This is a genomic window from Epilithonimonas mollis (assembly GCF_900142325.1).
In the GTDB taxonomy this organism is placed as follows: Bacteria; Bacteroidota; Bacteroidia; order Flavobacteriales; family Weeksellaceae; genus Epilithonimonas; species Epilithonimonas mollis.
This window is the reverse complement of the sequence record NZ_FRAM01000005.1, coordinates 1-57,671: the sequence shown is the minus strand read 5'-3', so window position 1 is coordinate 57,671 and position 57,671 is coordinate 1. Positions and strand designations below refer to the sequence as shown.

The following is a 57,671-nucleotide window of genomic DNA, read 5'->3' as shown; positions in this document are numbered from 1 at the left end:
AAAACCTGCACACACTCTGTCCAGTCTGCAATTCCGTCGGCATCCCAATCGGCTTTTGTGTCCCAACTTGCTGTTTTTCCGTCGATAATCAAAACGATATCCACGGCAAAACCATAGTTATGAATACTTTGTCCGGCTTTTGCATTTGTCACTTTTCTTCCTGCAGTAGTTCTACCAATGCTGTAAAGTGCAGTTTGCTCAGCATCGGTTCTCAAGCCTTGCGAGATTCTTACTTGTGAACGTCCTGTAAGACGTTTGTTGCACTCGTTAATAATTTTTGCCATTTCCGCTCTAACACTAGGGTGTAGTAGTGAGATTCTCAGCGCTGTTACTTTGTCCATATTTTAAAAATTAAAGGTTAATTGATTATTTTCATTCTCAATTTTCTGTAACTTTTTAAGCTCTCTAACAGCCGGAACACCTAGATAAGTCGTGTAAGTACGTTTCGATATATTGAATTGCTCTTCAATAAATAAGTGAAAGATCTCCTTATATGTTAGACCAAACTGATGTCTTTGCATCTGTGTGATCTCCTGAATTTTAATAATTCTTTTGTAGTAATTAGTTTTTGTAAAAGCCATACAGAAAATTGAGTATATTTGTAATTGTGAAAAACAAAGCGCTCGTGGTCTATATGGCTATGAGCCTTTTAATTTTTTGACGGCATCGGTAATTTGTGTTTGTGGTGCCATTCTTTAGTTCCTGGCACTTGCGCACGCTGATCATATTTGCTTCTTAGTGACTTGAATTGTCTTTTCAGTGCATCAAATTCATCAAATTGATAATTATTTAGTGGCTTTTTCAGTGGCGACAGTTCCAACATAAATTTGTTGAAAGGTGTCCAGTTCTGAGGATCATACAACCCAATATATTGAGCATCTTTTAAGATAATTGATCTCTGACTTTTCAGAAATTGCAAAATTTGTTGTTCTTGATATAGCTGAGTAGCAGATTTTGGAGCAGGAAAAAACATAAGGTAAACCGCTGCCATTTCTTCCGGATACAGTTCATCCAGTTTGCCGGTTCTTGCTTTGCTTTTACTCCAGCAGATTTCTTCTAGTGCCAAAGGACTAAATTTCGTCAAGAGTTGCTGTTTCTGTTGATCTGATGTCATCGTTAATTTGTTTTTTTAATTTGTAATCCTCAATTACTTCCTGGCGAAAAATTTCTACTAATTCCAATAGTTGCTGCAGTGATGGCGAACAACTTTTATCAGCGTTTAAATGACGTTTAAACGCTTTTTTAAGGATTAGTAAGAATTCTTCATCAGTCATTATTTTTTCTCAAAATATTTCATAGAAATATGATGCATTGCAAGACTTCCAATCACAGAACCTACGAGATAGACTCCCATCATCAGAGGTTTATCAAAATTTTGAACCACGTTTTTAATGACCAGAAGCCAAATCCCGTTAGACATAACACTTGCGATGGCGTGAAAAGGCAATGAATTACTATTTCTTGCACGGCTTACCAGTGTGAAGCTTGCATTTTGTAGCACTACAAGTGCGAACATTTTTAATATTTCTAACATTTTAAATTTTAATTGCTCCCAAGAGCGGAATCGAACCGCTCAAGAACCGTTTGGGATTTTGTTGTATTTTATCTTCTGGTTTTATCCAAATTAAAATGATACATCCAACTAGCACCACTTTCAAAATCTTTCATAATGGATTCCCGAGCAGATTTGTTTTTTTTAAATTGCTCTTCTCCGAGAATATCTTCTGCGTGAGCTTTTGCAGCACTTGAAATAATTGCTTTCACTTCTGATTTTTTCATTTTATCCAATTTTTAACGTTTCTTTCTCCACTTGTGAATGATACTGACCGCCTTGAACTTCTTGCAATCTATGGTAGTTCTCGAGTTCTGTTTTGGTCATTTCAGACACTGTTTTTTTCTTCATTTGTTCGGGATGATAGATTCTGCTGGCTTCTATATATTTTGAATAAAATATGCCTTGCAAATCGGCTCTTAAAGCGTTTTTTGTTTTGGCTTTTCGCTTCTTTTTCAAACTGTCTGCAGAAAATTTTTTCCATTCCTGTGACATGTGCCTTTTGAAGTATTCGTAAGAACAAGAGATTGTGATGTAATCCAAATATTCCAATCTTGCAGATATCTCTTTTTTGCCACCGGTGTGCAGATAGAACTGAATCTGATGATCTTTAAAGAAATAATGCATCAGCTGGAGAAACAATTGCTTGTCTAATTCCGTTGCATACTTAAAAAAGTATTGTTTCTTAGTGATTTCGTTCACTTCTGCAGGATTGATATTGTACTTTTTTAGCAGTCTATCAAGCTGAGTTTTGGCGGCGATTTGTTCGCCATCTACACCACGAGTAACCAACGCTTGAACTTTGGCAATTCGGTCCCTGATTTTGTCGTCAATTGTCATTTTCTATTATTATTTGAAGTTGATTTTCCTCACTTTTAAAACTTTGAAGATTTTCAACTTCAAAGTTTTCATTTAATTGTTTGCTGATCGAATCCAATTCTGCTTGAAAAATAAAAGGATCAGTAACTTTTATGAATCTGTGCCATTTACCATCTACAAAAGCGTATCGATGCAGTGCCAAATACATAAATTTTGTCTGCCTGCTGTGAAACTGCTCCATAGATTTGTAAGTTTTAAATTCCTTTTCTTTCAAATCTGCTTTTCCTTCGAAATACTCCAACTTAAAAGCAGTAGCATTTTGAATTCTCACTCTTTTTCTAAATTTTTTCATTAGAATTTTTATTTGTTCCCAGGAGCGGAATCGAACCGCTCAAGAACCGTTTGGGATTAATTTTCTATAGAATCCTTGTAAGGGATTTTACTTTTATATAAAAGTTTAGCAGAATTAGGTATTGATCGTCCGTTTTGCATCCATTCTTTAAACTCCATATTTTCAATATAGTCTTGTGGTGTTGGTATGAATTTTTGTCTGAAATCTTCCAAAATATGTTGTTCGCAAACATCTTTCACACTTATTAATTTTCCATCTGAGTTTTCTAAAGTTTCTCCAAAAATTGGAATCATTACTTCTTTAACCCAGAACATATTGTGTGTTAAAACCCTATGTCTATTGTCTGGAAAATAAGCCTTACTACAATCCATTTTAGCGTGTATCGCTAAATAGTCATCCATCTTTCCACCATATTTTTTCGCTGATGAAATGGCGTGAATGTGAGGTGCTGCCATCTAGTAGTGTGAATAGTCTTCTGTTGTTATATTTCCATCACTTTCAACTATAACAGTGACGTGATCTCCAAATAATTCTTTGAAAAATTCTTCTGGAATAGAATTTAAAAGTTGCTTGAACTCTATAATTAAGTCACCCTCTGATTTGATATAATTGGGATTAGCAGTGTAGCCGGAAGTCCAAATTTCTTCGTCATAGAAATTCTCTTCAGGATCAATATCTTCTTCAGATGTTTTGTTTATAATTAGATAATCAAAATTTGCACTGAAAATACACTCGTCACCATCATTAAAATATGGTGTATACTGATTCCATCCGATGCTTGTTATTTTTTCGGATTTGTTAAACAATTCTTTCAACATCGCTGGGAATTCAGATTGAATTTCCGCAAGAACTGCTTTTCTTTGTTCTTCTAAAGCGTTCAGCTTTTCTTGAATTACTTCTAATACTGACATAATTATTACTATTATTTATTGCGCCTACTCTAAAAGCTTTTCGGCTACCGCTATTGCTCCCAGGAGCGGAATCGAACCGCTCAAGAACCGTTTGGGAATGGTTGAAAAATTTGATTAATCGTAATCGTCTCGTGGTCCTGATAAATCAGTGTTTCCAACTGTATCCGTTAATAATGCTCCTACAATGACTCCGATGAAAAATCCTGCAATTCCTACCGCTGCTACAAATAGGTAAATCATTACGCTTCAGATTTTTCAGATTCAACAACTTCTACAGGCTCAATCGGGAAAAGTTCTGAAATATCAGTCCCTGCAGGGAAATCAACAGAAGTTATGGAGAGCGGAATGCTTTGTTTTTTGCCCTGTGGATCCGTTGTGTAACCTTCGATAAAGAAAGCGGAACGGACTGGCTTGTAAGCGGCCGAAATGATCTCTACAGCATCTGTAAATTTGGTATCATTAAAATCTTTTGCAAGCTGTCTCAGTTCCAGAACTCGTGAAGCTTTCAGATTACCTTTGGCATCTTTTTTCAAAAGTTTATCAATGGCAGAAACCAATTTCGCTGAGTTCTCGTCGTGCGAAAGGCTGGAGATAACTTCTTTGATTTTGTCAACACCAGCATTTACAGTATCATCCCATCCGTCATTAACTCTGAAACCGAAAACAACGGAATTGCCATTTTCATCAGAGAATGTATGAGATTGTTGCCCCTGTTTTACATCATAAGCATCTGCTTTCAAATCAAGTAATATTTTCAGGGTTTGGAAAACATCTACTTTACCATTCTGCAAAGCCAAAGAGATAGTTTTTAAAGTGTTAATTACAACCGGAACGGCTTCATTAACTGATTGCTTGTAAGCTTTTCTGTTTTCTGCAGTTTCATTTTCTTTTTCAGAAAGACTTGCTTTAAGAACTTCCGGAGATGCCTGTTTCAAAAGATTTTGAATTTGTTCCGGACTAAGTGCATTAATGTCAATTGTCGTCATACTATAATTATTTATTGGTTTTTTCTTAAAAATATCACTGGTCTGTTTTGCTTTTTAGCGATTGCAAGAACATCGAAAGCGTCTTGACGAGCTTTGTTTTTTGCATCGGTTCCAATTGGATTGATACCTACATTTTTAGGTTGTTTTTTCATTGAGTTGTATTAATTTTCGTTCTAATTCTTTTAATCTGTCCTGTCTCAACTTGATAATTGTTGGATTTTTGCAAAACTCAATTGCCAATTGATGACTTCGATTTCTGTGTAGATATCTTGTTTGGTCATTAAGCTTCTATAAATATTGATTCAAGATAATTTGATGATGTAATCCAAGTAATTCGACCAGCTTCCGGAAAACAATCCCTCAGTCTATCTAAAGCCTCCATTTCTGTGATTGCACGGAGAAATCCGATATTTCCGATTTCATCTTTCCAAAACCAGAATAAAGCTTTATCGGAAGGAGTACCGTGCTTACCTTTTTTCTCTAATTCTGCTGTAATAACTAGGTTTTTCATATTATGATAATTTGATTTTTTCACGTATAACAACTCTTTTAAGCCTTCTGAGATCATCAACCACTTTTACATTAGTCACTTCATTTTTTGAAATCTCGATTTCTTTAAAGGTTGGTTTTAAGTCCTTAAAAATTGTTTTGATAAGTTGGTTATCCGTGATTCCGTTTGCAATGCAGATTTTCTTTGTGCAATCCAATGTTGCACCTATTAAAGTGATAAAAGCACGTCCGAAACGACTGTCTAATTCGTCAAAACCTAATTTTTTAAGTTTCACACCTCGTTTGATTCTTTGTTCCAGGTGTGGAGTTCCGGCAAGTATCAAACTCATTTGATCTTCACACTCATTAAACAAATGGATAAACCAACGCAAAGCGGAATCTTTCAATTTATCAGCTTCATCAACTATCAATTGAGGTTTTGCAGAACTTCTTTTGTTGAAAAATTCAACTACTTTCATCCCTAATTTGTCAATATGCAGGTAAGATTTGCCTATGTCAATCCCTAGAGTGGTGCATAATTCTGTTAAAAATTCTCTTTTAGCCCATTCACGACAACGGATATAGAAAACACCATTTTCACCATTGATTTGAGAGTAGGATTTTAGTGGTGCAGTTTTGCCAATCCCAGCTTTGTCGCTGATGATCATAAACAAGTTGTACTTTTTTGCATCGTTACAAATCTTTGTAACACTTTTATAGTTGATAGTCTCAGCAATTTGCCATTCACTATCATCGTAGCCTGTAGCACGTGCAACTTTCAGCCACATTTCATCTTTTATCAAATCCCATTTACCTTGTTGCATGTGGGAAATTGTAGCTGTAGAAACTTCGGCCTTTGTAGCTACTTGTCCGTAGCTACCAAGCCTATTTTTTTCCGTATGTATCAGCTGTACAATGGTTGTTTTTTGTAAGTTTGTCATATCAGTTCATTAGTATTGGTTAGAAATATTATTGAAAAAAGCATCTGAAACATCGTCGGACGAAATCCCGTCGCCGGATGCTTTTTTGAGTGGCATTTTATACTCATCGTTGTATTGATCTTCGAAAGCGGTTGCTTTTGATTTTTCGGTGTAAATTCCCATCATTCCGGCTTCCTCACCAATCATTTCTGCCAATTCAGTTTCTTTCATTTCTGCAATGGCTTTCGCTCGCTCTTTTGCTATGGCTAGCTTTCCGAATTCCTTATTTGGACCTTTCAATTGCGGACGCTCAAACAGATCAGCATCACATAGCGATTTCAACAGTTTACCTTGCTTCTCCCAAAGGAATACGTGAGACAAATCATTCAGATCATAAGTCATTACGACTTGTTTTCCGAAATAGTTGGAAATGATGTCGTAGTTCGCCGGGCTGATCATATAGTCAAACTGAACTTTTACAATTTCTGTAGATATCTGTCCATCGTGTTTGATGGTGATTGCTTTTCTTTGTCCGAAAAGCATAGAAATAGTCGAAAGCGATACATAATTGACGTGCGGTTTTTCGCTGATTTCGTGAATCTGACTTGGAGACAAATGCACGTTGGAGTGTTTTCTGGAATAATGTGAGAATCTTGTATTTCTATATTTTTCAATATGTACAGAAGCTTCATCAATATTCTGTTGCATATCCCAGCCAGTTTTTTTAGCTTCTTTTTTGATTCTTTTCAGATATTCCGGTGCGCGGTGCGCATAGTCAGCACGTGATTTAATTCCCTCACCATAGAAATACTTAGAATCCATAAAGAAAACCGACTGAAGCGTTCTAAACCATCTTTCAATTCCTGCCTTTTCATTAGCATTAGATGAAAAAGTAACTTGAACACCTTGATTTTCCATTCTTTCAAAGAAATCCAGCATATTAGGTGTGTTATGACCAGGGAACCTATCTGTTATCCATTCATAAGGCAGATAACCTGCATTTTGAACCGCCATTTTCATCGCTTCCAAATACACCACGTGATTTTCAGAATAGTCAAAAGAATAACCTAAAACATCACCGGAATGAACATCACGGACGGCAACCACAAAAAGAAATCTTTCTTTGTTGTCATCAGCTTCGTGTGCAATGAAATTGACACGCGTTGCATCCATTTCCCAACAATCTCCTGCGAAAAGTGCATTTTGCGTTGGTATGTAGGATTTATGGATGTGCGATTTGCTACTGCTGGACCCGAAACGCTTTTCACCGGTTAAAAATTTGGTTTTTGGAAGTTCAAAAATATTCTGACCATACCATCTGCGAGACGGTTGTCTTTTCGTGGTCATTTCGCACATTTCAGAAACTTTTCTAATGATATGCTCGTTAGAATAATTCTGAGGCATTGAACGCAACTGCATAACCCAACTGAACACCTCTGCATCATTGTAAATTTCTGCATAATTATTCCCAACTCTAGGAAGGTGAATAATATCAACAATGCTTTTATCTGTAGTTTCGAGAATTGTAATTTTCTCTTTTAACTTTAAGTAATTGTGTGGAATATACTGTAAATCCAAATCTGACAGAATAGGGCTCAGATCTTTGTAAATTTTATTCGCTGTTCCTGGATAATTTTCTTTTTCGTCCAGAATGAAATCAAGAACTGCACAGGCTTTAGAAAGTGAAAGCCTTTGAATCTCATTAACATCAGTGTAAAATTCCCAGTATTGTTTTGAAACTCGCTTTAAATGAGCTTTAAATCTTAATTCAAGACTCCCAGCTTCTTTCGATTTGCAAACTTTTTTATATTGGTCCAAAAGAACCTCCTGATCTCCGAAATAATTACGGTAGTTTTTAGGCGCTTTGTTAGGAACATTGGAAATACAATAGTAAAACTGCCCATATTGTTTTGCAAACCTCCAAGACTTTCCGGAATCCGGCATGAAATCTTTAGCTTTAGCAAGGTCACATTTCCTTACGGTGTCTTTGTAGCGAATTCTCGCAACTTTCAGATAATTCTCATCAATATCACAAGTAGATGTAACTAAACGCTGAGAAACCCAAAGGCTCTCTGATCCGTTCGCTTGTCTAATGATAATGTCTGTAGGTTGTAAGTTCATTTTTGTTTTAAAAAATTGCATTTCTTGACTCCCGAAATGCTAACCGGTTTCATTGACAAGTGAAACATCTTCGTAGAGTAGGCAGGATTCGAACCTGCAATGTGTAGTCTATCCAGTCGATTAAGAGTTTCGAACTCTCTACATCCGCCAGTCCATGCCTGGCGCGTCTACCATTCCGCCACTACTCTGATTGTTACATTCTCGCAGTAACCGCGCCCGTGCTTAGTTTAGATCTAAAACTCTCCATTCCGGAACAATTGATCGGTAACTATGCTGTGTTTTACCCAGCCTTCAGGTTGAGGCTCAAGGGATATGCTAATTGTTCCGTTTTTATTTTATGATTCCGAGATACAATGCTTGTTCATCATCGCATTGCTCTGGAATTACGAATTGTGATACTTTGACGACCTTTCCAAAAAATTTATAAAAGCGTAATTCTGTCCGAAGTCCACAGTCATCAAATGGAATAGTTTCTTTAGGTAATGCTTTGAGAAGCAGTTTTTTGATTTTAATTTTAAGTTTTCTCATTGTGATATTATTTTGATGTTAATTCCTTAAGTTTTTTTAATACTTCCAATCCTTTTCCACGAATGGGATTTCTTTCTCCTCTAGCTATCTGTCCGACATATAGCACAGTAGTATCGCACTCATCCGCAATTACTTGATATGGCGTTTTTGCCACATCTGTTTTTTTTATTTGTTTGGCTAGTGTCTCCATTTTTATATCTTTGCGTTATTAAAGTGAAGCAAATATAAAACAATATTGCGAAATCTCGCAAGTAATAATGCAAAAATTCGCAATAAAAATTACGGTTTTCCGTATTTAATTAGTAAAATGCTGTATATCAAAGACATAAGAGAAGACAAAAACTTGACTCAAGATGATATGGTTGAGAAAACTGGCATTCCAAAGCGTTCGTATGTATCTTATGAGAATGGTGAAGCAGATATTCAGCTTAGTAAATTGCGGAAAATCGCAAGTGTGTTAGATGTCACAATTTCCGAGCTGGTTGAGAATTCCAAAAGTGATAAAAAGGTTATCAAATCAAATGATAACAAAAATGATAACTTTAATGATACTAAACCAAATGTAAAAGAAAAGTTATCATCTATTGCGGAAACTCGCTCGGAGTATGATGCGATAATTCGCAAGTTAAAATTTGCGGATAATGTGAATCTATCTGAACAAGGCGCACCTTTTTATCCGTTACCAGTTAGTGCTGGAACGGTTTCTGAGTTACATAAAGAAAAATATGAGGCTACTGGCTTTATATCAATGCCTGGGGTAAGTTGCAAGGCTTACTTTCCAGTTATAGGTTGCTCTTTTTCAGATATTATTAAACCTGGAGATATAATTGGAATCGACTTTATTGATAAATGGGAGCGGTTAGATCCGGATTGTATTTATTTTATAATCACTCATGATCAAAGAATGATAAAAAGGCTCCAGGACCATCCGGAAGACCCCGAAAAATTACTTTGCATATCTCCTAATTACAGAGATTTCCCAATTTGGAAAAGTGAGATAAAAGTTATCCATAAAGTTGTTTTTTATGGACGCTTGGTGTAGAAAAAGTGTTTATTTAAAGCATTTTTATTAACATCGATGAACATCTCAACAATCAATAATTAACATATAATGAAGGTCAAATTTGCGTAGATTAATGCGTTTTACTGAATTTCGCCTTTACTTTTGGTTTTGCCGTTAAAGTTTTTTAGTTCGCTTTTAATAGGAGTATCCATTGATATTTTAAGGCTATTTTTATCCGGATTAAAACCATCAGATGCCTTTATAATGTATATTTTTCAAATTTCTAGCCATTTATTCAATTCTATATAAATATTTTTTTGCCAAGTTTTAATATCACTTTCAATACCTAATAACACAATACTACACTCGTTATCACTATCTTTGCCAGTAATCGGGTCAATATACTTACCTTTAGTTATAAAATTATTTGTTCCAGGGTATATCAAAGCAACTTTATCTGCATTGTAATAGCTATGATATATATACATCTGCCTTAAGTCATCTGGCGAAGGATTGTAACCATTCAAATTCTTCCATTTTGTGTCCAATACTACGCAATTTCCACTATAGTGGTTTACAATAATATCAGGCCTTATTTTTGAGTGATAGCCGTCTTTAGGTTTCCAAAATGATTTAGTAGTTTGAGCAGTTATTGCAGAAGGGTGCTTAATAAACTTACGCAAGCTGGTATATACAAATTGCTCCCACAATTTATTCATGTCGAACATAATTGCAAGCACATTATTTCTTCCTAGCTTTATATCTGGGTGGAACTTTAAAAGTATCAGCCTTGCAATTTCTATAGATTTTTGGTATTGATGGTTTTTTCGCGAATATGCTATTTTCTGAAAAACAGATTCTGTTATCTTAATGTCGGGCATTTCAGGGAAATTCAATGATAATGAGCCTAAACGGCTATGTAAGCCGACATTAGTATTAATTTGTTTTATGAAGCAGATTGTTTTATATAGGATACAATGTAGTTTATGCTGCATATCATATGTCGAATGGTGTGTATAAAAGCGCTCTTGATGCACAAGGTTCCGTTGAAGATGTCTATTGAACAATAAATTCCCTTTTAAGGACAAAACATTACCTTCCTTCTTCCTATAACGTTTAATCAAACCCGTATGGAGCAAGTATTCAACTTCCTGGATAAACATTTCAAAATATAAATCTAGTATAGAATTGGGCTTTAATTTTAATGAACTGCTGCTTGGGGAATGAATGTTAAAGGCATCAATAGTAAAAAGCATATCTATCAAGATATCTCGCCATTTTGCTTTCTGATCAGGGCTATCAGAAAGATTGTCAGCTTTGGGCAGGACTTCAATAACTGTTTCTCCAATCTGGATAACTCCTACATGTTCATTGAAACGGACGCCATTATGAATAAGGGCATAATATGGGACGCCTTTTTCCCCAAAGAAGCCTTGCAGTGCTTTTAGATGATTTGAACCAAACTTCACTCCCTCAATTTCCTGGTTGAGCTTCAAGGTTTGGTGTTCAAATACCGTAAAATGTTTTCGATTTAAATTCAATTTATTTTTTTAAAAGTTGATTAATGGCGACCAGAAAATCTTCGTCGCTTAAATTATTTGCGTTTATCAGTTTGTATATACTTCTTTCAGAAAAATCTGAAGCTTCGTAATCGTCGAAGTCGGCAAATACATTTTCTGAGTTAGCATCTTTTGTATCTTCAAAAAATCCTTTCCCTATTACCAATCCTATTTTTCCGTAATCTCCAAAGAAATATTCCTGTAGAAGTGGGATTATCTTACTTTGAAAAGCAGACTTTAAATCATCCAAGGAAGCAACGGTCATAAAATAGCTGTGCCCGATTAAATGGTCTTTATCCAAGAGCTTTTCAATACGTTTATTAATAGTTTCCAATAATTCGGGGAGGGAAACTCCTTCCAGTAGTCCATTTTGATGCCTTAAACGGCCTTCTTTTGCGATTAAGCTTGCATTGGGAGCCATTTCCGTAAAATAAAACCGTCTTCTTAATGCAGTGTCTAAGGCTTCAACACTTCTATCGGCCGTATTCATCGTCCCAATAATGTAAAGGTTCGGGGGCACGCCAAATTTCTGTTTGCTATAAGGCAATATTACTTCTAGTGCTTCGTCTTTCCCCAATCGTTTGTCTTCCTCTACCAGAGTAATCAATTCGCCGAATATCTGCGAAACATTGCCCCGGTTGATTTCGTCAATGATCAATACAATGTTATTGCCATCCAATTCGGATTTATTATGGGAAATAATCTTTAATAAGCCTGGAATAATATTGGAGTACCCGTTTACGATATATGATTCTAGCTCGGGGAATGCTTTTTTATCTATGTCTTCAGAATCTATTTTCCCACTAAAATTATCTAAGTGTATATTTTTTGATTTTAAATATTCCAATAGTTTTAGAAGCATTGAAAATTGGAAAGAAATCAAGCTTCCGTTTGGTTTCCTCATTGTAATTAATTCTGGTGAAATATTTACAACTTCGTAACTGCCAACTTTTTGCCCTAGATAAAAAATATTGGAATTTGGATTGCAGGCTTTCTTAAATATACCATCAATTACTTTGTAAGTAACGGCATGCTCCTCCTTCTTCGGCTCTACGGGTTTAATTCCCTCTATAAAATCCTCGTAACTCATGCTTTGATGAAAAGTGGTGAATATTATCTGCCCATTTTTCATTAACCTATCAAACTCCTGCTTGATATTTTCTCGTGGCTGATTTAAATTGAACTCTGGGTTTGTTATAGCAATTGCTTTGTTGACCGTATTATACGTTTTACCTGTTCCCGGAGGGCCAAAAAGAATTTGATTTAAGGGGGGGGCCATAATTTGGGAATTTTCTACAGTTATTTTTAATCCAGCATTATCTATTAAGGTATTAACTTTATTGATTAGATTGATATCTGACAACTTATATACAGTTGTCCTAAGCCCTTCCGAATTATTTAATGGGGAGCCTAGAAGCTTCCACTCAACACCTTTTTGATGGGCAAAGCCGTCGGATGCGTTAAATTGATATTCATCATTAATGATTCCAATGCCTAAAACGGCTGCACCATCTTGAGCGAGAATTACATCCCCAATTTTTATCTCATTATAAAAGTTAAATATTTCACCTGCCTTTCGGCTTCTTAGCCTATTGTCATCAAGATAAAAACCTTCAGCCTTTAAGTAATTGTCAATATCCTTCTTGCTCTTAATTTCATAGTCGTTGAGGTCTCCTAATTCGTTCCAGCCAATACAAATCCTATTGTTCTGCTCCATAAGCTCCCAATAGCTATTCGTGCCATCCGACGTTCCGATTCGCCAATAGCTCCTTCCCATACCGATCTGTTTATCTAATGTTTGGTATAAAATATCTTGTGCCAAGATTTTGAAATTTTCATCCTCAAAGCAGTTTTCGTTAAGGTTAGCTTTTATTAACCCAATCAGCTCTCCGTCATCTTTTATGTACTCCAAAACAAATTCATTGACCAGCTCCAAATAATGGACATATTTTTGCCCCTTGCTTTTTGGCTTTACATTGATAAGCTTGCAATACTTTTGGTAGAAGGAATGTTTATATAAAGTATACTCACTAGGATTGTGGTAAGTAAGGAAAGTAGCAATAGTACGTTCGTCTTGATGATGGGAAAAACGTTCGTCAGGTACTAGCTTTCGGTATATCGCTAATGTTTCCTCATTAAAGTACTTTACCCTCTCAGCCAAAGGAGCCTTCTCATTAAAAAGCCTTTTAAAGCACTCCCTATATGGCTCAGTCATATCTCTAGCAATATGGTAGACTACTAAAAGGCCAACAGGATAAATAAGGTTCGAAAAATTAACTTGTTTTACTTCTGTGTAAAAATCAGCTGCTTTGGTGTCTGGCCGGTTCTTGTACTTTTTTAAAAGCTCCCACTTATAAATTTCCTCTTGCAAGCTGTTTGCCTTTATATAATCCTTGTATCTACTTATGATATTAGCAATAGGATCGTTGTCCTTTGTCTTTATAATGAATTCTGCACTGGTCTCTCGCAGCCGTTTTTGAGCTTCATTGGTATTGAACTTCGAATAATGAAGGACTTCTCCATTTGCGTATTTATTTGCTAATGAAATAACTAGCTTAGGCGGGTACACTTTGTCCTCGTAAATCAAATCATATATTTTTGACATTGTATGAAGGGATTTGATCCCTTCGCTGTCAATATCTTTGATGCCTTGTAAAATATGTGCTTTAGTTATGTTCTCAGGTATCATTTAGTTGAATTGGTTTATTAGTTACTGACAGGATTTTCTTGTATTAAGATTTGTTTCAAATTAGTCAGGAACCAAATATACGAAATCATCCATTTGTGGACTACTGTTTCCCATATAGTTGGAAGAAGGGTCGCGTTAGAATGGTATGATCGATGATTTGGAGCCTAAGGGTTTTTCTTAGAATATCAACGGATACGCAAGAAATTGAGGTTATGGCAAATCCTTTGTTTTAAACATAAGAAAAACTATAAAAAATGGGAGCCTACATTTTCAATACAACTGAAGAGCGTTCGAAGCTCATGTCAAAGATAAAGGGTAAAGATACACAGCCAGAGATCCTTTTAAGGAAGGCTCTGTGGTTGAGCGGTATGCGCTACCGTATCAACGTTTCAAAGCTTCCTGGTAAGCCCGATATTGTCATGAGGAAACATAAGCTGGCTATATTTGTTGATGGCGGCTTTTGGCATGGCTACAATTGGGAAGAAAAAAAATTACGAATCAAGTCCAATGCTGATTACTGGATTAAAAAAATCGAGCGTAATATGCAACGCGATATAGAAAATACTATCGCCCTACAAGAAATGGGGTATACAGTCCTAAGGTTTTGGGACAATCAGATAAGGAACGACCTGCAAGGGTGTATTTCACAAATCAGGTCGTTCATGGATAATTGTCGTTAAGTGTTATATTAGTTTTTCAAAGGCTTCGTTCCTAATATCGCATACAAAACTGCCTTTAGCGTTGCCTTTTGTGTCATCGGTTCTCTGTTGGTAGTAATGCAGCAGGCGGGTTGAAAGGTATTTGTTGAAATCCCGGAATTCGCTTTTCCAAACACCTTGCAAGGGTCGGACGGTAATTTCGCTCCATTCTGTCCTGTATTTTACTGCTAACCAATTTACCCAATAGTAGATGGTAATTTCAGGGTATTTTTCTTCGTACCTCAGTTTATCTTTCTCGTTAAATACAACAGCGTAGGTTGGGTCTATGCCGAATAATTTCCGAGCCTTGAAAAAAGGTGTGGCTTGATGCTTAAGGTCGCCCAACCTGCCAGTTAAAGTATTGATTAGATCCGGTGCAAAAGGGTCATACCCCTTGGCTGGGTTTATCGCCAAATTAAGTTGTTCGCCATATAGCCTTACAAAAGCTTCCTCGATTTTTTCCCCATCCTTACACCAATGCGATTTGTCTTGAAGGTCATGGTGCTCTATTTTTTTTCCCTCATTATCAAATAGTTCATACATAATTAGAAGTTTTTTCAAATATAAGGGTTTATTTCCTTTGTTGTTATCATTAAAATCGCATATATTTGTAACCAATGTGTAAGGTTGCATATTATGGTTACAAAAGAATATTTGTCGTTGGCAGAAACTGCCGAGATGTTGGGGAAGAACAAAGAAACTCTTAGGCGATGGGATCGTGAAGGGAAGCTGGTTGCTGTAAGGGAGCCTATGAGTAATTACAGGGTGTATAGGCGGGCGGACGTTGAAAAAATATTCAAAGGCTTCATGCAGGAGGGATCCACTAGTGAAAGTAATTATGTTGAAGCTGACAATGACTACAAGGTGTTGGAGCTCTTTGCTGGGGCTGGGGGGCTGGCTGTTGGATTGGAAAAGGCGGGTCTCAAGTGCGTAGCACTAAATGAGATCGATAAGTTTGCCTGCCAGACACTGCGGAACAACCGCCCTAACTGGAGGGTCATGGAAGGCGATATCAAGGATTTCGACTTCATTGAATATAACGGTAAAGTTGATGTTGTTACTGGGGGGTTCCCGTGCCAGGCATTCAGCTATGCTGGCAAAAAGCTAGGCCTTGCTGATGCACGGGGTACGCTGTTCTATGAATTTGCGAGGGTAGTTAAAGAGGTCAACCCGCCTATCTGCATAGGGGAAAATGTTCGTGGCCTGCTGAGCCATGATAACGGCAAGACATTAGAAGGGATGATTTCAATATTGGACGAAATCGGATATAGGGTTGTGCCTGTAGAGGTACTGAAAGCGATAAATTTTAAGGTTCCGCAAAAAAGGGAGAGGTTGATACTTGTTGGCATACGGAAAGACATTAATTTGGATTATCATTACCCAGCCCCCTATAATAAAATATACAACCTTAAGGACGCATTGAAAAAGGGGGAACTTTATGATTCCGATGTCCCGGTGTCAGGTGGCGCTAAATACCCGAAAAGAAAGGCAGAAATCCTTGACCTGGTTCCTCCAAAAGGTTATTGGCGTGACTTGCCATTGGATCTGCAAAAGGAATATATGGGTGGGAGCTTTTTTTTAGGCGGAGGCAAGACAGGCATTGCCCGCAGGATCGGGTGGGACGAGCCCAGCCTGACTTTGACTTGTAGCCCCGCACAGAAGCAGACCGAGCGTTGCCATCCTGATGAAACCAGGCCTTTTACAGTAAGGGAATATGCAAGGATCCAGACATTCCCTGATGATTGGGAATTTGCGGGCTCGCTTGCACAGCAGTACAAGCAGATAGGTAATGCAGTACCAGTTAACCTCGGTACCGAAGTTGGTTATTCAATTATCAAGTTCCTGAACAAGTATTATAGTTTATCAAACCCCAAATAGTAGCTATAGTTATCAAATGTTATTTGGTCAAGAATCGACCTTTTTGATTTATCCGTTTGACTGGTGATTTCTTCCAAGGCAGAATTTTCTTGGACACCCTTATCTGGTCGGGACGAAGACATATAGTCGATTATAGCCTTAGGTAGTGCCTTGAACAATTTGAAAAGGGCATCTTCTTGGCCAGATAATAATGCGTAGAACTTATCCCCTGAGATTCTAAATACTCTGGAGTGACTATACTCCTTTCCATTGATCTCGCCTTTCCAATGCTCATTGAAGCTGTTCTTGGCTAATATTTGAACCCAATAGCAATTTGCCTTTTTATATGTGTCGGCATAGCGAGCTAATTTTTGGAACAATGCTTCAGCGGAACTGCTATTCATTGTGTTGTGCTTGTTCTTGATGTCGGCAAACAAAGTGTCATCATTAGCTTTTATATCGAAGCCGCTTAATTTGCCTACTTCGTAACCTTCGATACCTCCCAATACTTGCTCGTGGAAAGTGCCTATGGAATTGTTAATTGACTTGTCTATTTGTCTCAGGATCTCGGATTGTATCAGGTCTTCCTCATCGATGCCGTTGAACTTGGAGTCGAAAGTCAATTTGATAGTGTCGACCTTGTTCTTGTAGAATGTCTCCTTGGAAATATTGTTCTTTGCCTTTAAGTAGGAATTGTGCAAGTTGTCGATGCACGCCAATAAATGTTCATCCGTGATGAAGTCAACGTATTTGTTTGCCATTAATGATTATTGTTATATTTTGTGGTAAGTTACAAAATTTAATGTTTTTTGATTCAAGTTTTTTATTGATCGAATAAACTTTTGTCTTAATCAAAAATAATATTGTTGAAGATGTTTTTATAGTTAAGAAAAATGATAATTTGCGCTTTTTATTTGTTTACTTGATTAACATCTTTATTTATTTGATAATTTGATTATACTCTGATTCAAACTGGATTTTGGAGTCATCAACAATCCAATGTCTTCCGTTTACATTTCTTTTTACTAATAAATTATTAGTTATTTTTTTTAGTTCTTTTATATCCTCCTTTCTATTCAAATCTGTCTCAGGGAAATTATTGTAGGTATATCCTTTTTTGATTATTGTGAAATCTTTTGTTTGGAAATAACTTATGAGTATTTCTAAGAACTTATATTTTCCAATTCTGGAATCAAATGCGCTTGAGTCGACTAAAATCTGACCGTTCGCTTTTTTTCTAATGTCAAATTTTATGGGTTTACCATAATAATAGTCTAATATTCTAAAATTACCTTCTTTGGCATTTCTCAGGTCATAAGTATAGAATTCGAATTCTTTATCGGTTATACTGTCGACAAGTAAATTCCTATCTTTTTTAATTAGATACTCAGCAATTCCAATTCCGTTGGGTTCGGAGTTTAATATTAATGCTCTCAATAGTAACTTTAAATCAAGTTTGCTAATGTCAAATCTCATGGCTGTACGTTCTTGTATAAATTAGGATTATTTATAATTTTAAATTTTTTCTATTGCAAAAGCCCTTTTAAAATTGTCTTATTTCTTGTTTTCTAAGGGTTCCTTTACTATAATATTCAATTTCGAAATTCCTCTTTTGAATATTTAATATCAAATAAATACCTATATCGTAGCCGCAAACATGTTCAGGTAGAGCGATTCCGTCATTTGACCAAATGTCATCATAGCTTTCTTTAGTTAATGCTCTCAATCTTTTTCTATCACTTATTTTTTCAGAATTTGGCCTTGTAGATTTTTTCATTTCGATTGCAATTAAATTATCTTTAGAAATGATTTCTCCTCGACTATGAATAATTAAATCGCACTGAACTGGAACAATTTCCATTTCGTCGTCAAGAATAGTTTTTACTTGCCCCTCTTGCTTTCTGTTATATTCGGTATCAGCATAATATCCTTCAATTCCATATTTTTTTAAATTTAATTCAATATTAAATCCGAGTCTTGAACACAGATTTCTTTCTGCTACATTATTTAGAATGTTATTTAGGTCATACTCTAAGAATTGTTCAAATGATTCAGTAAAAAGGTTTAATAAATTTTTGTTCATATTGTTTCGTAAAATTTAGGAAGGATTGTTACCCATGTAAAAAGTTCGGTTTGGTGCATTTTTCAGAATTGAATTTCTAAGCAGACTATTATTCATTACATTTACAAAGTTTACAAAACATCTTATTAAGATTAAGTTTAATAGTTTGATTCTTGCAGATGTCGAGTTGTTTAATTCAATTTTTTATTTTTCAAGAAGATATGTGGTGAGTTTTTACTGCGCTATAATATTTCTTACTTTTTCAAAAATTTTCTTTTCATAATTATCAAAGCTATTTCTTATGCTTTTTGCTTGCTCAGGATCTTTTGCATCATAATAAGCCACTATTTTGTTGGGAACTCCATAATCACTGGCAATTTTTGCTTCCTCTGAAAATGCGTTGTATTCAAGCTTAATTAAAAGAATGTCAATGCCAGAAGTTTCCTCTAGTGGTTTGCTTTCAGTTTTTGAAATATAGTATTTATACATTAAGTTGAACACACCTAAATATTTAACAAGTTGATATTTAAATGTGTTATAAATTAACTCCGCTGTTTCTCTCATTGCAGAATCTACACAAATTGAAATTTCATCATTATTAAGGTTAATATTGATTCCTTTCATTTTTTTTCCTGTCTTATCAGATTCTTTTTTTAGTTTACTTTCTAACTCGATTTTCTTTTTAGATATAGTTCTCTCTAAAAAATACTCATAATTACCTTTAAATCCATTTGAAATGTATTTATTTAAGGCGATATATAGAATTGAATATGTTTTTTGATTAAACTTATCCGTAAATGAGTTAGTTATATAATGCTTTAACGCTTCACTCTCAACTTGAGGTAAAATAATATTTAAAACAATTTGAAAACCATCTTTATCTAAGCTCATAGTTGTTGAGTTCAAACTACTTATCAGTTTTTTTATAAGTGATATTTGTGTAGAAGTTAATTGGGAAATGTCTTTATAAATATCTATTTTTTGTCTTTTACTTATAACTTTGAATTGATTGATTATGTGATCTGGAATTTCAAATTGTTCTTGAAGTTTTTTTAACTCTTCAATTTGCTGTTTTGTTCTATCGTCTAAATACTCGGCTTTAGTCATTTCAAATTCTACTTCGTTTTTCGAAGTTTCAATATCATAATTTTTATGTTCTATTGGTTTTCCTTCTTGTTCAATTACTTCTAAAAATTCATTGTCAAGAGTAATAACTCTACCAACATAATGCTCCATAAATCTACCGGCTCTTCCTGCAATATTTTTTGCATCAAATTTTAGTAACGGTTTGATATGTTGACCACCACCTTTTCTGCTTTTATAAACAATCATATTTTTTGCAGTTGTATTTACGCCTTCTGTTATTGTAGTTGTAGCGGATAAAATATTCAAATTGTTTTCAGCTTGATTAAATAAATCAATGATTTCTTTTTGTATGTATTTGGGAACAACACCGTGATGAACACCAATTCCTTTTTTTAATGATTTTATTACAATCCATCTTTCATCAAAAGTAGTTGTTAAGTGATGCAAGAAATCAGAAAAGTTTTCAGTTGAAATTTCTGTTCTTTCGTATTCCCTAGCTACTTTTTCTGCATTTGATTTGGTATTACAATAGATTATTGCGTTCTCATTTTGCAATAAAATTCGGTCAAATAATTCTTGGATCTTGGCTTTTTTTGTTCCTTTTCCTTTTAAATTAACATCAAGAGAATCAAAATTGGTTTGTATTTTAATATCTGCAGAATATTTATTTACTTTTACAATCTCATATTCATTTAGAAGCACTTTTTCAATCTTGAAGTCTTCTAAAAATAAATCAAATGATGGATTGTAGTTTTTTTCGGTTTTTTCAAATACATCAATGTATGGACCCGCAATAAATAAATCAACGTTTACATTTGTGGTCAAGCCAAAGAATAACGACATCCTATAAGCAATATCTCTTTCGTTTTCTTTGCTTTCATCGTCAATAATATAGCTGTTATCAATTTTATAAACTTCATCAACAAAAATAAAATCTACCTCAAGTTCTTTGTTTTTGTCTAGATATGATAAATACCTTTCTGGTGTGAAAATTAATATATTACTTTCTTCTGGATTAATTTCCGAATCACTCAAAGTATGTATTTTGAAATCATTTGACAATTTTATTTTTCCCTCCTTTATCCTTGATAAATTTTCCGATAATAATGCAATGCTCGGAAATATTAGAATTACATTTTTGTAATTCATTTTATTAATTATTTCATAAACCAAGTGGGTTTTCCCAAATGAAGTAGAAGCAGATAGAAAGTAACGATTTAATTTTCCAAGTTTAAAAAGGTCTAAAACTTCCTTTTGATAAAGATGAAGTTTAGAAGTTTCGTTTGTATATAAAGTAGATTCAAAAATTAGAGCTGAGATTACATCTAATTTTACATTTTCTTCATTCTTTAATTGTAGTTTGTCTTCATTAAACTTGTGTAATATGTCATAATAATGAGGTACTCCAACCTTTGACGAGAGATGAATTAAAAAGCGATAATCTGCATCGTCTAATTCTTCACTTTTAATGAAATCAAAATATTCACAAACATTTTCTAAGAATTTATATCTGGGTAATTCTTGATTTTGAAATTGATTTAATGCAATTACGACATCAAGGGTTCTTTGCTGTCTATCCATTCTATAATTTGTTTTTTACATTGTTTAACATCAGATATTGGTAGTAAAATGAAAAATATGGAATAATCAATTCCTATATTTGGAAAACTTGTAGTGTTATATTTTGTATTAATGTGCGTAATTATTTCGTTGATTGAATCATTGTAGCCGTCTTTATGTTGGTCATAGGTTATTAAAATTGGATAGACTAATTTAATGTTATTACTGTTTAATTCATTGACTAAATTTGGAATTAGAGACTTTTCCCATTTGTCTAAAATCTTATAAATTGTACTGTCTTTATCTTGAATATTTCCTTTGCTTTGTAAGATTGTTGTAAAGTTTGTTTCGATTAGATAATCGTTTGATATGGCCTTAGTAATGTTGCTAAAAACGCTATCTACAGCGGAAGTCCCATTTTGATAAAATTTTGTTTCCCCAAACCAAAGTTGTAAATCATCTTCATTTTGAATTAAGTGAAAACAATCATAACCCGTAACTTCAGATTTTTTCTGAATATCATAAAAATATCCTCGGCAAACTAATGTTTCATTATTGTAGAAAATCTTCAATAATGAGTATAATAATGCTTCACCATAGAAGCCTAATTTTAATTTAGCAGTTTCATCGGCTGCTTCATTGAATTTGAATTTTCGCTTAAAAGCATTTTCAAACATTCCTTGATGATGACCTCCTTCAAGTTGATATTGGTCATATGAGTAATACAAAACACTTTCATAAACAATTCTTGATAATTTTACTAAATCATCAATTTTATAACAATTGTCATTTAAGTCATTGTGCGTTATGCAAGATTTTTGATAGTTTAAAGTGTGATTAGGTAAATTGTACTCTAGAAGAATGCTATCAGTAATCAGATTTTGTAAACTTTGTTTCATTTAAGTATTGGAAAATTGTATTAGTTTTACTTTCAAATATACAAAACCTTATAATCAGTTGATTACGGTTTTCCGTAAAAACAAAAAAACTTAATTTTCGTCAGGATTTTTTATTATTTATTTATTTTAAAGGCAAACCATTTCAAAGAATTTTGGATAAGCTAATATTTTAAACTCACAAATTCTCACTATGGTAATTAAACTAATTTGGTAACTTTCGTCTTCTTTAATTCTTCTTACAGTCTTCTTGTCGATATTATTTTCAGTTGTAAGTTGACTATTTATTGTACAGAGAAATAACTCTTTATACCTTACAAATTCAACAATATTTCTATTTTCTATTTTTATCCAATAAAATAAATAACTAAATTTTGTAAAATAATTTGTTTTTTAATTTAAGTTTTACTTAAATTTGCAATAATAAATAAGAAGAAATGAAAAAGAAAAAAACAAAAAGTTATACTCTCAATGAGCATAGACTTGCTCTAACGAAGTATTTTGAGTTAACCCATGAATGGAATTATACCAAAAGTATAATTATTGAGGGTTTCGATATTGACCGAGCAGAATCAACACTGTGTTTAGAAGATTTTAAGAATGTTTATCATAATATTGATTTACTTCGTAATATCTGTGAACTTAGGTTGGTTGTTGAAAAACCAACCATTGACACAGATTATCTTTACGAAGTTCTACAAAAATTGTATGCTTATATAGCAGAACTTACCGAAAAACTTAAAAATCTTGAAAAGATAATCATTTCGATATCAAAAGAAAACATACCATTTTTGAACTTTGATAGAAGAAAATTAATAAGAAATTCAAAGCATAATTTCCGCCACTTTGATGATGAAGATAATTTAGAATTAAATATCAATAAGAACAATCGACAATTTAATTCTAAAAATTTAATCCAATGGACAGAGAACTTAAAGAAAAACTTGAAACAGCTCTTGCAGACCCCAGTATTAGCGATACAGTAAAATCTGCGCTTTCAGAAGCAAGAGATAAATTAGACAGTAGTTTGAGCAAGAAAGAAAAATATGAGATTGCATTAAGCATAATCTCAATTTTGACAAATGTTGCTCAGATTATTTTAAAGTAATAAAAAAATTGAGTCACAATGACAATCGGTGAAGTAATTAAAGATTTATTAAGAAGAAAGAATATTTCACAAAAAGAATTAGCAGGAAGAATCGGTAAAAGTACCACTGCAGTTTCGCAAATCGTAAAAGGTGTATATCAACCTACTCCGGACACCTTGGAGAAAATAGCAAAAGAACTTGATATTCCTGTTGCGATTATTCACTTTCTTACCATATCAGAAGATCAGATTCCAGAAGATAAAAAGGAAATGTATAACTTTTTCGCGCCTACAATGGAAGATTATATTTACAAGATCTTTGCGATGGAAAAATAAATACCTTAATTCAACAAAAAAGCTTCCAATTTTGGAAGCTTTTTTATTTCCAATTTTGCTAAAAGTCAAATTAAAAATTAACATATTTATGGAAAGTTAAAAATATTTAAATCAGAGTGTTATATATATATCGAATACTTTATTTTGATTCCAATATCAAAAACTTCCACAAGGAATTTAATAGGAATCAGAATTTAGAAGTTGCAAGATCATTTTCTTTTTGTCGTAATATTTATTTTTAATTAGCATAGAAAATTGTAAGAAATAAGTCAAAAAAAAAAGACGGAAACCTTAAAATGGAGGTGTTTTTTATGTTTGCCTATTTTTTATCTCGTTGATAAACAAGGGTCAAATTATTCCAAAACTTTTATTGTCTTTATAAAAACACAAATATGAAAGCATTAAAAATCTACAGTATCGTAGCAACCTTCACCATCATCGGATTTTCAATTTAGATTTACTCGTTAAAAAAAGAATTTCGAGAAACAGAAGAAGTTCTAGAGCAATGTTCAGATTGTTACTATAAAGTAATTGGTAGATAAAAATCTCAAGTTTAGTCGCGCTTTTAATCAGGGATATTTATTCCCTTAGCATTTTCAAATTCATTAAAGAATTTTTCTAAGGAGTATTGTTCGTGCCTTAGTATATTATAAATTGTTGACATAGGAACATTATAACCTTCAAGTAATTTCAATTTTGAAATTGTGGAGGAAGTTATTCCACAAAGTTTAGCATATTCATTTTGAGAAATAAGTTCACCTTTTTGATTACGATACTCGCGTAGAAATTTAGCTTCAATAAAATTGCACAAGTGTTTATTTACGAGAGCATTTTTTTTATTTAAAACTTCTTTATCTGGCATATATTGTAATCTTTATCAAAAGAAAAAATTAAAATGAAAAATACTGTTCGTTAAAGCGAATGATTTGAATATTTTTATTATATTTGTAAAATAAGTTATTGAAACGTAACTTTGCGATACTTCAAAGAACAATAGAAGCTATTGCTTAGAATCTCGCCCGAAAACTGGTAATTTTTAACATACGAGAGGATAAGTATTAAGCTCACGACCTAGGCGTGGGCTCTCTTATCTGTATGTAGGGTATACCAGTACCTCAGGGCGGATAATGTAGAGTCCCATGCCGTTTTCTTTTTAATGCAGTTCTGCATTCTACATTGTTTTGTTAAATTCTAAGACGCTTACAACATAGAGTATCTGTTGGATACAATAGGGTGTACAACCTATTGCGGCTTTATAGCTTTCACGGGACACAATTTCATTCATATTAAATGGCTTTCAGGTGCCTTGCGGTTATCTTAGGCGAAATCCTTTACCAAAGGGCACTGCGAAAGTTTTGTTTTCAAATACCTGAATCCAGTAGTAATAAATAAGAAGAAATGAGATAGAATCATCCTCAGCATGAAAAAAGCTCCTCCCATAAGTTTGCAGACCCGGGAAAGAGCTAGAGTTTATTCGAGGATTTTAATAAAATTAAAACCCATACAAAACTATGAAAAAATCCTATTCTAACATAGGAAGCATCGGTCTTGTGTTTATGTTTACGGCAATATGCGGCAACATTAAAGCGCAGACCAAAACAGTGACGGGAACTGTTACTGTCGGAGGGAATCAATCACCGCTTTCGGGAGTTGTGGTCTCTCAGGAAGGCAGTGACCAGGTTACCTTGACCAATTCTAAAGGCATATATCAATTAGAAATAACAGGAGAAAATCCTTCAATCATCTTTCGGCACCCTGAATATGAGGAAAAGAAAATCGCCTTTGACGGAAGGACAATTGTCAATCTCAAGCTGGATCGAAAGGAACAGAGCATTGAGGAAGTGGTTGTCAATGCGGGATATTATAAAGTGCGGGATAAAGAACGTACGGGGAGTATTGCCCGGGTTTCCGCAAAAGAGATCGAGAACCAGCCTGTGACGAATGTACTGGCTTCTGCGCAGGGTAGGATGTCAGGCGTTGCGATCACTCAGAATTCCGGTACTGCCGGTGGTGGGTTTGATATTCAGATCAGAGGTAAAAACAGCCTGAGGTTCGATGGTAATTATCCTTTGATCATTGTTGACGGCGTACCCCTCAATGCGCAATCCAACTCTTTAAGTACTTTATCGAACAATATTCTTTCCAAGGGAGAATCCAGTCCTCTTAATTCTATTAATCCCAATGATATTGAAAGTATGGAAGTTCTTAAGGATGCGGATGCAACGGCAATTTACGGTTCCAGAGGGGCAAATGGCGTTGTGATCGTAACCACTAAAAAGGGGAAAAAGGGAAAATCTCTAGTGGAGTTCAGTGCCATTACTTCTGTATCAAGAACTAATAAGTTGGTAGGAATGGCCAATACTGAGCAGTATCTTCAATTGAGAAGAGATGCCTATGCCAATGATGGAATAACAACCTATCCTGTAACAGCATACGATATCAACGGGAAATGGGACCATAGCAGAAATACGGACTGGTACAGGGAATTCATTGGCAAGACTTTTATGAGCCAGCAGCAACAGCTCGCTTATTCGGGAGGGTCGGAAAATGTCCAGTACTATCTGGGGTTGTCCAATTTGGAGCAGGGTAGTGCTTTTGGTCACGGTTTAAAATACAAACGTTCGGGATTTAATTTTAGCACGGTAATTACCAGTCCCGACAAGAAGTTTAAAATAAGTCCGACCATCTTTTATACGAAGGAAAACAACGATCAGACAGATGCAGACCTTACCCGGCAGATCTTGCTGGCTCCTGATGCCCCCATGCTATATCAGCCTGATGGCAGTCTGAACTGGGAAGGAAATACGTTTACCAATCCTCTGGCAAAACTTGAAAATAAGTATCTGAACGCTATCAGATCATTGGTAACCAACGTTAATGCATCGTATGAGATCTCAGATCATTGGGCTTTAAAATTGAATGCAGGATATACGCAAACGCAGCAAAATGAGTCAAGGATCAATCCGTCTTCGGCTTATAATCCAAGTTTAGGCTATACAAGCAGTATTTCTGCGCGTTACGAAGGATTGGTTTCCAAGACAAGTTGGATCATAGAACCTCAGCTTCACTGGAATACGAAATGGAATAACCATTCTTTCAGCGCATTCCTGGGTTCTACATTTGAGGATAGAAAAAATGATATTGTAAGATTGCAAGCGTCTGATTTTACTTCAAATGAGTTTATCGATAATTTGTCCAATGCCAAGGTTCAGAAGATCGTTGAAGATACCAATATCGACTACCGTTACACTGCCTTCTTTGGACGTTTTAATTACAATTATTCAGGGAAATATATTTTTAATCTTACTGGCAGAAGAGATGGTTCAAGCAGGTTTGGTCCGGATAAAAGATTTGCCAACTTTGGTGCTGTTGGTGCAGCCTGGTTATTTTCTGAAGAACGCTTATTTAAGCAAAACTTAAAATGGCTGAGCTTTGGAAAGCTGAGGGCAAGTTTGGGAACTTCCGGAAGTGACCTGATCGGGGATTATCAGTATTTGAATACGTATACAACCACATCGCAAGCTTATGACGGAACGATAGGGATCTATCCTTCACGATTATTTAATCCTGATTTCAGTTGGGAGAAGACGACGAAGCTTGAATATGCCTTGGAACTTGGATTTCTGAAAGATCGGATCAACCTCTCTGTAGGTTGGTTCAGAAACAGATCGTCCAATCAGTTGGTAGGGATTCCCTTACCTGCCACTACGGGTTTTGCAACGATACAGAGTAATTTTTCTGCTAAAGTTCAGAACTCAGGAACTGAGACGGATCTGAGTATTTCAATTGTCAGGGGACAACATGTGAAATGGAGAATGACCGGAAACTGGACACTTCCAAAGAGCAAGCTTCTCGAATATGATAATTTGCAGTCATCATCATACTCTTCTACCTATGAAGTGGGGAAATCATTAAATATCAAAAAGGTTTATGAGCTCAAAGGGGTAAATCCGACTACAGGATTATTTGAGTTTTCCGATCTAAATGGGGACGGTAAGATAGATTCCAATGATAGAACGAAAGTGGTGGATATTGGTATTAAATATTTCGGGGGAATAGGAAGCCAGGTCTCATATAAAAACTGGTCATTGGATTTTCTGTTTCAATTCGTTAAACAGAGACAGTTTAACCTGGACTACAGTCTGCCCTTATTGGGCTCTATGTCCAACGTTCCAACCTATATGCTGGACTATTGGACTCCTGAAAACCCTGATGCACGTTTTCAAAGACCAAGTACCGGAGCGAATACCAATGCATCCAGGGCTTTTGCGCAGTATCAGGCCAGTGATGCGGTTATTGTAGATGCGTCATTTATAAGACTGAATAATCTACAGATTGGCTACAAAGTTCCTCTGTCGGGAACCTGGATCAATGATTTGACCCTGCAGGTGCATGCACAGAATCTCGTGACTTTCACAAAATACAAGGGCATAGATCCCGAAGTACAAGGGTTATTTCTGCCCTTGGCTAAGACTTTCGCCTTTTCAGCTAATATTAAATTTTAAACAATGAAACATTCATATCACAGTAAAAAGTTTTTTTTAACGTCCATCATCTTATTTTGTAGTTTTTATCTGATCAGTTGTGAGAAGTTTCTTGAAGTGGATGATCCCAACAATCAGATATCCCAGTCTATGGTTTTTAAAGATAAAGGTCTTGCATACGCAGCTTTATCGGATGTTTATACCAATCTGAGAGCCAATACGCTTTTAAATGGTTCTCTGTACGGGGTAGGGACATTAATGGGCTGTTATACGGATGAACTCAATTCTGTAAGTAATCAGTCTCTGGATTTTAAAAGCTTTTTTGATCTTAGTGTCCAGCAGAATACCACAGTTGTCAATACGATCTGGGTCAATGCCTACAAGCAGATCTATGCCGTTAATAATATCATTGAAGGAGTTGGGAAAAGTACAGCCTATCTTGATCAGCAGACCATTGACCAGATTTTGGGTGAAGCTTATTTTATACGCGGGTTCTTACATTTTTACCTGGTCAATCTCTATGGTGATGTTCCGTACATCACGACTACCGATTATCTTCAAAATCAATCTGTCTCAAGGCAGAGTGTGGATAATGTGTATGTTCATATTGAAGAAGATTATCAGAAAGCGGATCAGTACCTGACAGACCAATATCCTACTGCCAACCGTACGAGAATTAACAGGTCAGGAGTCAGGTTGGCATTAGCAAGACTCTACCTATACAAACAGGAATGGGCAAAAGCTAGCTTAATGGCGGATCTGGTTATCCAAAATCCATTGTATACCATGGAGCAGGATATTTCAAAGACGTTTTTAAAAGACAGTAAAAGTGCGATCTGGCAATTTATGCCATTGGAAGCGGGGGTCAATACCTTGGAAGGACAGTATTATATTTTTGTGACCTTGCCCCCGCAAAATGTCGTTTTATCTCAAAATTTACTGGATTCATTTGAACCTGGTGATCAGAGGAAGCAAAAATGGACGAAAACGCTGTCCAATGCAGCAATGAGTTATGCCTATCCGTATAAATATACCCAGAATAATAAAACCTCATCATCCCTAGAGTTTTCAATTGTGTTACGAGTGGAGGAGGCGTATCTCATATCTGCTGAAGCTGAAAATGAACTGGGAAATACTCAAACTGCCATAAACCGGTTAAATCAGTTAAGACAAAGAGCGGGGCTTGCAGGTCTTGGCGGTTTAAGTCAGCAGCAGGTAAGAACGGCCGTGATGGATGAACGCCGGCATGAACTGTTCACTGAGTTCGGACATCGATTCTTTGATCTTAAAAGAAAAGGATTGCTTAATACCTATATGGCAACAGTTAAATCCTCTTGGAAAGATTACATGTCCTTACTACCATTACCTGAAAATGAACTGATCGCAAACCCCTCCCTTAAACCACAGAATAATGGGTATTAGACTTTACGGATTTTTATTCACTTTATTATGCTTTTGGTCCGGAAAGATTTACGGGCAAAAGGTAATGGACGATCAAAAATTCGCTGGGTGGTATAGAATAGTGAATTCAGAGATCAGCAATAATGGTCATTGGAATACCTTTACAAAGATCTTTGACAACTCAGAAAAATCAACGGTTCTGTTGAATGCAATAACCAAAGATACGATCTGCTTTGAAAATGTAGCTAAAAGTTTTCTCAATGATCATTTCTTTGTCGTTCTTCGGTCAGATAATAGCCTGTTGATGATCGACTTAAGGACCAAAGAAAAAAAAGTGATCAGGGATGTGTCTGATTTTAGTTTTAAAGATGATCTTCAATATGGTTTTATCATAACACATTCTAACCGGCTTTTCGGTATAGGAAAGTCTCTGAGGTTATTTAATATTGCAGAAAGGGTGTCAAAAATTCAGACGCTTGATCGTGATATGTCATTGATTCTGGGCAGTGATTTTTCTTTTATGGTTAGTTATAGAACAGGTAAGATCATAACGAGATTTGACGGTATAAGATCGCAAGAGCTCATCAATCACACGCCTGATGCTTCACGTCAATTATCAAAGTTCATGATCAAAGATGATGGAAGACTGAAGGTCTTGTACTACAATTGGAATGGGGAGAAAATATTAGATCGATATATTGACAACAAGTTTAATGATTTTACCGGCTTCGGATTTGGTGACCATTGCATGCTTGTTGCATCAAGGAAAAACAAACCCATTTCCTATAAAGACAGTATCGAAAACTGGTTTGGTAATGACCTTGCTTTAAAACCCAATTTCGATGCGAGAGCAAATAGTGATTTTGAAGCATTATTGCTTGATCTGTCAACCGGGGCACAGATATCTAATGAAAGTGATGCAAAGGTAAGTAATCGTTATCTGATCTTTAATGACCGGTATATTTTAGAGGTGCTGGATTTTGCCAACGGTGATTCGGAAACTGAATTTTTAATTCCTTCCATTAGAATCAGAAACATTAATGATAATCAAGTTGAATTTGAAGTTCAGAAAGCTAAACAGTTTTATCCGGTGGCGGATGGGTCATTGATCTATTTTGAGAATCGGGATTGGTGGATGTATAATCTGTATTCTAAGAAAAAAGAAAATCTGACGAATAGGATCAAAGAAAAATTTTATCGATCTAACAGACAAAATGAAAATAACATCAATCCTGCCGGAGATCTGTTTTTTTCAAATGATATGAGGAAGATCTATCTGACGTCAGTCCATAATTTGTGGGAATATGATCTGAATTCTAAAATTTATAAAAATCTAACCCGATCTTCTGATCCGGACATATCATTCAAGATATTAAATAGATCGGTAGTGACAAGTGCGCCTCTCGGATGGACGAGATATCGGAAGATCAAAGAAAATTATATTTTAATCAAGGTAAGTCATGCAGATGATATTCGAGAGGGACTGTCTGTGTATGACGGTAAGAAACTTGAAATTATTTCGGGCTTGGATTTCTATAAGCTTGATCAATTCGTTTGTTCTAAACATCATATCAGTTTTACTAAAGAAAATGCTAACACGCCTTACATCTTGGAAAACTACAGTGTTATAGAAAAGACTTTGAAAGTTGTTTATGAGTCCAATAAGCTCATGTTTCAGAAAGAAAGATTTCCAAAAGCAGCATTACATGATTTTAATGACCGTGATGGAGATAAGACATATGTAAGCGTGATTTTACCTCCTGACTACGATACGAAGAAAAAGTATCCTGCGATAGTATGTGTCTACGAAAACGAAGCCGCGTCCTACAAGACGTTTTATTTTCCCAGCCTGTTCAACCAGCCCGGATTTAACCGTTCTTTGACTGCAGCAGAAGGTTATATCATTATTTTGCCCAGAATAAAATATGTTATTGATGAACCTGGTGAATCCGCTCTTAGATCGGTCAAAGAGGCAATCGAGACAGTATCTGAATCGTATGGTGTAGATCTTAACAGATTAGGAATTATAGGGGAGTCCTTTGGGGGTTTTGAGACCAACTACATCATTGCGCATTCTGATCTGTTTAAAGCGGCAGTAAGCGGTGCTTCCTTATCAGATATTACAGCTTCTTATTTTTCGGTGAGTAAGACCAACTTTAGACCGAACATCTGGAGATATACAGATCAAAGTTTTAGATTTTCCGGTAATTTTTATGATCATAAAAACGTCTATTATAATAATAATCCGGTCTTTAGTGCCGATAAGATAAATACCCCGCTTTTGCTGTGGGCGGGAAAAGAAGATCGTCACGTTGATTTTGAGCAGAGTATTGCTATGTTTATCGGATTAAGAAGTCTGAATAAACCTGTTGAACTCATGTTGTTTCCACAAGATGGGCATACGCTGATGAGACCTGAAAATCAAAGGAGAGCAACAGAATATTTCTTGAAATGGTTCGATCATTACCTTAAATAGAAACTGGTATACAATTAAGAGCTGCCTTCCGGCAGCTCTTTTTATTATTTGTTATGGTCTGTAAAGTGACTCAGGGCAGCTTGTTCCCTGAAGTTCACGCAAAACGTTGCCGTTACCATCCTGACAGGCAAAAGCTGTAGGAATGGTTGAACATTCAATAAATGTATTGACACATTTTGGATTAGCGGGATCTGAAACATCCAGCATATGTCCGTCTACAATAGCGCTGTTATGCGCTTTGAAACTCTGAGTTGTCAATGCTGCACCTGTAGCTAGTAATCCTATACATACAGGTAAAATGAATTTTTTCATAATAAAGTAATTTTAGTTTTTGCCTACTCTTTTATAGGTTTTGGGCTTTCCCTAGTCAATTGTTTTGATATCACTTGCGCATAGCGGTATCTCACAATTTCGCTTCCGATCAGTGTATAAAAGAACTGATCGGTCGCCAACATTTGGGTCATCTTATTGTCACCGCGGTTTTCGACATAAAAACTTCCCAGATATTCTCTTTTACTGATGTTGTACATATCTACAACACTATTGTTTTTCCAGTGTTTTCTAAGTTCAAATCTTCCGATCAAATTCGATCTATTAAATAAAATGTCTTGCTGAACAGTTGCATATGCATTGACGATCTGTGGTGGTGCTGCCATTTTCTTTATACCATTTTTCATTTCAACCACTTTGATTTTAGGCCTTGAAATTGTATCAATGGTATGATGTATGGCTTTTTGACTTATGGTCTTATCAAAAACATCAAAACGGTTTTTGTAGTAATAGACATAGATCAATGACTCACTAAACGGACTGTACAATAATTGTCCGTCTGTCTCAAAAAGACCATTTCCATCCAATGATGAATCGTCCAATTTTATTCGGTTATCTTCTGAAAGATTTAATAATCCTAATCTATTGGAACCGGTGTTACTGCTTTTGTAACGTAAAGCAATATGATCATTGTCTACATTTTCCAGATCACTGAAATAAGCGTCGTTTACACTAACGATCTTCATTTCTGTTTGCCCTATTAAAGCTTTGTAAATTATAGGAATTTTCCCATCGTATAAAAATATATACGGAGGAGCAACTTTGATCTTCGTACTTGACCACTTGAATGTCTTGTAATTTTCAGGTTTCAGTACATACTGTTCATAAGATTTCAAGTCTTTTGAGAGTGCAATTAGAAGAAATGGTGAGGTATAATTTCCAAGATAGATCTTATCATTATCATGTCCGGCAAAATAAAATGAATTGAATTTCAAGTCATAACTATCTATTTCGACCACGCCATGATGAGGAAAACGCCTGATAAAATTGTTTTCTTTTTTTATCATGTATTCAGAGGTATAATACAATAATACCACCATACCACTACTAAATACCAACATAAAAAGAACTACCGAGATAGTTCTTTTATAATTTTTATTTCTGTCCGTTTCTTCCAGAAAAAAGGAGATAATGGCTAATAAAATACAGCATATGTTGAAAATCAGATGTGTATTCCAATCCATTTTTTCCAATATACCTCCGCATGAACAAGGTATAAATTCACTATAGTTCAAAATAATATAAATGTAGGCTGTAAATGCTGCCATCAGTCCTATTGAGAAGTACAGTCCAATCCTTCTGGTTGTAGGAATGGCTAGTAAGAAAGCAATCGCTATTTCAATAATGATGGTGAAATATGATACAATTCCCGCATAGGTACTTAATAGTGGTGATTGCCCGATCTGTATTTGAAAATTCTCAAAATCTAATATTTTACTGATGCTGGCATAGCAAAATAGCAGTATGAAAAAATAACCGGTACATTCTACAAATCTTGATTTGAAGGTTTTCATTGGTCTGATTTTATTCTGTTTTATCCTTTTCTGATCAATATCCATTTGACATTCTTACCGCAGTAGGCCGGCATGATGTCGCCCTTTGATACGTAAATGATCGTGCTGAGCCTTCCCAGTGTTTCCCATTCGCCGCTGACGGTGCATTTTCGTCCTGTTGCCAGTGTGATCTTCTGATCTTCCATACCGAGGCTTATTTTCAGTGTTTAGTTAAACTACCACACTGAATCGATCGGGACTTTCCAATGTTGCTTGTCATCTTGCGGTTCATCATCGCCAGTATCCTTCTTCGACGCGGAATCCACCTGCACTTCCGGGCTTCTTGCGGATTCGGTGTTGTGTTGATTGCTCTTGTACTGGATGCTGTGCAAGTTGTCCTCAGACATTTCATTATTAGCGGTGGCTCTGTCGCACGATAACATACCAAGTACCGGTGCCAGCATTAAAATTGAGATATACTTTTTCATAGTGGTTTGTAATTTTTGATGTTTTAAAAAAGTTTATCCCGGCCGGGGTCGTTTAGAATTCTGACATCGAAATTAGCGGTACTGATGCCTTGAAAAAAGTGAAGGTGGTAACGATGGATCTTTTAACAGGGAATGATTGGTACATTGTTCCCTGTGTTTTTATGGCTATATGACTGATAATCAAATGTTAATAGGATTTAAAGTTCTGGTAAAGTGAAACAGGTGTTTAATTGTTGATTTTTCAGTAAATTTGAATATATCTCATTGTTATGAACTATCATAATAGCATTTTACTACTGATCTTTAATCTGTTTTGGTGTTTTATTGATGGTCATCAATTCCCGGAACGATCCTATAAGGAAATCGCAGCACTGTTCAATGCCTATCATGAAAATGACGAAAGGGCCTTGATCTTTGTGAACCTGTACATAACTAAAGCAAAGGATGAGAACGATCTTAAAAAACTGATCAGAGGTTATGAAGAGGCGATCTACTACAGTGCACAATCTGAGAGAAAACTGTTATACGCAGACAGTGCCATCATCTCTGCCTTAAGGTCCCGTGATGTTGATCATATTGCAAGGGCTTATCTGGGCAAAGGTATTATCTACTATTATAACCGCAGGCAGTACAAGCCTGCGCTGGAAGAATATCTGATTGCATTCAGGTACTCGAAAAGTTCAGAGGATTTATATCTGAAAAATAAGATCACCTACCATCTCGGAATGGTAAAGAGCTATCTGGGATATTACAGTGAAGCTGCAGCTCATTTTAAAGAGACTGCCAAGTACTTCGGGAAAAAAGCAAAAGAGGACGAAAACATAACGTTGAGAATCAATAACGAGCGAGGTTATTTTAACAGTATCTATAGGCTCAGTACGTGCTACAAGCATTTACGTCTTTACAAACAGGAGGATTCGCTCATCAATATAGGACTGGAGCAGCTTCAAAAAAGGAAAGAATTTTTGCCTGAGCTGGGACTGTTCAGAAAAGGAAAAGGCATTCAACTGCTGAGGCAGGGCAGAACGGATGAAGCTCAGGAACAATTAATCGCATCAAGGGATATTTTAAGCAGCGCACGTGATCAGGCTTCGTTGACAACGGTCTACTTTTATATAGGGAAATTATACTGGTATAAGCGGGACAGAATTGATGCCGTAAACTATTTTAAGAAAGTGGACTCTCTCGTGAATAAATTCTGCTTCATCACGCCTGAGATCAGGTCCAATTACGAATACCTGATCAATGATGCAAAAAGCAATAGAGATAAAGACAGACAGCTGTATTACACCGGACAATTACTGAAAGCGGATTCAATCATCAATGCTGATTTTGCAATGCTTTCTTCCAGGCTCTATCGTGAATATGATACGGATACCTTGATCGAGGAGAAAAACAGGCTTGAAAAAAAACATGATAAAGACCTGGCATTGATCTACATCTCTGTTGGGAGCGGAATGTTATTTTCATCTTATATGATCTGGCGGTCACGAAAAAGGGAAAGAAGACTTACGCAGAAGTATAGTGAATTACTTATTAAATTGAAAGAGTCGGAAAACCAGCAGTCTGTTGGCGGTCTTACAGTGAACAGCGAGGAGAAAAGTCTTTACAGTCACGATATCATTGAAGATATACGAAGCAAATTGAAGGGATTTGAGGATCAAAAACTGTTTCTCAACCAGAATCTTACCATCCCCACGGTAGCAAAAATGCTCGGAAGCAACCGGACGCATCTGTCTTATGTGCTCAATGTTCATATGGGGATTTCGTTCCCCAGCTATATTAAAGAATTACGGATTCGGTATATCACGAAGCTTCTTTTGGAGGACAGCAAATATCTGAACTATAGTATTGATGCCCTGGCGGTAGAGTGCGGGATGACCAACCGGCAAAAATTTTCATCACATTTCCTGGAAATCAATGGAATGAGGCCGATCGATTTTATCAGAAAAAGACAGCAGGAGCTCAGGGATAGTTGATTTTATCTCTTTTTAAGCCGATTTTTACGTGAACATTAAAGGTAAACGTATGAACGGAAAGAATTTTCGAAAAAAGATCGACCAACTTTGGATAGATCTGAATAACAGTGTCGATCAGATCAACAGGAGCAATAACGGCATTGTAAGCTGTGCCGAAGAAATATTGATGGAAACCGATTCGGCAATAAGGCAACTGAAGGAATTGCTGCGCAGTTATCAGTTCGCAGACTGGAGTGAAGAGATCTACTTCTTCAAAACCATCAAACCTAAGTTTATCTCACTTTATATTTATTATGCGAAGGTTTTGTCGATAGAATCTTCGAGGCCTTATTCGGACCCCGAGGTGCTGAAATCATATTATCGGAGTGAAAGAGCCAATCTGCTGCACTTTTATAATGAGCATAAGGATTTTATGACGTACTATCGCCGGAAGTCCACCTATCTTGATAAAAAATACTTTGTACGGTTTAAGTTTGATTTCAAGCTGAAGCTCAGCCCTGAGCTCTACAGCTACGATGAGGAATTTTCAACATCCCATGACCATCTGGTATCCCAGATCCTTGCCAATGATCTGCTGGAACAATTCCTTGCAGCTAAGATAAATTCAGGCGAATACCATGGACATTCTTCTGATGCAATTAAAAGTATTGAATGGACAGCACCCAAAGTGGCATTGACTGAAATGCTGTATGCCCTTCATCTCACAAAATGTTTCAACGGAGGACATGCTGACCTGGCGGAGATTTTCAGATGGGCAGAAAGCTCGATGAATATCAATCTGGGGAACTATCACAAGACGCTGGCCGAATTGCGGTTGCGCAAAACCGACCGAAGTAAGTTTCTTTCATTGCTGCAACAGAACTTTAATCAATATCTTGATGATCTGGACGCGTAATTCATTGTTTTTGACCTGTTTTGTTGGATTTTTTTGTTCTGAATGGCTCTTTTCTTAGCTTTTGTGATGTGATTTTGTCTGAATTGATTACGTTTTGTGTTTCTGTTTTTAAGAGCGTAACTGATAAAGCATTTGTTTGCAGGATAAACACTATAATCTTTCGGTAGTACCGAAAAACTACCGAAAGATACGTTATCAGATTTTGAAACTTTGTCCTGCAATTTTATTAATACACAACAGTTAATCTCACAATTATGGAAAAGAAAAGTATTGATCCTAAGACCCCGATCTGGCAGCTGACCGTTGCTGAATTTCTTGAAGTGTCCAAAAATCTTAATACAGAGAAGAAGTATGAGTACGGGCTTAAAGGCCTTGCAAAGATTCTCGGATGCTCTGTTTCGAAAGCCTCGGAGGTAAAGTCTTCAGGCATACTGGATAAGGCCATCATTCAGAACGGCAATATTATCATTATCGATAAGGAGAAAGCCTTGCAGCTGTTCGGAAAGAAATAAAGGATGTATTATGTTGAGCTCATTAATCGGTTCTGGATATTCAGTGAAAGGGTTAAACCCGGAACCGCTGCTATTTCCCTATATCTGTATCTGCTTAATATCGCAAAAGAAAACGATTCTTATCAGTTCAGGATATCTGATGTTGAAGTAGGGAAAAGGTTGGGCCTTAGCAGGGCAACCATAAAAACAGCCAGGAAAAAGCTTAGGAATTTGGGAGTGGTCCATTATGAGACCTTTAATGGTTTGCCCGCAAGCTACAGGCTGATTCTTAATTACCCAATCGAAGAAGTTAAGTGTGATGAGACAACAAATGATTTCAGACATCCTATTGTTTTTAATAACGAGGACGAAATTCGTTTTCAAAATGAAGTGCAAAATAAGTCAGAGGCTGGTGATACCAATAATAACCAGGACGCAGCGCCCGGATCCCTTGAGCCATTCAGGGAAAAACGAATGGTACCGGATCTCCAGAAATTTTTAGAGTACGCCCGGTCACTGGATGCCTACAGCCCGGAACTCGATGAGTTAATCATCGCTAAGTACTCAGGCTGGTTGGTCAATGACTGGAAAAGCGACTCGGGAAGGGTCATTACCAATTGGCATACATCGCTCAAAAATGTATTGCCGTTTCTTAAAACGGGAGTGAAAGATTCTCAGCTGTCGATTGACAAGATACCCGATATCCGGCATCCGAAAGAAAACCCTGGATTGTAAGTGTTGTCAGAATGATTAAAATATAAGAAGTATATGACATTCCCTCAGAAGGACCGAAGACTTGTTAGAAAAGAATTTATAGCGAGGACAGGGAAGGAGCCGGAAAGAATCAGGCTGGGCAATGGTTTTGTAGATGATTTTATATTCGAGGATCAGGAAGCAGCTGATATTCCGATCAATGCATTGCGTGTCATATTCAATATCATTGCGACCATCAGCAGTGAGCAGTTCCGGCCTGAAGACCGTCCGCAGCAGCTGTCCTTGTTCGACGAAGAATTTGAGACCGATAATAACGTTTTTGCCGTTATGAAAATCAAAAACCATAAAATCTCACCCAGCGGTTCCACTAGGCAGGTTATCGATGCCTACGAATTTCTGGCCAGGTTCAGGATGGGCTGGTACCGATCGGTCAATTCCCGGGGAAAGGAGATTCGAACATTTGGTGGTCTTATCTCAACACCAAGCTATGAGCACCGCGGCTATACCAGTTTTTTGATCAGCAGCTACTGGCTAAAAAAGCTGATGGTCATTCCAGAATATAATTATGTGCTGTATAATCTGGTGTACAACATCAGGAATAACAAGCACATCATCTTTGCCATCTGGCTGTCAAAAATTCCACCGACCGGGACAGCTCTGAAGCTCTCCACATTGAACAGAAAGTTCGGACTCAACTACAAAACGGCTAACGACCTGTGCTTTAAATTTCTGAAGCCCGCCAGATCGAACCTTGACCGGTATAATAGTTTATCATTTCACTTTAAGTATAAAGGGGATATGATCTCGATCATACCATATGCAACGGATGCTGTTCCTGAAAAAAGGATGGAACCCGATAAGTCGCCAATTGACATTACGAGACGGCTAAGGTATTTCAGGAAAAGATATGGCTTACGGGAGGATGAAATGCTCCAGTTTTCCTACCAGTATAGAAATATTCTACAGACACGCGAGCTGATTGAAAAGGCATTCAGGGAATTGATCCGAACGTCCAGATTAAAAGGAAAAAGTTCTACCGAATTCCGAGGCAGGGGATTTTTGATAGAAATCCAGGAGAATATGATTAAACTCTACCGTGAAAGCAAGATTGGAAAACTGCTTCCGAATGGCTATCCGGTGATCCTGTGAATTCGGATTGGTACTCATCCGTATTTCGGAATTGTACTGATTTGAAATTCGGAATGGCGCTCGCTGAAGTTAATGAGATGTTAAAGGGATATGTATTTATGGATATGATCTCGGAATTGGAGTCATTCCTGAAAGTCTGATAAGCTTGCCGATTGTTATTACACCTCAATATTGTAGATAACGTACTCATCTGAAAAATTGATTGTAATTGCAAACGGATTTGCACTCATTTCAAAAAAGCTGCTTTTTCGGATTTGCACTTATTGTCATTTCGGAAATGAACTGATCTCTGTATCGGACTTGGACTCATTCCGAAAATCATCCAAACGGTTTCTAAGATTGCAGTATACAAAATTCCTAAAAGTAGAGTGAAAAGATTAAAAAGTTATTTTTTGTTTAAAAGAAATTGGTAAGAGAAATGTGCTTTAAAAAAGAAAAAAAAAATGAATTGCAAAAAAATCAAACAACATTTCAGCATCCGGTCGGTGTTGGAATCATTCAGTCTTTTTCCTGTAAGAGAAAACTGCAGAACCGCTTTCTACTTTGCGCTGGACAGGGAAGAAAAGGTTCCCAGTCTTTGCGTGGATTTTATTGAGAATATCGCTTTTGATTTCGGAACGGGGAAGAGTTACGATGTAATTTCTGTTGTGCAGCAAATTAAGAAATGCTCCGTTGCGGAAGCATTGAAATACCTTTCATCGTTTAATTTTCGGGTTAGTATTCAGACTTTTGCTGAACAAATACAACCTGAAACTTCTTACAGAATATTAAAAGTCAATGATGTCAGGCACCCCGCATTGATTCAGTACCTGGATTCAAGAAAAGTTTCTGAGCAAAAAAAATGGATTAGGGAGGTGCATTATGAACTTAATGGAAGGAAATATTTCGGGATCGGATTTAAAAACGATTCCGGTGGTTTTGAAATAAGGAATAAGTATACCAAACTCTGCTTGGGTTCTAAAGATGTTACTTGGATCAACAATTCAAATAATATGAATAATGAGGTGGCTGTTTTCGAAGGCTTCTTTGACTATCTTAGCTTTCGCAATGTTGAAAGTCAGTTTAATTTGACCTGCGACTGTTTGGTTTTAAATTCTACAGCAATGTTTTTCAAAGTGGAAAAGGTATTAAAAGAATACCATAAAATCTTGCTCTTTCTGGACAATGATGACAACGGAAAGTTTGTCGCATCAAAAATTAAAAAAGAATATGATGATGTAGGGGATTGTTCTATACTGTACCATGATTTTAAAGATATGAATGACTGGTTTGCACAAGATATAGCAGATTAATTCCTAGGTTTATTTTGCTTCAGTAATTCGATAGTTTTATGAGATTTTAAAAGTGATTCGATATCATCACTTTATTTTTTGATTTATTTTCTCAAAATCTCATATCGCGGGTTTGCAAGCCGCGAGAGCTAGAGGTAGATTGAGACCAATGGTGTATACTCGAGAAACAATTTCTAAACTGTTACTTCTCCGGACTATTTATAAAGATGTCAGTAAACGTCCGGAAGAAATAAAACATTTGGATTAACAAGAACAACATTTTACAGGTATACTAAAATTCTTGATAATCATATGGATTAATAAACAAAGAAAAATGGTAATTAAAAAATTTATTTTTTAATTAATTTAATGATTTAATTTACGGTAATCCATAATGTAGTTTATTAGACAGTTATTATATTTGAAAAATTAGCCTTAAAAGTAATTTGTTATTTTTTTAGATTAAAACGCTTATGTCCGCAATTTCAGCTCTCAAGGGTTATAGGACCCAATTCCTATATTCATTGCATTATATCTTATCCACCTTGTCAGATGATTTTATATACAGATTAGAAGGAGAAGAGGATTTGGATGTGTTAGACAACAATGGTAAACTTATGTATGCTATACAGCTAAAAAACTTAGGAAAGCCAATAACGTTGTCTGACATTCTTTCAGACAGCAAAACTTCATTTATTAAGAGATTCTTGAACAATTACCGTGAGGCAACTCCTATACTTGTGTCTTATGGGAAAATAAGTGAAGATCTTAAAAATTGGATTGGACATAAGAATAGTATTAGTCAAAAAGAAAAATCTAATTTAAAGAAGTATAAAATAACTTCAGAAGATTGGAAAACAGTTAAGAACAAAACTAAATTTTCAGAAATAAAGGAAGAGTTGATTGCAAGTGAAGTTGAACAATTAATGAAAGGCAACTTTACGGAGATTGACCCAATACCAACCATTGGGTACTTGTTGTATTGGCTACAATTTATTGCGGAAAAGCAACAACCTATTACGAAAAAAGATTTCTATAAAAAAGTTCAAGACTTTGCTAAATATCTAAGCGAAAGGATTTCAATTCACAACCAATATGGCATAGTTTTAAAACCATTACATAAAATTTCACCAGAAGATTTAAATCATCAGCAATTAGAAAAAGAATTTTACAATGCGACACTAACAAAATATGAACATATTTTATTAGGACTTGACGTTAATAGAGAAAAGCATTTAGATAAAATTAATGAAGAGTTACGGGAGAATAATGTTGTAATGGTCAAAGGTGCATCTGGGCAAGGAAAAACAGCATTATTGTATAGTTATGTTCATAAATACATTAATCACTGGCAATCTTTTGAACTCAATATTCAACAAGACCCAGTAATTACTCAACAGTCTATTCAAGCTATTGCTTCCATAAGCAAGAAGTTAGATATCCCAACTGTTTTTATAATAAATGTAACACCCAATACTACTGAATGGGTTAAAATAATTAAAGAATCTTCGCATCTAAAGCATATCAAATTTCTTGTGGCAATCAGAAATGAAGATTGGTACAGGGCTTTTGGGGTAGGTATTGAGTTTGAGTATAAGGAAATAGACTTATTGCTTACTAAAGAAGAAGCTGAAGCTATTTACTTAAAACTAAATGAAAGAAACAGAATCAGCCATTTTACTGATTTTGAGCAAGCTTGGATTCAGTTAGGCAATGATGCTCCGTTATTAGAATTTGTTTATTCTATTACACAAGGAGATTCATTATTCAATAAATTAAAGCAACAAATTTTACAAATACAGCAGGAAAATAATCAAAATGCTAACCAACAAATTCAGTTTTTAAGAATTGTAAGTCTTGCTGATTCAGTGGGTGCGAAGATTGATGTTTCAAAATTAAATTCCAATATCGATTATCAATTTATAATTGAAAAATTAGAAAATGAATATTTGATTAAAAAATCTTTTGACCGAAAATACATTCAAGGGTTGCATATAGTGCGCTCGCAAAAGTTGGCGGAAATCTTATTTGATGAATTTATTAATCATAAAGAAGACTATGCTTACAAAGCAATAGCATTATTAGCCGAAGAGGATTTGTATTTGTTTTTACTACAATTGTTCAACCTTGAAATCCTAAACTCAGACAAATTCATTCAGAAATTAAATGAGGATATTTCTGTAGAGAACTGGGCTACATATGCATCATTTATAAAAGCCTTTATATGGCTTGGTACAAAACAATATGTAGAAACTAATCGTGAAATAATTGATGAATGTCGAGATATTTGTGGAGGAGCCTGGATGTTCTTTATTGATTATATGTTTTCGAGTAATTATGATAGAAATGGGATGCTTGACCTACTAAAAGTTGATGATGAACGTAGAGAAAAAATTGATGATATTAATAGAAGGATTTCTGCAAAAGAAACCATTTTTTACTTAGCAACTACAGTACTAAATAAACTTACCTTTCCGAGTAAACTCCCTTCTACAATATTTGAATGGAAATCTTTTGGAGAGTCTTTATTTTGGTTGAAAAATATATCTAATGATAAGGAAGCTGTAGAAATTTTCGAGGAAGAAAGGTTTGAAAATGCCTTTCAAGTAATGGATAGTAAAAGCTTATCTAAGTTAATGTTAGGTATGTATTCTTATTCCACTGAATTGGATGTTATAAGAAAAAAGTATGTAGCGCATTTTGTAAATAAGATTAAAGAGGAATTCGATATTGTATATTTCGATTTTAATGGAGAAGAAATAACCATTCATTTCATTATTGACGTCCTAAAAAATAATGAAGCGAGGTCGAGCAATGATTTTGTTGTTAATATCTTGGACATCATTAGAACGGCTTTACCAGATAAGCAGAAATTCAATTCGCAGGGATATGGTCATCGTTTGCAAACTCTATCTGTTGATTTTGACGATACACATAAATCAATGCCAATTGAAAATATGCCATTAGAAGAATGGATAAGTATAAATGGTTGTATGACTAAACTTTATGATTATAAGGATAGACCAACCGATTGGAAAGAATATTTAGTTCAACTCAATCAGTGGGAACATTTAATTAAGGAAAAGGTAAACGAGTTTAATAGCTCATTTGCAAAACTATTTGATGGCAGTAAAACATATACACCTGTAGTTCCTGTTATGAACAATGTCTTTCTGAAAATGTCTGAAAAGATTAAAGAGCCAAAGTCTATTACAGATTCATTGGGTGTCTTTGGAAATAAGCAAGATAATAAGAAAAATATGAATGGGCTGTTATCTGTAAATTCTCAATTGAGTTCTAAATACAATGATTTTTATAAGAGTCTTTCAGATTTCAAAGGAAGTATTGAAATTTTTATTCAACAATCTGCAAAAACACTTTATTCAAAAATTCAATTAAAAACTGAAGAGGGGCATATTCACGATGAAAATATCGAGCGCTTATCTCAAATCAATCTTTATGATGCAATAAATAAACTTGCAGAATATAATACTCAATATAAAAATGTTTTAGGAAACATAGATACTAAACATAATTCTAAAGTGGAAGTAAATTCATTACTTACTACAGCTGTCATTTGGAAAGATTTTTTGAACGACAATAATAAAGGAGAACGTTCATTTAATCGAGTACTAAAATTAAAGTCTGATTTTGAAAATAGAATAATAAAGGAATTTAAACAAGCCTCTAAAGCTAATTACTTTACAATAAAATATGTCAATAATAAAACTACAGCCGATAAGCCAATCGTAATAATTGATGGTCAAAGTCCGTTTTGGTCATTAATGGGATTTAAAGAAGCTTATAATATTCTTCATAAAGCCATTGATAATCCGGAATACACAAGCCTAAAGTATTTGATGTTACAAATAGGTTTTTCAAACTTTTATTTCATTCAAACTGTTCAGAATAAAACCCTAAACAATCATTGGAATGAGGTAAGGCTTTATATGCTAAAAGATAATACATTTGAAGAATTATCTGTTATTAATGCAATTACAAAACCTATCGAAGAAGATGTTCGTACAAAACTAAATGTAGATAGTTGGGCGCAATTATATCCTGAATTTAATAAAATTAATAAAGCAGGCGAAGCATATGGAAAATTACTTTTCTTGGTTGACCATTTCTATGACTTGAGGTTATTTGATGAAATTGAACTTTCAGAATCTGATAAAAATACTTTGCAACAACATTTGAATAAGGTTGGTTTAGAGCTACAGCAATCTTTTCAAACGGTATTAGATTCTTTATTCGATTGGACAAATATGTTCCCATTTGATGAAGATACTTACATAGTTAGTGAAGAAGAGCAAGAGTATTTTAAAGCGATGTTCAGTATCAGGGATTATATCTTCCCTGAACCTAAAGGCGATGAAGAAGATTATCAATTAGCAATTAATATGGAAATAGTTTCCGGGTGGGTAGAACGATTAAAAGTTTGTACGGAAAGTTGGGGAATATTTATACTGTTACTTTCTGGAAAATATATAACCAAGTATAAAACAGAATAAAATTAATGTTTAATAAAATATGTATTAAAAGGGGTTATCAATAAATTAGAAATATTAACTAATCTCAAAAAACGATGCAATTTCAATTCATGATAAAAGTAAAAAATATTTAAACTGTCTACTATAATAGATAAAACTAAGCTTAAAGGGTAAAAGAAACTAATCATATATGAAAAAGTATATAGATGATTCTCAATAATTTCTTTGAATATATTTTATATAAGCTCTGATAAACTGTAAATGAAAGAATAAGATTTCAAGTAATTTAACTCATTTTTCTTCTAGGTAATCCAATTTCGTGCTCCTGTGGATAAGGCTTTCTGAATGTCATACTCACATCTTCCCGGATATTGTTATAAGCTTCGTAAGCTTTGTCTTTATCCAAAGTATATCGGGGATCCGGAATGAACGGCATCTTTGCCATTTTTAAAATCGTTATCGTAGGAAAATGAAAATCAACTTCTACAGTTCCTAATAACAGGTAGCATCCGCCACCCTGAAAAGGATATTGTGAAAGATTGTCAGGGAAATGCGCTGTATCAAAATATTCTCCTTCCGCGTCTATCCAGGTTCCGAAATACATCGTCCCTCGTTTGGTGGGAACATGCTTGCGTGATATCAGGTAGGCCAGCATTTTGATCTGCTTCTTATGGTATTTCGTCAGGTCTTTTGCCATTACACTGCCTCTGTATTTGGTTTGCAATAAGTCAAACGGGCTTACTGAAACCGGGAATCCCAAGATCTCAATTTCGTCAAAAGCATCTTCCAAAGGATGTCTTTGCACCTTTGGGAGGGTATATTCTTTTTGTGGTTCCTCCAGTAATGTCAGGTGTTTGAAAATTGGTCTGTTTCCTGCTAAAAGAAACCGGGCTTCAATTAACAGTTCGTGCTTTTGCTTTCCGGTAAACCGGAATGCTCCTATGAATATTAAAGTTTGTAAGGCCTCAATACCAATAGGGATTCTTTTGACAAAGTTTTCCAGGGAAGTATAATCGCCATTGTTTTTTCGTTCTTCAGGAATTGAAACTGCAATTTTGTTTTCAAGCTTTTCAATGTGCATCAGTCCTAAATAAACATCTTTTTCGTAAACCGTAGTCTGGTATTCACTTAGATTGACACAGGGATTTAAAATGGTTGCACCGGACATTTTAGCTTCGTGGACATATACCTCCGTTCTGTAGAAACCACCGCCATTATTGATCGCCGAAACCATAAACTCGATAGGGTAGTACACCTTCAGATAAAGGCTTTGGTAGCTTTCTACGGCATAGGATGCGGAATGGGCCTTGCAGAACGAATAGCCTGCAAAGGATTCTATTTGGCGATAGACCTCTTTGGAGAGCTGCTCAGGATGGCCCAAGGCCTTGCAGGATTCAAAGAAGTGGTCTTTGACTTTCTGGAGAGCGGAGAGCGAACGTCCCTTGCCGCTCATCGCCCGGCGTAATACATCGCCGTCAGCAGGGGACAGTCCTCCGAAATGAAGAGCGATTTTGATAACATCCTCTTGGTAAACCATAATGCCATAAGTCTCTCCAAGTTCTTTTTCGAAAACAGGGTGGAAATATTCAAATTGATCAGGATTATTATGGCGGAAAATATATTCCTTCATCATTCCGCTTTGTGCAACGCCCGGACGTATGATGGATGATGCCGCTACCAATACTTTATAATTGTTGCATTTCAGTCTTCGGAGCAGTCCCCGCATGGCCGGACTTTCAATATAGAAGCAACCGATCGTTTTTCCCCTGCTCAGAAATTCATTGCATCTCTGTTCATCTTTTGACAAACTCACATCCCGGATATCGACTTTAACACCCCGTTTTTCTTCGACGAGTTTTACGGTATCCTTAATGGTTCCCAATCCCCGCTGAGAAAGGATGTCGAATTTTTCCAGACCGATTTCCTCGGCCACGTGCATATCGAATTGGACGATCGGAAATCCTTTGGGAGGCATTTCCAGTGCTGAATAATTGGTGATGGGTTCTTCCGAGATTAAAATTCCACAAGAGTGCATACTTCGCTGATTTGGAAATTTCTCTAAAAGCTTTCCATATTTGTGAACCATTGCTGACACCGAATTAATATCGTGCTGTTCAATGGATTTGGAAGCCAGTTCATCCAGTTCCTCTTTTGGCAAGCCGAATGCTTTTCCTACCTCACGGAAAATCGATTTATATTTAAACTCAACGTTTGTTCCACAAAATGCCACGTGATCTTTTCCGTATTTATCAAAGATGTATTGTAAAATCGTATCTCTGTTCTGCCAGCTCCAGTCTATATCGAAATCCGGCGGTGTTTTCCGGTTCAGATTCAGGAAGCGCTCGAAGTACAGATCAAGCTCCAGCGGGCAGATGTCCGTAATGCCAAGACAGTAGGCAACGATACTATTGGCACCGCTTCCGCGACCGACGTGCATAAACCCCATCCGGTTGCTGTACTGGATGATGTCCCAGGTGATCAAAAAGTAGGCACAGAAGTTCAGTTGGTCAATCACATCAAGTTCCTTATCCATCCGTGCTTTAGCTTTTCCGTCATCATCAGGATATCTCTTTTTAAACCCTTTATAGGCAAGTTTCTTCAAAAGCTTTATATCGCTGTCTTTACTTTCTTTAAAGTTCTTTTTGTTTTTAGGGGTCTTATAGTCAAAATGGAAATGGCATTGTTCCAGTAATTGTTGGGTGTTTTCAATGATCTGTGGATAATGTTTGTAATTTTTTAAAAGCTCATCCTTTGAGATCAGCTTCTCGTTTTGCCCGCATATATCATTGTCTTCAAGTTTTGTGACGAGCGTATTCCGGTCGATGGCCCGAAGGATCTTATGCAGTTTATATTCTCTCTTTGTTGTAAAAGTTACCGGCTGTAAAATGATCATTCTTGGCAGATACTTTCTCAGGTTAGAATTGATCAAAAGATTGATTTCTTCGGGACGTATGCCAATGTATTCGTTTCTGCTCAGTTTCTCGGGGTAATTGCTCAGAGGATATATAACAAACACATTTGACAGGTCAGGGTGATGAAGTGGGAGATCAATTCCTTCGCAATTGTGTCTTGTCAAAAGCCTGTTAATTTCCCCTATACCTGATTGATTTTTTGCCAGGCAGATGTAATGCTGTTTATTGTCAGTTCTTACATCCACACCTACGACCGGTCTGATATTATTCTTCTCACATAATCTGTGAAAGTCATAAATGCCGGAGATACAATTGATATCGGTCAAAGCGGCCACACCAATTTCCAGGTCGACACATTGCTGAACCAATTCTTTTATGGAAATGGTACCGTAACGTAAGCTGTGGAAAGAATGACAATTGATGAACATAACATGGTAAATTATTGGTTTAAAAATCCGGATGCCCGGCCAACGCTGTCCGAACCGAACCTCGTTTTAATTTTGTCCAACGTTTGATAAAGACTGATAAGCTCTTCCGTATCTTCAAACAGGTTCATCTGGTGACATCCGTGAACTAATCCCGTAAATTTTATCCCTATCAGCCTGATTCGCATTCTGCGGTTATAGACCTTTTCAAATAATTCTAATGCATACCTGAGCAGCGTATGGTCGGACGAAGTATAAGGAATCCTGTATTGCTTGGTCTCCGTATCAAAGTTGGAGTACCGAATTTTTACAACAACGGTAGAAGTCAGCCACTTCTCCTGTCGGAGCTGGAAGCATAACTGTTCCACCATTCCCGACAGTATGCTCTTTATAGCGGTGATATCGATGGTATCCTGTGAAAATGTATTTTCTTTTGAGATGGACTTTCTATCGGAATAAGGGACAACAGGCGTTTCATCAATGCCATTGGCTTTCTTCCAGAGTTCCTGCCCGTTTTTTCCGATCAGCTGGTGCAAAACTTCAATCGGTGTTTCCGATAAGGTTTCAATGGTTCTGACTCCTAATCTGGATAAGAGTTGAAAAGTGACATTCCCAACCATTGGAATCTTCTTTATGGAAAGCGGATTTAGAAAGGGCTTGATGCTCTGCTCAGGAATTTCAAGTTTTCCGATGGGCTTAGATTCCCCGGTCCCGATCTTGGAAACGGTCTTATTCGTGGACAAGGCAAAACTGATTGGCAGACCGGTATTTTTTCTGACTGCCTCTGCAATTTCGGTGGTCCATTGATAGCAACCGAAAAATTTATCCATCCCGGAAAGATCCAGATAGAATTCATCAATACTAGCCTTTTCAAGAAGGGGAACTTTTTCCTGTATAATTTCGGTGACCGTATGCGACATATTGGAGTACATTTCCATATCGCCCCGGATTACCTTCGCTTCCGGGCAAAGCCGAAGCGCCATCTTGATCGGCATTGCACTTCGCACCCCAAAATATCGTGTCTCATAAGAGCAGGATGCTACCACGCCTCTGTCTCCGCCACCAATGATAAGCGGCTTTCCAACGAGGTCGGAGTTCTTCAGTCTCTCACAGGAAACAAAGAATGTGTCAAGATCCATATGGGCAATTGCTCGATTCATATCGACAAAATTATTACGTTTTGTATCAAAAATGTTTATATTTGTTGCTATAAATTATAGCAATGTCAATTTTATCAGAAAACATGCGGTATTTGAGAGGAAAGCTGAATCTCTCACAACAGAAGGTTGCAGACCATCTTTCTATCACCCGAGGAAGGTATGCGAAATATGAGGATGGTGCGACGGAGCCACCCCTTGAGATCCTGCTTAAAATATCAAAATATTACAATGTCAGCATCGACTTACTACTGAGAATCAATATCAGTAAATATTCCATTGATGAACTTGTGGAACTTCCTGATAACAGAATTGTTTTACCAATTAAAGTAGATCATGAAGGCAACGATCAGATCGAGATCATCCCCCAAAAAGCTTCCATGGGATATCTGAACGGCTATAGTGATCCGGAGTATATAGAAGGTCTGGATACTATATCATTACCATTCTTAAAGGGAGGAAAGTTCAGGGCATTTCCGGCTGATGGAGATTCAATGCCTCCGTATAAGAACGGAACCTACATCGTAGGAAAATATGTCGAAGATCTTTCCGATCTGAAAACGGACAGGACCTACGTTTTCATCACGATCAATGATGGGATCAGCTATAAAAGATTCCAGTTCCATGAAGCAGATGGTATTTGGGTGAAGGCTGACAATAGTTTTTATGAGCCTTATAAGATTCCTCTTGCTGAGATCAGAGAGATATGGGAATTTGCCTGCAGTATCAGTACAAAAGAATATGCGCCTGATGAGTTTTCGGAACGTAATATTCAAAGCTTCATTGCAGAGATCAAAACTGATATAAAACAGATCAAAGAAAAAATCGGAGATAAGAATTGAGCTATTCAAAGTGGAAGGTAAAACATAAAAAAAATTATAGATTATGGAGCAGTTAACCTTATTCAATCCCGAAGAATTATATGAATTTCCGAAAGACCTTTTGGTGTTCAGGGAACATTTTTTAAATAGGGAAGAAGCTGATCTTTTAAAAGATAAACTGCTTCATTCTGCACCGTGGGAACAGCGTACTCAGAAAATGTATGACAAAACAGTAATAACACCGCGATTAACAGCTTGGTATGGTGATGACAGGAAATCATATGATTCCGCAGATAATAATACGTCAATTACCAATTCCTGGACTTCAGAATTGTTGTTACTAAAAGAAAGGATAGAGAAAGAATTCGGCTATCAATTCAACGGTGTACTTTTAAATCTTTATCGTGACAATAATGATTCAGTAGCGTGGCATAGGGATAAGGAGAGTCGATATGGCAAACGTCCTGTCATCGCATCGATCAGTCTCGGACAAACGAGAAATTTTGATTTCAGAAAAAAAGATCATCATCAAAGTAAATACAGTCTGCCGCTTCCTCACGGTTCGTTGCTTATTATGAAGGGAGATCTTCAGGAACATTGGGAGCATAGGATTGCTAAATCCAGATTGCTAATGGGACAAAGGATAAATCTTACCTTCCGGTTAATCCGCTAGTTATAAAAACCATATAGCTGAACAAGAGTGAAAGCCATAGAATGTATAAAGAAAAGATTGAATGAAATTGAAGCGTAGCGATTATTATGTAAATTTGATAGCTAATCGTCAATTATAGAATATGCTAAGAAGCTTAGGTGTTTTTTCAGATTTTGAAGTTCAATTATTTAATCAGAATATTGAAACTAAAATCGTTGAAAAAAATGAAGTTCTACTTTCTGAAGGTGAAATTTCAAAATCTATTTTCTTTATCAAAGCCGGTGCTATTTTTCAAATCCAGACAATAGATGATGAAGAAAAAATTATTGATTTAAATATTCAGAACGATTGGGCTTTCAATTTTGATAGTTTGACAAATCAAATTCCTTCCAATACCAATATAAAGGCATTTGTTAAAGCTGAAGTTATAGAGCTAAAGTTGGAAAGTTTACACAAACTGATTTCAATTTCGCAAAACTTTTTGCAACTCAACAAGATCTTCAATTCGTTGTCTGCTAAAATCCATATCTATGACAGCAATCTGAACCCGACTGAAAAGTATAATTACCTTCTTAGCAATAAACCTCAGATTATTAAAATTTTTCCTTTGAATATGATTGCTTCTTATTTGAAAATGCGTCAGGAAACATTGAGTCGAGTAAGAGCCAATGTGATTTTTTGATTTCAATCAAGTGTTGCTTCGAGATTAATTATAGAAATTTGAGAGAAAAAAATGATTACTGATATTATTGCAAAATTGCCAATGAGGCAAAAAGAATCGACTTCAGATTTTTATAAAAAATTAGGTTTTAAAGTTTTCGGAAATGAATTTGATCATTACTTAATGTTACAAAAAGATGATCTGCAATTGCATTTTTTTGAATTTAAAGATCTTGTTCCGGACGAAAATTATGGACAGATCTATATCCGTACAACATCCATCGAAAACCTGTACAATACTTTCATCGAAAATAAAGTTCCGATACATCCCAATGGACATTTAGCGGAAAAACCTTGGGGACAAAAAGAATTTTCAATTCTCGACCCCGATAATAATTTGATAACTTTTGGAGAAGCAATGAATTAAAAACAACTTTGGTGGAAGAAATTATACCATAAACATTTGCATGAAGATCGTTATCATTCCACGACATTTCTGGCATTATTTTATCAACACTAATGATAAAAATAGGAAATGGATTTGTTATTTGAAAATTGGGAAAAGCTTGGACAGGTCGCATTGATGACCATTGCCTCTTTTGTTATTCTATTCCTTTTCATAAGGATTTCAGGAAAAAGAACCTTGGCTAAGTTCAACGCTTTCGATTTTGTGGTCACGGTCGCTCTGGGTTCCACATTGGCCTATATGATGCTTGCGATGGTTCCATTGGCAGAAGGTGTAATGGTGTTATTTCTGATAATAGCATTACAATACCTGTTCGCGAAATTGGCCAGTACCTCTGATAAGATGGAACATCTGATCAATTCCTCTCCACGGTTACTGTTCTACAAAGGCAAATACCTCAAAGACAATATGAACACCGAGGCCATAACGGTTGATGAGATCAGCGCTGTAGTGCGTCAGGAGGGAATTGAAAGGTTGGATGATGTTTTGGCAGTTGTCATCGAGCTCAATGGAGAGATCAGTGTCATCAAAAAATCGGATACTCCGGGTGGTAAAAGTTCTTTGGAAGATCTTGATATCCCTGACAGTGAAGGAAGGGACAATCTGTAGAATTTTTGCAGTTATATATTTTAATTTATCGAATTAACCAAAGCTTATCTCTATTTTTAGTTTTTTACTCTTTTCATAGGAAAGGTCTGTTTGCGTTTCTGTCCGTTTTTTGTTCCTGAAATTTCTGCTATCAATGAATCGGAAGTAATTTTTGTGTAAGTGATGATCTGCGGAAAGTCGTGTTGTGAATTTTCAAAGACCAATTGATTTTTAGAAATAGTTTTGGCAGCAAAACGAACAGGCAGACCATCATTTTGATTGTTAACAGTTGGAATATAAAACAACTTTTTATTTTCCTGCACGAGCCGGATATTTTCAAAAACGATCGTGTCTGTGTCTTTTACACTATAGCTTTTCCCCGAAAATTCATTATTGCCAGCCTTGGTCCAGGTTTCGTAGATACTGCCTCTTTGGGTTTTGTTTTCCCAGGTACCGATCAGCCATTCTGCTTTTTGAATGTCGTTTGTCCTTTTTATTGTCCAGGCATAAAGAATCGCCAGACTAACAACCGTAATAAAAAATTTTGCTCCTGTTTTCATAATTTTAGCTGATTAAGTAATTGTCATTTTATTCGATTTTCAAACACGGGATCATTTCTTTGTTGAATGTTTAGATAACAAAGTTGCAATATTTTTTAAACCTAAAATTGTAAAAATGGGACAAGTCTAATCCTAGCCGTAAAAAAGCGAGGACATCTTAAGGTGAGTGCCATAAAATTCTTTGGGCGTAGATCCGGTAAATTCTTTAAACTCTTTGATAAAGTGTGCCTGGTCATAATACTCATTTTCATAAGCCAGGTGTGAGAGGTTGGAGAACTGATCATTCAGCAACATTTTGAGTGCAGCCTGCAATCGAATCGTCCTGGATAGCTGTTTAGGACTGAGACCGATGTCCGAAGAAAATTTTCGCAATAATTGTCTTCGATTAAGATTGGTTTGTCTGGACATTTCGTCAACTGACAGTTGTCCGTTGGCTGTTATAATGGTTTCAACCGTTGATCTTACAATACGGTCAATGGTTTCGAAATTCGTCAGCCGATCCAGTAAAAATCTATCAATAAGCTTTATTTTATCCGAAGTTGAATTGGCATTTAAGACCTGTTGCTCAATTTCCTGTCCATCCTTTCCAAACAGCTTTTCCAATGAAACGGCGGTGTTTTCCATCTCTTTTATGGGATTAGTCGTAAAAGGCATAAATCCTTCCGGATGAAAACGAACGGAAAAAATTCCGGTCTCGCCGGTCGGCTCGATTTCCAGCGGCCGTGTCAGTTGTCCGATAACAAAACATTTGGGCTGGATAATGCTGTTCCCCTTATCCAGGTATTGTTTGTATAGATCTCCATAATGAAAGATCATCTCCATACATCCGTCAGGAACAATGGTTTGCTTTTCAGGTGTTTCTTCTTTAGGGCTTTCCAGTGTCCAATAACATTTGATAAATGCTGTCAAGTCCTGATTTGGTTCAAATGTCTGGTAATTCATTTGGCTTCTTTACAAAAATTATTCTACCTAAAAACTTCATAGTGATTCAAATATAATCAATCTTCGAAAAAGAGATTGATGGATCATCTATCATAAACCTGCGTAATTTAAGTACAGGTTAACTGGAAACCTGTGCAAAATGTGCACAGGTCAGCTTAAAACCGGCTCAAAAATTAAGCGGCTCAACACTAATTCTGCGTAAAAATTGAGCCGAATATTTTAAATGCGTGCTCGAAATTTGTGCAACCATATTTCTGAATTGTATCCAAGAAAGTAAAGCAGCCTCATAGTCCTGCTTAAAAATTACGCCACTTTTTTGAAAACCTGCTCAAAATTGTTACCATAACACGCCGACTTGGTTCAAAAAGTAAGCAGCTTCTTTCGCAACCTGCGTAAAAATCGAGCAGCGTATTTTCAATGATGCTCAAAAATTGAGCAATCTTAAATTCATCTCTTTCCGCTTTCTTTTCTTTTCAACGCAATTACTACAACTATTTACTAATCAGTTAAATGCAGTGTTTTTCAGAACTCTCAAAAAATCAACAGTACAATTTAGCAAGATGTGTCTTTGTATATACAAACTTTTCAAGTTTTATATCCAAGACGATCTTGCCTTTTTGCAAAAGGGGAAAAGACTTCGGAACTCGTCTTTTGTTGTTCTAAAATCTGGTATAATATTCCAAATTATTCTTTTTTAATCTTTACAGATTTCAGATTAATTTGGACTGTCTTTAAATAGCCCAAGTCCCTTCAAAGCTATTGTTTTGAGAGATTTGATGTTTCAACTTTGCAACAGAAATCTTAATCAAAAAAGATGAAAACACTTTTTTATTTTTTATTTAGCTTCTTAACGATATTGGTCTCGGGACAGGTCGGCATCAATACGCCAAACCCCGAAGCTACTCTGCATGTAGTAGGTAGACCTGACGACCCTAATCATTACGATGGTATCATTCCACCAAGCATGACCGGTGACCAATTATCAAAAAAGATTTATTCTGCTTCAAAAAAGGGTACATTACTATTCGTGACTATTCCGCCCTACATATTGTCAGGGCAAGTGATTAATGTCGCAGAACCTGGTTTATATTATTTTGACGGAAGCCTGTGGCAACCTATACCAAAGCAAGAGCGCAAGATAGAATATCAAACGATTCTTATTTTTGACCGCAATACGGATAGCCCACTTACAGCATCTTCCAAATGGAGCGAGCCGGTTAACCTTTGGGATCATAAAGATACTTACTTGACCTGTACAAAATTTTACAGTTTGGGTGCAAAAAAATTTGGAGCTTTAGAGGGAGCCGTGTCGTTTACAAAAATTGAGGGGATCATCAATATTAAATTCCTTGTATCTCGAAAAGCAGATTCCGAGCCTGTGTCAGACGATGTCGTAATGGATATTTCTGATATCTGTAATGAAATAGGATACTTCCCGACTGATGTCGCCTGGCTGCATCCTGAAAATTCAACAGTCCCGATGACTGTTTTTCTTCAAAACAATTCGATTCATATCCCCGCGGTAACTTTAAATTCAATCAGTACAAATACAAAAGGTGAAGCCAAAGGATATTCAAGCTGGACAAAACCACATTTGAAATAACAAAACAAAAATATATCTACAATCAGCAGCATATCAAAATCAATGACCGATTCTAAAAACACGATAAACCTTAAACAAAAACAAACAATGAAAAACAACTTTCTAACCTTACTTTTTGCCTTGGCATTCGTTAACCTGTTCTCGCAGGTCGGTATTAATACCCAGTCGCCTAAAGCTACTTTTGAAGTGGTCGGAAAACCAAATGATGCGAATCATTTTGACGGGATCATCCCGCCACGGATCACCGGTGATGAATTAGCAGCAAAGACATATTCAGCGGCACAAAAAGGCGCTTTTGTATTCGTGACCGTTCCTGCAACCAATCTAATCGGACAGGCAGTTCACCTGACAAGATCGGGACTGTATTACTTTGATGGACAGCAGTGGGTTGAGATCTCTAAAGATGATCCCCTGGAAGCGGTTGCGCTTAGAGGAAATACCTCTACGGTCGAGCTTGTTATCAAGAACAATCTAAAACTTGATTTTGACCAGAAAGAAAATTATATCCTGGGAAAATCCAGAAGTCCGATCACTGGTGAATACAATACCATCGTGGCGACAGATTCCAACATCACTTCCGGTAAAGGAAATTCAGCATTTGCCTACGCAATGTCACAGGGAAAGGTGACCGGTAAGTTAAATTACGGAATGGGTGTTTCGGCATTAAACGGTATTGCTAACGGGACCATATCCGGTAACAGGAACATCGGTATTGGCCCAGGCGCCATGTCATATATCACGTCAGGCAATGACAACATATCAATCGGATATCTTTCAGGAACAGGAAACCGGATAGGTTCCAACAATATTTTTATTGGCGTGGGTGCAGGAAGCCCTGCCGTCGGAGACAGAAGTGTCAGTAACAAGCTGGCCATTCATTCGACTCCGGTCAACACAAACGCGAATGCTTTTTGGGATGGTATCACGAATAATTACACCGACTATAAGTTTGCGCTGATCTCGGGAGATTTTTCTGAGAGATGGCTCAACATCAACGGTAAATTAAGTGTCACCCCTTCACAGATGCCCAATGCAGACGGTGATTCCTCCTATACTAAAAAAGTAGTTGCAAAGGCTGATGGCACATTTGGTTTCGCCACCGAGGTAATTCCCACACCACCAGCTGTTGGAACGTATGTTCTCAAAAGTGTGAATGGTATTCCAAGTTGGAGCTCACCGTGAAAAAAGAAGGGAGTACGAATTCTGAAGTGATCTTTTTCCGGATCCAACAGGAAAGAAAAGAGAACTGGAAGAAAACATGCCAGGAAAGAAATATCTCTTTGACCAGACTGATCATCGATTCTGTGGAGAACAGGATTATGGATGATGAAAGAAGAAAGGTTCTTAAATTCATTGAAAAGCAGGACAATATCTTTGCAAAGATCGAAACCAATGTCAATCAAATCGCAAAGGTGGTCAACGGACAAAAGTTCATTTCGGAAAGTCAATTGGAATTGTTTTCCACACAACTTTTAGAAATAGTAACGTTAAAAGCCCGGCAGAACAGAATATTTGAAAACATCTACGCACTGCTTTCAAAATGATCGTTAAGCTTATGAAGCCGGCCGGAGCTAACTTTCCCGGAGTAGATTACAACGACAAGAAGATTGATAAGGGAAAGGGAGAATTGACGCTGATGAAGAATTTTCCGTCATTCATTACTGAAAATAGCAATAAGCAGCAGGTCAGAGATTATCTGAAAGCGATATC

At 36.1% G+C, this 57,671-nt stretch carries 57 protein-coding genes and 1 tRNA gene (1 of these 58 running past the window's edge); 23 read left to right on the top strand and 35 right to left on the bottom strand.

Features of this window, described 5'->3' with window-relative positions; translation table 11 throughout:
* From BUA97_RS16045 to BUA97_RS15975, 18 genes are all read right to left on the bottom strand, one after another.
* Positions 1-341: the 5' portion of a M15 family metallopeptidase gene (locus BUA97_RS16045; RefSeq protein WP_073000244.1), read on the bottom strand. 133 nt of this gene lie to the left of the window's left edge; only the first 341 of its 474 coding nucleotides appear in the window; its start codon is at positions 339-341; the stop codon falls past the left edge of the window.
* 308 nt (positions 342-649) lie between these two features.
* On the bottom strand, positions 650-1,114 hold the full coding sequence (locus BUA97_RS16035; protein ID WP_139258367.1) for a hypothetical protein: 465 nt from the start codon (positions 1,112-1,114) through the stop codon (positions 650-652).
* Complete coding sequence (locus BUA97_RS16030) at positions 1,071-1,274, bottom strand: hypothetical protein (RefSeq protein WP_073000238.1); 204 nt, start codon at positions 1,272-1,274, stop codon at positions 1,071-1,073. Before BUA97_RS16030 ends, BUA97_RS16035 begins: the two co-directional genes overlap by 44 nt.
* Entirely contained in the window at positions 1,274-1,534 is a 261-nt protein-coding gene (locus tag BUA97_RS16025; protein ID WP_073000236.1) for a DUF1145 domain-containing protein, read from the bottom strand. The genes BUA97_RS16030 and BUA97_RS16025 overlap by 1 nt, the downstream gene beginning before the upstream one ends.
* Positions 1,535-1,602: 68 nt before the next feature.
* On the bottom strand, positions 1,603-1,779 hold the full coding sequence (locus BUA97_RS17205) for a hypothetical protein (protein WP_175546219.1): 177 nt from the start codon (positions 1,777-1,779) through the stop codon (positions 1,603-1,605).
* 1 nt (position 1,780) lies between these two features.
* Positions 1,781-2,392: a hypothetical protein gene (locus BUA97_RS16020; RefSeq protein WP_084081374.1), complete on the bottom strand. Its 612-nt coding sequence runs from the start codon at positions 2,390-2,392 to the stop codon at positions 1,781-1,783.
* The gene (locus tag BUA97_RS16015) at positions 2,382-2,723 is read right to left on the bottom strand and encodes a hypothetical protein (RefSeq protein WP_073000234.1); all 342 of its coding nucleotides are present in this window, start codon (positions 2,721-2,723) and stop codon (positions 2,382-2,384) included. Before BUA97_RS16015 ends, BUA97_RS16020 begins: the two co-directional genes overlap by 11 nt.
* A 56-nt stretch (positions 2,724-2,779) precedes the next feature.
* Positions 2,780-3,178 (bottom strand): DUF6915 family protein, encoded by a 399-nt coding sequence (locus BUA97_RS16010; protein ID WP_073000232.1) that lies wholly within the window; start codon positions 3,176-3,178, stop codon positions 2,780-2,782.
* Positions 3,179-3,634 (bottom strand): hypothetical protein, encoded by a 456-nt coding sequence (locus tag BUA97_RS16005; protein WP_073000229.1) that lies wholly within the window; start codon positions 3,632-3,634, stop codon positions 3,179-3,181.
* A 114-nt stretch (positions 3,635-3,748) separates the two neighbouring features.
* Positions 3,749-3,874, bottom strand: a complete 126-nt coding sequence (locus tag BUA97_RS17410) for a hypothetical protein (RefSeq protein ID WP_262494354.1) — start codon at positions 3,872-3,874, stop codon at positions 3,749-3,751.
* Complete coding sequence (locus BUA97_RS16000) at positions 3,874-4,620, bottom strand: DUF3164 family protein (RefSeq protein WP_073000227.1); 747 nt, start codon at positions 4,618-4,620, stop codon at positions 3,874-3,876. The genes BUA97_RS17410 and BUA97_RS16000 overlap by 1 nt, the downstream gene beginning before the upstream one ends.
* An 11-nt stretch (positions 4,621-4,631) precedes the next feature.
* The gene (locus BUA97_RS17200) at positions 4,632-4,772 is read right to left on the bottom strand and encodes a hypothetical protein (protein ID WP_175546218.1); all 141 of its coding nucleotides are present in this window, start codon (positions 4,770-4,772) and stop codon (positions 4,632-4,634) included.
* Between the two features lie 128 nt (positions 4,773-4,900).
* Positions 4,901-5,131, bottom strand: coding sequence for a hypothetical protein (locus tag BUA97_RS15995; protein WP_073000225.1), 231 nt, complete (start codon positions 5,129-5,131; stop codon positions 4,901-4,903).
* 1 nt (position 5,132) lies between these two features.
* Positions 5,133-6,050, bottom strand: coding sequence for an AAA family ATPase (locus BUA97_RS15990; RefSeq protein ID WP_073000223.1), 918 nt, complete (start codon positions 6,048-6,050; stop codon positions 5,133-5,135).
* A 9-nt stretch (positions 6,051-6,059) separates the two neighbouring features.
* Positions 6,060-8,150, bottom strand: a complete 2,091-nt coding sequence (locus BUA97_RS15985; RefSeq protein ID WP_175546217.1) for a Mu transposase C-terminal domain-containing protein — start codon at positions 8,148-8,150, stop codon at positions 6,060-6,062.
* A 73-nt stretch (positions 8,151-8,223) separates the two neighbouring features.
* Positions 8,224-8,338, bottom strand: a tRNA-OTHER gene (locus BUA97_RS17195).
* A gap of 142 nt (positions 8,339-8,480) precedes the next feature.
* Positions 8,481-8,678 carry a hypothetical protein gene (locus BUA97_RS15980; RefSeq protein WP_073000221.1) on the bottom strand — a complete coding sequence of 66 codons (198 nt, stop codon included), beginning with the start codon at positions 8,676-8,678 and terminating at the stop codon, positions 8,481-8,483.
* A 7-nt stretch (positions 8,679-8,685) separates the two neighbouring features.
* Positions 8,686-8,868: a hypothetical protein gene (locus BUA97_RS15975; RefSeq protein ID WP_073000219.1), complete on the bottom strand. Its 183-nt coding sequence runs from the start codon at positions 8,866-8,868 to the stop codon at positions 8,686-8,688.
* Positions 8,869-8,985: 117 nt separating this feature from the next.
* Between BUA97_RS15975 and BUA97_RS15970 the strand changes: the two genes are divergently transcribed.
* Entirely contained in the window at positions 8,986-9,720 is a 735-nt protein-coding gene (locus BUA97_RS15970; protein WP_139258365.1) for an XRE family transcriptional regulator, read from the top strand.
* Positions 9,721-9,956: 236 nt separating this feature from the next.
* On the opposite strand, the gene BUA97_RS15965 is transcribed toward BUA97_RS15970, so the two are convergent.
* Positions 9,957-11,222, bottom strand: a complete 1,266-nt coding sequence (locus BUA97_RS15965; RefSeq protein WP_073000214.1) for an McrC family protein — start codon at positions 11,220-11,222, stop codon at positions 9,957-9,959.
* Position 11,223: 1 nt separating this feature from the next.
* On the bottom strand, positions 11,224-13,929 hold the full coding sequence (locus tag BUA97_RS15960; protein WP_073000211.1) for an AAA family ATPase: 2,706 nt from the start codon (positions 13,927-13,929) through the stop codon (positions 11,224-11,226).
* 254 nt (positions 13,930-14,183) lie between these two features.
* Here BUA97_RS15960 and BUA97_RS15955 point away from each other — a divergent pair, with 254 nt between their 5' ends.
* Complete coding sequence (locus BUA97_RS15955; RefSeq protein WP_073000208.1) at positions 14,184-14,609, top strand: very short patch repair endonuclease; 426 nt, start codon at positions 14,184-14,186, stop codon at positions 14,607-14,609.
* A gap of 3 nt (positions 14,610-14,612) precedes the next feature.
* Here the strand turns inward: BUA97_RS15955 and BUA97_RS15950 are convergent, their stop codons facing one another.
* On the bottom strand, positions 14,613-15,260 hold the full coding sequence (locus BUA97_RS15950; RefSeq protein ID WP_073000206.1) for a hypothetical protein: 648 nt from the start codon (positions 15,258-15,260) through the stop codon (positions 14,613-14,615).
* A 3-nt stretch (positions 15,261-15,263) separates the two neighbouring features.
* Between BUA97_RS15950 and dcm the strand changes: the two genes are divergently transcribed.
* Positions 15,264-16,505 (top strand): DNA (cytosine-5-)-methyltransferase, encoded by a 1,242-nt coding sequence (gene dcm / locus BUA97_RS15945; RefSeq protein WP_073000204.1) that lies wholly within the window; start codon positions 15,264-15,266, stop codon positions 16,503-16,505.
* Here dcm and BUA97_RS15940 read toward each other — a convergent pair.
* The 5 genes from BUA97_RS15940 to BUA97_RS15920 form a co-directional block, all read right to left on the bottom strand.
* A complete protein-coding gene (locus tag BUA97_RS15940) occupies positions 16,481-17,245 on the bottom strand; it encodes an Eco47II family restriction endonuclease (RefSeq protein WP_073000202.1) in 765 nt (254 codons plus the stop codon). The genes dcm and BUA97_RS15940 overlap by 25 nt on opposite strands.
* 178 nt (positions 17,246-17,423) lie before the next feature.
* Positions 17,424-17,960, bottom strand: coding sequence for a hypothetical protein (locus tag BUA97_RS15935; protein WP_073000200.1), 537 nt, complete (start codon positions 17,958-17,960; stop codon positions 17,424-17,426).
* Between the two features lie 67 nt (positions 17,961-18,027).
* A complete protein-coding gene (locus BUA97_RS15930) occupies positions 18,028-18,567 on the bottom strand; it encodes a hypothetical protein (protein WP_073000198.1) in 540 nt (179 codons plus the stop codon).
* A gap of 213 nt (positions 18,568-18,780) precedes the next feature.
* A complete protein-coding gene (locus BUA97_RS15925; protein ID WP_073000195.1) occupies positions 18,781-21,213 on the bottom strand; it encodes a DEAD/DEAH box helicase in 2,433 nt (810 codons plus the stop codon).
* Positions 21,180-22,091 (bottom strand): Hachiman antiphage defense system protein HamA, encoded by a 912-nt coding sequence (locus BUA97_RS15920; protein WP_073000193.1) that lies wholly within the window; start codon positions 22,089-22,091, stop codon positions 21,180-21,182. The genes BUA97_RS15925 and BUA97_RS15920 overlap by 34 nt, the downstream gene beginning before the upstream one ends.
* 434 nt (positions 22,092-22,525) lie before the next feature.
* Here BUA97_RS15920 and BUA97_RS15910 point away from each other — a divergent pair, with 434 nt between their 5' ends.
* Together BUA97_RS15910 and BUA97_RS15905 are read left to right on the top strand one after the other, a co-directional pair.
* Positions 22,526-23,074, top strand: a complete 549-nt coding sequence (locus BUA97_RS15910) for a hypothetical protein (RefSeq protein WP_073000191.1) — start codon at positions 22,526-22,528, stop codon at positions 23,072-23,074.
* Between the two features lie 140 nt (positions 23,075-23,214).
* Entirely contained in the window at positions 23,215-23,511 is a 297-nt protein-coding gene (locus BUA97_RS15905) for a helix-turn-helix domain-containing protein (RefSeq protein WP_073000188.1), read from the top strand.
* A 565-nt stretch (positions 23,512-24,076) separates the two neighbouring features.
* On the opposite strand, the gene BUA97_RS15900 is transcribed toward BUA97_RS15905, so the two are convergent.
* Positions 24,077-24,373 carry a helix-turn-helix domain-containing protein gene (locus tag BUA97_RS15900; RefSeq protein WP_073000186.1) on the bottom strand — a complete coding sequence of 99 codons (297 nt, stop codon included), beginning with the start codon at positions 24,371-24,373 and terminating at the stop codon, positions 24,077-24,079.
* A 649-nt stretch (positions 24,374-25,022) separates the two neighbouring features.
* On the opposite strand from BUA97_RS15900, the gene BUA97_RS15895 reads away from it, so the two are divergent.
* The 3 genes from BUA97_RS15895 to BUA97_RS15885 are packed head-to-tail and all read left to right on the top strand — an operon-like array spanning position 25,023 to position 31,872.
* Entirely contained in the window at positions 25,023-28,016 is a 2,994-nt protein-coding gene (locus BUA97_RS15895; protein WP_073000184.1) for a SusC/RagA family TonB-linked outer membrane protein, read from the top strand.
* 3 nt (positions 28,017-28,019) lie between these two features.
* A complete protein-coding gene (locus BUA97_RS15890) occupies positions 28,020-29,417 on the top strand; it encodes a RagB/SusD family nutrient uptake outer membrane protein (protein ID WP_073000181.1) in 1,398 nt (465 codons plus the stop codon).
* Positions 29,407-31,872, top strand: coding sequence for an alpha/beta hydrolase family protein (locus BUA97_RS15885; RefSeq protein WP_084081372.1), 2,466 nt, complete (start codon positions 29,407-29,409; stop codon positions 31,870-31,872). The genes BUA97_RS15890 and BUA97_RS15885 overlap by 11 nt, the downstream gene beginning before the upstream one ends.
* A gap of 51 nt (positions 31,873-31,923) precedes the next feature.
* Here the strand turns inward: BUA97_RS15885 and BUA97_RS15880 are convergent, their stop codons facing one another.
* Genes BUA97_RS15880 through BUA97_RS15870 form a run of 4 tightly spaced genes read right to left on the bottom strand, consistent with a single transcriptional unit; the run spans position 31,924 to position 34,183 of the window.
* On the bottom strand, positions 31,924-32,184 hold the full coding sequence (locus tag BUA97_RS15880; protein WP_073000178.1) for a hypothetical protein: 261 nt from the start codon (positions 32,182-32,184) through the stop codon (positions 31,924-31,926).
* Between the two features lie 23 nt (positions 32,185-32,207).
* The gene (locus BUA97_RS15875; protein WP_073000367.1) at positions 32,208-33,716 is read right to left on the bottom strand and encodes a MauE/DoxX family redox-associated membrane protein; all 1,509 of its coding nucleotides are present in this window, start codon (positions 33,714-33,716) and stop codon (positions 32,208-32,210) included.
* Between the two features lie 20 nt (positions 33,717-33,736).
* Positions 33,737-33,901: a hypothetical protein gene (locus BUA97_RS17190; protein ID WP_175546216.1), complete on the bottom strand. Its 165-nt coding sequence runs from the start codon at positions 33,899-33,901 to the stop codon at positions 33,737-33,739.
* 30 nt (positions 33,902-33,931) lie between these two features.
* On the bottom strand, positions 33,932-34,183 hold the full coding sequence (locus BUA97_RS15870; RefSeq protein WP_073000176.1) for a hypothetical protein: 252 nt from the start codon (positions 34,181-34,183) through the stop codon (positions 33,932-33,934).
* 269 nt (positions 34,184-34,452) lie between these two features.
* Between BUA97_RS15870 and BUA97_RS15865 the strand changes: the two genes are divergently transcribed.
* The 7 genes from BUA97_RS15865 (at position 34,453) to BUA97_RS15835 (ending at position 45,196) form a co-directional block, all read left to right on the top strand.
* Entirely contained in the window at positions 34,453-36,162 is a 1,710-nt protein-coding gene (locus tag BUA97_RS15865; protein WP_073000173.1) for a helix-turn-helix domain-containing protein, read from the top strand.
* Positions 36,163-36,211: 49 nt separating this feature from the next.
* Positions 36,212-37,057 (top strand): RteC domain-containing protein, encoded by an 846-nt coding sequence (locus BUA97_RS15860; protein WP_073000172.1) that lies wholly within the window; start codon positions 36,212-36,214, stop codon positions 37,055-37,057.
* 254 nt (positions 37,058-37,311) lie between these two features.
* A complete protein-coding gene (locus tag BUA97_RS15855; protein ID WP_073000169.1) occupies positions 37,312-37,569 on the top strand; it encodes a DUF3853 family protein in 258 nt (85 codons plus the stop codon).
* 3 nt (positions 37,570-37,572) lie between these two features.
* Positions 37,573-38,283, top strand: coding sequence for a winged helix-turn-helix domain-containing protein (locus BUA97_RS15850; protein WP_073000166.1), 711 nt, complete (start codon positions 37,573-37,575; stop codon positions 38,281-38,283).
* Positions 38,284-38,316: 33 nt separating this feature from the next.
* Positions 38,317-39,411, top strand: coding sequence for a hypothetical protein (locus tag BUA97_RS15845; RefSeq protein ID WP_073000164.1), 1,095 nt, complete (start codon positions 38,317-38,319; stop codon positions 39,409-39,411).
* Positions 39,412-39,854: 443 nt separating this feature from the next.
* On the top strand, positions 39,855-40,703 hold the full coding sequence (locus tag BUA97_RS15840; protein WP_073000161.1) for a toprim domain-containing protein: 849 nt from the start codon (positions 39,855-39,857) through the stop codon (positions 40,701-40,703).
* Positions 40,704-41,155: 452 nt separating this feature from the next.
* Positions 41,156-45,196: a hypothetical protein gene (locus tag BUA97_RS15835; RefSeq protein WP_073000160.1), complete on the top strand. Its 4,041-nt coding sequence runs from the start codon at positions 41,156-41,158 to the stop codon at positions 45,194-45,196.
* Positions 45,197-45,461: 265 nt separating this feature from the next.
* Here BUA97_RS15835 and BUA97_RS15830 read toward each other — a convergent pair whose 3' ends face one another.
* Positions 45,462-48,515 (bottom strand): DNA polymerase III subunit alpha, encoded by a 3,054-nt coding sequence (locus tag BUA97_RS15830; protein WP_073000157.1) that lies wholly within the window; start codon positions 48,513-48,515, stop codon positions 45,462-45,464.
* A gap of 11 nt (positions 48,516-48,526) precedes the next feature.
* A complete protein-coding gene (dinB, locus tag BUA97_RS15825) occupies positions 48,527-49,672 on the bottom strand; it encodes a DNA polymerase IV (RefSeq protein WP_073000155.1) in 1,146 nt (381 codons plus the stop codon).
* Between the two features lie 62 nt (positions 49,673-49,734).
* On the opposite strand from dinB, the gene BUA97_RS15820 reads away from it, so the two are divergent.
* The 5 genes from BUA97_RS15820 to BUA97_RS15800 all read left to right on the top strand — a co-directional run bounded on the left by BUA97_RS15820 (position 49,735) and on the right by BUA97_RS15800 (position 52,877).
* Positions 49,735-50,511: an XRE family transcriptional regulator gene (locus tag BUA97_RS15820; RefSeq protein WP_073000153.1), complete on the top strand. Its 777-nt coding sequence runs from the start codon at positions 49,735-49,737 to the stop codon at positions 50,509-50,511.
* A 43-nt stretch (positions 50,512-50,554) separates the two neighbouring features.
* Positions 50,555-51,163, top strand: a complete 609-nt coding sequence (locus tag BUA97_RS15815; protein ID WP_073000151.1) for an alpha-ketoglutarate-dependent dioxygenase AlkB family protein — start codon at positions 50,555-50,557, stop codon at positions 51,161-51,163.
* 121 nt (positions 51,164-51,284) lie between these two features.
* Positions 51,285-51,824 carry a Crp/Fnr family transcriptional regulator gene (locus BUA97_RS15810; RefSeq protein WP_073000149.1) on the top strand — a complete coding sequence of 180 codons (540 nt, stop codon included), beginning with the start codon at positions 51,285-51,287 and terminating at the stop codon, positions 51,822-51,824.
* A gap of 51 nt (positions 51,825-51,875) precedes the next feature.
* Entirely contained in the window at positions 51,876-52,229 is a 354-nt protein-coding gene (locus BUA97_RS15805) for a bleomycin resistance protein (RefSeq protein ID WP_073000146.1), read from the top strand.
* Positions 52,230-52,337: 108 nt separating this feature from the next.
* Positions 52,338-52,877, top strand: a complete 540-nt coding sequence (locus tag BUA97_RS15800) for a DUF421 domain-containing protein (protein WP_073000144.1) — start codon at positions 52,338-52,340, stop codon at positions 52,875-52,877.
* A 56-nt stretch (positions 52,878-52,933) separates the two neighbouring features.
* Here BUA97_RS15800 and BUA97_RS15795 read toward each other — a convergent pair whose 3' ends face one another.
* Together BUA97_RS15795 and BUA97_RS15790 are read right to left on the bottom strand one after the other, a co-directional pair.
* Entirely contained in the window at positions 52,934-53,416 is a 483-nt protein-coding gene (locus BUA97_RS15795) for a DUF6265 family protein (RefSeq protein WP_073000142.1), read from the bottom strand.
* Between the two features lie 132 nt (positions 53,417-53,548).
* Positions 53,549-54,358, bottom strand: coding sequence for a helix-turn-helix transcriptional regulator (locus BUA97_RS15790; RefSeq protein ID WP_073000140.1), 810 nt, complete (start codon positions 54,356-54,358; stop codon positions 53,549-53,551).
* An 814-nt stretch (positions 54,359-55,172) separates the two neighbouring features.
* On the opposite strand from BUA97_RS15790, the gene BUA97_RS15785 reads away from it, so the two are divergent.
* The 3 genes from BUA97_RS15785 (at position 55,173) to BUA97_RS15775 (ending at position 57,505) form a co-directional block, all read left to right on the top strand.
* Positions 55,173-55,961, top strand: coding sequence for a hypothetical protein (locus BUA97_RS15785; protein ID WP_073000137.1), 789 nt, complete (start codon positions 55,173-55,175; stop codon positions 55,959-55,961).
* Between the two features lie 87 nt (positions 55,962-56,048).
* Entirely contained in the window at positions 56,049-57,143 is a 1,095-nt protein-coding gene (locus BUA97_RS15780; RefSeq protein ID WP_073000365.1) for a hypothetical protein, read from the top strand.
* Positions 57,140-57,505 carry a hypothetical protein gene (locus BUA97_RS15775; protein WP_073000135.1) on the top strand — a complete coding sequence of 122 codons (366 nt, stop codon included), beginning with the start codon at positions 57,140-57,142 and terminating at the stop codon, positions 57,503-57,505. Before BUA97_RS15780 ends, BUA97_RS15775 begins: the two co-directional genes overlap by 4 nt.
* The last annotated feature ends 166 nt before the right edge of the window (positions 57,506-57,671 follow it).

Excerpts from the sequence above, each read along its gene's own strand:
- BUA97_RS15845 (WP_073000164.1), top strand. The coding sequence starts at position 38,317 with ATGACATTCCCTCAGAAGGACCGAAGACTTGTTAGAAAAGAATTTATA.
- BUA97_RS15865 (WP_073000173.1), top strand. The coding sequence starts at position 34,453 with ATGAACTATCATAATAGCATTTTACTACTGATCTTTAATCTGTTTTGG.
- BUA97_RS15780 (WP_073000365.1), top strand. The coding sequence starts at position 56,049 with ATGAAAAACAACTTTCTAACCTTACTTTTTGCCTTGGCATTCGTTAAC.
- BUA97_RS15995 (WP_073000225.1), bottom strand. The coding sequence starts at position 5,131 with ATGAAAAACCTAGTTATTACAGCAGAATTAGAGAAAAAAGGTAAGCAC.
- BUA97_RS15785 (WP_073000137.1), top strand. The coding sequence starts at position 55,173 with ATGAAAACACTTTTTTATTTTTTATTTAGCTTCTTAACGATATTGGTC.
- BUA97_RS15790 (WP_073000140.1), bottom strand. The coding sequence starts at position 54,358 with ATGAATTACCAGACATTTGAACCAAATCAGGACTTGACAGCATTTATC.
- BUA97_RS15940 (WP_073000202.1), bottom strand. The coding sequence starts at position 17,245 with ATGGCAAACAAATACGTTGACTTCATCACGGATGAACATTTATTGGCG.
- BUA97_RS15830 (WP_073000157.1), bottom strand. The coding sequence starts at position 48,515 with ATGTTCATCAATTGTCATTCTTTCCACAGCTTACGTTACGGTACCATT.
- BUA97_RS15800 (WP_073000144.1), top strand. The coding sequence starts at position 52,338 with ATGGATTTGTTATTTGAAAATTGGGAAAAGCTTGGACAGGTCGCATTG.
- BUA97_RS17205 (WP_175546219.1), bottom strand. The coding sequence starts at position 1,779 with ATGAAAAAATCAGAAGTGAAAGCAATTATTTCAAGTGCTGCAAAAGCT.
- BUA97_RS16000 (WP_073000227.1), bottom strand. The coding sequence starts at position 4,620 with ATGACGACAATTGACATTAATGCACTTAGTCCGGAACAAATTCAAAAT.
- BUA97_RS15960 (WP_073000211.1), bottom strand. The coding sequence starts at position 13,929 with ATGATACCTGAGAACATAACTAAAGCACATATTTTACAAGGCATCAAA.
- BUA97_RS15975 (WP_073000219.1), bottom strand. The coding sequence starts at position 8,868 with ATGGAGACACTAGCCAAACAAATAAAAAAAACAGATGTGGCAAAAACG.
- BUA97_RS15875 (WP_073000367.1), bottom strand. The coding sequence starts at position 33,716 with ATGAAAACCTTCAAATCAAGATTTGTAGAATGTACCGGTTATTTTTTC.
- BUA97_RS16030 (WP_073000238.1), bottom strand. The coding sequence starts at position 1,274 with ATGACTGATGAAGAATTCTTACTAATCCTTAAAAAAGCGTTTAAACGT.
- BUA97_RS15815 (WP_073000151.1), top strand. The coding sequence starts at position 50,555 with ATGGAGCAGTTAACCTTATTCAATCCCGAAGAATTATATGAATTTCCG.
- BUA97_RS15950 (WP_073000206.1), bottom strand. The coding sequence starts at position 15,260 with ATGCAACCTTACACATTGGTTACAAATATATGCGATTTTAATGATAAC.
- BUA97_RS16025 (WP_073000236.1), bottom strand. The coding sequence starts at position 1,534 with ATGTTAGAAATATTAAAAATGTTCGCACTTGTAGTGCTACAAAATGCA.
- BUA97_RS15920 (WP_073000193.1), bottom strand. The coding sequence starts at position 22,091 with ATGAAACAAAGTTTACAAAATCTGATTACTGATAGCATTCTTCTAGAG.
- BUA97_RS15955 (WP_073000208.1), top strand. The coding sequence starts at position 14,184 with ATGGGAGCCTACATTTTCAATACAACTGAAGAGCGTTCGAAGCTCATG.
- dcm (WP_073000204.1), top strand. The coding sequence starts at position 15,264 with ATGGTTACAAAAGAATATTTGTCGTTGGCAGAAACTGCCGAGATGTTG.
- BUA97_RS15980 (WP_073000221.1), bottom strand. The coding sequence starts at position 8,678 with ATGAGAAAACTTAAAATTAAAATCAAAAAACTGCTTCTCAAAGCATTA.
- BUA97_RS16020 (WP_084081374.1), bottom strand. The coding sequence starts at position 2,392 with ATGACAATTGACGACAAAATCAGGGACCGAATTGCCAAAGTTCAAGCG.
- BUA97_RS15935 (WP_073000200.1), bottom strand. The coding sequence starts at position 17,960 with ATGAGATTTGACATTAGCAAACTTGATTTAAAGTTACTATTGAGAGCA.
- BUA97_RS16015 (WP_073000234.1), bottom strand. The coding sequence starts at position 2,723 with ATGAAAAAATTTAGAAAAAGAGTGAGAATTCAAAATGCTACTGCTTTT.
- BUA97_RS15885 (WP_084081372.1), top strand. The coding sequence starts at position 29,407 with ATGGGTATTAGACTTTACGGATTTTTATTCACTTTATTATGCTTTTGG.
- BUA97_RS15925 (WP_073000195.1), bottom strand. The coding sequence starts at position 21,213 with ATGGATAGACAGCAAAGAACCCTTGATGTCGTAATTGCATTAAATCAA.
- BUA97_RS15860 (WP_073000172.1), top strand. The coding sequence starts at position 36,212 with ATGAACGGAAAGAATTTTCGAAAAAAGATCGACCAACTTTGGATAGAT.
- BUA97_RS15855 (WP_073000169.1), top strand. The coding sequence starts at position 37,312 with ATGGAAAAGAAAAGTATTGATCCTAAGACCCCGATCTGGCAGCTGACC.
- BUA97_RS15835 (WP_073000160.1), top strand. The coding sequence starts at position 41,156 with ATGTCCGCAATTTCAGCTCTCAAGGGTTATAGGACCCAATTCCTATAT.
- BUA97_RS16035 (WP_139258367.1), bottom strand. The coding sequence starts at position 1,114 with ATGACATCAGATCAACAGAAACAGCAACTCTTGACGAAATTTAGTCCT.
- BUA97_RS15810 (WP_073000149.1), top strand. The coding sequence starts at position 51,285 with ATGCTAAGAAGCTTAGGTGTTTTTTCAGATTTTGAAGTTCAATTATTT.
- BUA97_RS15890 (WP_073000181.1), top strand. The coding sequence starts at position 28,020 with ATGAAACATTCATATCACAGTAAAAAGTTTTTTTTAACGTCCATCATC.
- BUA97_RS15910 (WP_073000191.1), top strand. The coding sequence starts at position 22,526 with ATGAAAAAGAAAAAAACAAAAAGTTATACTCTCAATGAGCATAGACTT.
- BUA97_RS15905 (WP_073000188.1), top strand. The coding sequence starts at position 23,215 with ATGACAATCGGTGAAGTAATTAAAGATTTATTAAGAAGAAAGAATATT.
- BUA97_RS15990 (WP_073000223.1), bottom strand. The coding sequence starts at position 6,050 with ATGACAAACTTACAAAAAACAACCATTGTACAGCTGATACATACGGAA.
- BUA97_RS15840 (WP_073000161.1), top strand. The coding sequence starts at position 39,855 with ATGAATTGCAAAAAAATCAAACAACATTTCAGCATCCGGTCGGTGTTG.
- BUA97_RS15870 (WP_073000176.1), bottom strand. The coding sequence starts at position 34,183 with ATGAAAAAGTATATCTCAATTTTAATGCTGGCACCGGTACTTGGTATG.
- BUA97_RS15795 (WP_073000142.1), bottom strand. The coding sequence starts at position 53,416 with ATGAAAACAGGAGCAAAATTTTTTATTACGGTTGTTAGTCTGGCGATT.
- BUA97_RS15805 (WP_073000146.1), top strand. The coding sequence starts at position 51,876 with ATGATTACTGATATTATTGCAAAATTGCCAATGAGGCAAAAAGAATCG.
- BUA97_RS15985 (WP_175546217.1), bottom strand. The coding sequence starts at position 8,150 with ATGAACTTACAACCTACAGACATTATCATTAGACAAGCGAACGGATCA.
- BUA97_RS15880 (WP_073000178.1), bottom strand. The coding sequence starts at position 32,184 with ATGAAAAAATTCATTTTACCTGTATGTATAGGATTACTAGCTACAGGT.
- BUA97_RS15820 (WP_073000153.1), top strand. The coding sequence starts at position 49,735 with ATGTCAATTTTATCAGAAAACATGCGGTATTTGAGAGGAAAGCTGAAT.
- BUA97_RS15895 (WP_073000184.1), top strand. The coding sequence starts at position 25,023 with ATGAAAAAATCCTATTCTAACATAGGAAGCATCGGTCTTGTGTTTATG.
- BUA97_RS15850 (WP_073000166.1), top strand. The coding sequence starts at position 37,573 with ATGTATTATGTTGAGCTCATTAATCGGTTCTGGATATTCAGTGAAAGG.
- BUA97_RS17410 (WP_262494354.1), bottom strand. The coding sequence starts at position 3,874 with ATGATTTACCTATTTGTAGCAGCGGTAGGAATTGCAGGATTTTTCATC.
- BUA97_RS15900 (WP_073000186.1), bottom strand. The coding sequence starts at position 24,373 with ATGCCAGATAAAGAAGTTTTAAATAAAAAAAATGCTCTCGTAAATAAA.
- BUA97_RS17190 (WP_175546216.1), bottom strand. The coding sequence starts at position 33,901 with ATGGAAGATCAGAAGATCACACTGGCAACAGGACGAAAATGCACCGTC.
- BUA97_RS15930 (WP_073000198.1), bottom strand. The coding sequence starts at position 18,567 with ATGAACAAAAATTTATTAAACCTTTTTACTGAATCATTTGAACAATTC.
- BUA97_RS15970 (WP_139258365.1), top strand. The coding sequence starts at position 8,986 with ATGCTGTATATCAAAGACATAAGAGAAGACAAAAACTTGACTCAAGAT.
- BUA97_RS17200 (WP_175546218.1), bottom strand. The coding sequence starts at position 4,772 with ATGAAAAAACAACCTAAAAATGTAGGTATCAATCCAATTGGAACCGAT.
- BUA97_RS16005 (WP_073000229.1), bottom strand. The coding sequence starts at position 3,634 with ATGTCAGTATTAGAAGTAATTCAAGAAAAGCTGAACGCTTTAGAAGAA.
- BUA97_RS16010 (WP_073000232.1), bottom strand. The coding sequence starts at position 3,178 with ATGGCAGCACCTCACATTCACGCCATTTCATCAGCGAAAAAATATGGT.
- dinB (WP_073000155.1), bottom strand. The coding sequence starts at position 49,672 with ATGAATCGAGCAATTGCCCATATGGATCTTGACACATTCTTTGTTTCC.